The organism is Zoogloea sp., assembly GCF_044344315.1.
GTDB lineage: Bacteria > Pseudomonadota > Gammaproteobacteria > Burkholderiales > Rhodocyclaceae > Zoogloea.
The window spans coordinates 1-53437 of sequence record NZ_JBIJDC010000021.1 but is presented as its reverse complement, the minus strand read 5'-3'; the positions used below and the strand labels follow the sequence as shown (position 1 = coordinate 53437).

Genomic DNA, 53437 nt, shown 5'->3' with positions numbered 1-53437 from the left:
TTCGGGCTCAGACAGCCGCGCCGGACTTCCCCGCCCGTTGCTGCGCTGCTCGGCGGCTCAGACGGGCTTTCGCGCCCACCGAGCCTTTACTGATACGGGGCTGGGCTGCTGACCGTTGATCACCTGCATTTCCTGTCCCCTCTGACGTGCCGACTGGAGGTGATGACGGGCGGGAAAAGGGCTTCGCATGTTTGAGCCCGTAGGGCGAGTTTGCGAAGACCCCGCCCGGCATTGCCGGAAGGAGGGAACCCCCGAAGGGGGCGCGGCAGCGGGGTACGTTTCTTTGCCTACTTTCTTGTCGTACAACAAGAAAGTAGGGCGCCTGCGGGGGCGCGACCCCGCCAACGTAACGCAATACGCAGGAAAGCCGTTCAGTAAGACCGAAAAACAAAGTCGAACCCGCTTCGACCCCACAAGAACAACTTTCCGCTCGCGGAGAAACCATGAACTACTACGACGCCCGTGAAACCCGCGACCCCCTGGACCGGGAACGTGACCTGCTGGCCCGCCTGCCGGCCCAGGTGGCCCATGCCAAGGCCCACGCGCCGGCCTTCTCCGCCCTGCTGAAGGACGTGGATCCGGCTAGCATCACCACCCGCGAAGCGCTGGCCACCCTGCCGGTGACCCGCAAGTCCGATCTGGCCGAAATGCAGAAGGCGGCACGCCCCTTTGGTGGTCTGGCAGCGGTGCAGTGGGGCGCAGGCTGCGCCCGGGTCTTTGCCTCGCCGGGGCCGATCTACGAGCCGGAGGGCGCGCGCAAGGACTACTGGCGTCTGGCCCGGGCCTTCTACGCGGCGGGGTTCCGCAGTGGTGATCTGGTGCACAACACCTTCTCCTACCACTTCACGCCGGCCGGCTCGATGATGGAAACGGCGGCGCACGCCCTGGGTTGCACGGTGTTTCCCGCCGGCGTCGGGCAGACCGAGCAGCAGGTGGCGGCCATGCAGGATCTGCGCCCCGACGCCTATGCCGGCACGCCGTCCTTTCTGCGCATCATCCTCGACAAGGCGGATGAGCTGGGCGTGAGGATTGACAGCCTGAAAAAGGCCTTCGTCTCCGGCGAGGCCTTTCCGCCCAGCCAGCGCGAGGCCCTGGCCGCCCGGGGTATCCAGGCCTACCAGGCCTACGCCACCGCTGATCTGGGCCTGATTGCCTTTGAAACCCCTGCCCGCGAAGGCATGGTGCTGGACGAGGATGTGCTGCTGGAGATCGTCCGTCCCGGTACCGGCGACCCGGTTGCCCCTGGCGAAGTGGGCGAAGTGGTGGTGACCACCTTCAACCCCGACTATCCCCTGATCCGCTTCGGCACCGGCGATCTGTCAGCGGTGTTGCCCGGCATCTCGCCCTGCGGCCGCAGCAACACCCGCATCAAGGGTTGGCTGGGGCGCGCCGACCAGACCACCAAGGTCAAGGGCATGTTCGTCCATCCCGGTCAGGTGGCAGCGGTGCTCAAGCGTCACCCTGAAATAGGCCGCGGCCGTCTGGTGGTGGATAACCCGGACCACACTGACCGCATGACCCTGCACTGCGAGGTGGCGGCGCCGGCGGAGGGGCTGGCCGAGGCGCTTGCCGGTTCGATCCGCGAGCTCACCAAGCTGCGCGGTGAGGTGCACTTCTGTGCGCCGGGCAGCCTGGCCAATGACGGCAAGGTCATCGACGACGTCCGCAAATACGAATAAACCTTATCCTTCAGCAGGATGTGTTTTCACAGCGCCGTCTCCCGGCGCTTTTTTTTGTTCTCCGGAAGGCCGCTGGCGCCTGGCCGCTGTGGCTAACCCGCATGGCCGTGGGCCGGGGGCTTCTGGCACACTCGGCGCCTGTTCCTGTCTCGCGTGCCGGTTCTTGCCATGCAGAGCTTCCTGCTCCTCCTGCCCGATTTCGCCCTGATTGCCCTCGGGGTGGCGCTGCGTCGTCATGCCGGGCTGGGGGACGCTTTCTGGCAGGGGGTGGAGAAGCTGGTCTACTTTGTGTTGTTTCCCGCCCTGCTGTTCAACGCTCTGGCGCGGGCCCAGATTGATCTGGGCAGCTTCGCACCCCTGTTTGCGGTGGGCCTGCTGACCATGGGGAGCGGGCTGCTGCTGGGGCTGCTGGGGCGGCCGATGATGGGCCTGGGGGCGATGGCCTTCGCCTCGCGTCTGCAGTGTGCCTATCGCTTCAACACTTACATCGGCATTGCCGTGGCCGGCAAATTTGGCGGCGCTGCAGGCGTGGCGGCGATGGGGGCCTTGTGCGGGGCGATGGTGCCTTTTGCCAATATGGCGGCGGTGGGCTTTCTCGCCCATCACGGCCAGGGGCGCCTCTGGACGGAGCTGGCGCGGAACCCGCTGATCATTGCCACGCTGACAGGCATGGCGTTCAGTGTCTCGGGTCTGCCCCTGCCCGAACCGGTGTTGCCCTTTCTGCAGCGCCTGGCCGATGCGGCCGTAACCCTCGGCCTGCTGGCGGTAGGGGCGGCACTGCGGGTCGGCCGGAGTGAAGGGGGGCGCCTGGGGGCGATCTATCTGTGCGGAGTCAAGTTGCTGGCGCTGCCCGCCATTGCCTGGGGCCTGGCCAGCGTGCTGGGGCTGACCGGAACGGCCTTTGCCACGGCGGTGCTGTTTGCCGCGCTGCCCACAGCTTCATCGGCCTACATTCTGGCCATGCGCATGGGCGGCGACGGGCCGGGGGTGGCCTGGCTGATTTCGGCCACTACGGTGGCCGCGGCGGTCACGCTGACCGCCTGGCTGGCATTGCTGACGGGCTGGGGCGCCTGAGTGGGGCGCCCTGCCGCCGGCCGATTACTTGGCTTCCTTCGGCTTGCCCTTGGCCGGTGCGGCAGGGGCCGGTGCGGCGGCTGCGTTGGCGGCGCCCTGTTCGGCCGCGTTCTGCATCAGGTTCCACGGCCACATGCCGCTGGCGAAGGGGTTGGGTTGGGCGGCGTCGTCACCGTCCTTGCGGCCTCCCTCGGCGGCCACCTTGCTCATGGCCTGCATGGCGGCGATGGTGGCACGCTGCATTTCGAGGCCCTGGGTGGCCATCTGCAGGGAGCTGAGGTTCATCTTGAGCCAGTTCTCGACGGCCTTCATGTCGGATATGCGCTTGTCGAGCTCGTCCACGTCGAGGGTCGGGGTGACCATGCCGGGCAGGCTGAAACCCATCTTGCTCCACATGCTGCGCATGAACTCCATCGGATCCTGTGCATTGTTTTCGGTGCTCATTGCTCTCCCCCTTGTTTGAACTGGTTATTGACACTTCGATAGTACCTGATGCACTCCCTGCCTGCATCAGGCTTGGGTTTTGCGTTGTAGCAGGGCCCGTAGCCGGGCTGGCCGAACGGGTTTGTGGAGCAGGGGAATGCCGGCGCGCTGGGCATCTCCGTTGGCCGCTGGCGATGTGTCACCACTGAGAATGATGGCCGGGACCTGCCCACCGAAATGCTGACGTAGAGCCTGAATGACCGCAAGTCCGCTGAGGCTGCTGCCTACCCGGTAGTCGCACACGATCATGTCGGGCGGGTTGTGCTGGGAAAGGGCGGGGAGCAGGGTTTCCGGCGTGTCGGTGGCTGTCACCGTGCAGCCCCAGGATTCGAGCAGGCCAGTGGTGCTGGCCAGGGCCAGCTCGTCATCGTCCACCAGCAGCACATGAAGCCCGTGGAGGGAGTGAGGGGGAGGCGGTGGCGTGCCTTCGGGAACCACGCAGGCCGTGGCGAGGGGGAGCTCCAGGGCGAAGAGGGCGCCGCGGCCGGGGGTGGAGCGCAGCTCCAGGCGGTGGGACAGCAGATCGGTGAGGCGGCGCACGATGGCCAGGCCGAGGCCGAGACCTTTTGCCCGGTTGCGCTCCGGGTTGTCGAGCTGGACGAACTCCTGAAAGATCGCTTCCTGGGCGTCAGGGGTAATGCCCGGGCCGTTGTCCCGGACTTCGATGCGTACTTTTGCGCCCCGTTTGCGACAGGCCAGCATCACTGTGCCCCCTGGGGCGTAGCGCAGGGCATTGCTGATGAGGTTGTGGAGGATCCTTTCGAGGAGCAAGGGGTCGCTCTCCACCCACAGGCTGGTTGGGCGCAGGCGCAGGCGTTGACCATGGGTTTCAGCTTCCCGCCGATAGTCCACATCGATGCGCTCGAACAGGGGTTGCAGCGGAAAGGGCTTGATCTGGCGGTCGAGCACACCGGCGTCGAGGCGCGAGATGTCGAGCAGGCTGTCGAGGAGGTTCTCCATGGTCTCGGCCGATACGGCGATGCGCTCGACCAGCAGGCGGGTGTCGGGGGCATGCTGCTTCTGCCCCAGCTCGGCGACGAACAGGCCGAGGGCGTGCATGGGCTGGCGCAGGTCGTGGCTGGCGGCAGCGAGGAAGCGCGTCTTGGCCTGGTTGCCCCGTTCGGCCTCTTCCTTCTTTAGCATCAGCTCTCGGGTTGCGGCTTCAATCTGCCGCTCCAGGTCTTCCCGCGAGGCGCTGAGCTTGTCGGCCATGTCGTTGACCCCCTCGGCGAGGGTGCGCAGGCTCTTGCCCCCTTCGACAGGGACCCGGGCGTTCAGATTGCCCTGACCGAAACTGGCCACCGTGGACGCGATGCGGAGGATGGGGCCCGAAATTCCGCGGCTCATGCGCAGGGCGAGGGCCACGCTGGCGATCAGCACGGCGGTCACCATCAGGATGGCATTTTGGAGCAGGCGCGCCTCTTCGGCGCGCAAGGACTCGCGGCTCATCTCGATGAGCACTTCGCCGTGGCGCACCTGTGCCTGTGCTGCACCGTTGCTGCCAGTTTCGAGAAAGTTGTCATCGAGGGTGATGCCGGGCCCCGTGACCTGCTCGCGAAACAGCAGGGCGCGGCTACGCTCTCGGGGGCTGAGGCCCGAGCCGGCGGGGGGAGTCCGGTTGCTGTCGGCAAGGACTTCCTGCAGGGGGCTGAACACGGCCACGCGGACTACGTCCCTTTCCTGGAGGATGGAGTTGGCTTGTTTACGCAGGCTCTCCAGGTTGCCGGAGAACACGCCGTATTCGCTTGCTGCGGCCAGCTGACGGGCCAGAGCCTTGCCACGCTGGAAGTGGGCGTCTTCGAGATCGGAGAGTCGGGACGAGGTGAAGTAGGCGATCAGCACCAGAGCCATCACCATGGTGGGCAGGGCAGCTATCAGGACGGCGCGGGGGCGGATGTCCCAGTCGTTGGGGGTGATCACGGGTTGCCCTCTGTCCGTTCGAGGCGTTCGCGCAGGGTTCCGGGTTCGTCGAGGACGATACCCAGGGAGCGCGCCACGTAGGGGTTGGTGCTGACCCGGAAATGGCGTGGCGCGGCGGGCGGCGGGAGGCTGCCGGTGGCCAGCGCCTGGCGCGCTGCTTCGCCAGCCTGCTGTCCGACCTGGGTCGGGGTGCTGTAAAGGGCCAGGAGGGCGCCCGCCTTCACATATGCCGGCGAAAAGCCGACCACCGGGGCGCGATGGTGATAGGCGGTCAGCAGGATGTTGGAGATGGTGCGGCTGTTGTAAACCGTGGAGTCCGGCACCGCGAGCAGGATGCCGGGCTCCGCCAAGGCCCGTTGCAAGGTGGGGTAAAGCTCGCTTTCCTCGCTGAGCTGGGCCAGGGCGGGGCGCATGCGCTTTTCCCGGGCGGCGTTTTGCAGGCGTTGCCCCAGCTCAAGGCTCTCGCGCCCGACCAGCAGGGCTACTCGCGACCAGTCGGGCAGGGCGATGCGCAGCAGTTCGATCTGCCGGGTGGCCGGCTGGTCGATGAAGACGGCTGACACCCGGCGTGTGTCCTCGGTGCGCAGCGGCAGGCGCTCATAGGCACTGCGTGGCAGCAGGGTGTGGAGGATCAGGCTGCGTGGGGCGAGGGCGGTTACGCTCTGGGCGGCCCGGGCGCCCAGGGTGACGACCAGGGTACAGTTGTTGAGGGTCACGCCATCGTCACTGCGCAGGGGGAAGGGAAGTGTCTGCAGGCGATGCCCGGCGCTGCGCAGTTCGGTGCCCAGGGCCTCAGCGGCTTCTCCAAAGGCGCTGCCTTCTTCCGACATCACCAGGCAGGCCTGGCCCGCCAGAGCCCAGCTGCTACCCAGGGCCAGCAAAAGGAGAAGGAGGATGCGCAGCACAAGACCCATCCGGATCAGAACTCGACCTGGAGGGTGCCGAAGACCTGGCTGCCCCACCAGGACGCCCGGGGAGCGAAGGTTTCTTCGTCGCCGTCGATGTTCCGGGCGGTGAGGGCGATCTCTCCGCGAAGCAGCTCGGGGGGAAGTCGATGGCTCAGCTGCAGATCGAGCTGACGATACATGCGGATACGGTGGGCTGCATCGGCGTACCAGCTCATGCCACCTACCCAGCGCTGCGCTGCACTGATCTGCCAACGTGGGTGAAACTCCCAGGCGCCAAAGAGGCCGGAGCTGTGCCGAGGGGCGGAGTTTGCCACCCAGGCGCTGGGTTGGGCTCCGCTGGCGGTGGCCGGGTTGCCAGGGCCGTCGATGCGCAGTTCGGTGTGGTGCACCGACAGCCAGGTGCCGGTGGCTGGCCTCCAGGTAGCGAGAATTTCAAAGCCCCGGATGTCGGCCTCGCCGCTGTTGGCGAAGTAGCGCGTGTTGTTGCGGGGAATCAGGCCGACAGTGGAGTTCTCGAGGCGCATCTCGACGAGGTCGCGGGCGCGCTCAAGGAACAGGCGGGCGTCAATACTGGCCTGGAGAGGGCGCAGCTCTGCCACGTAGCCCACCTCGTAGGTGGTGATGCGCTCAGCACGCAGGCCCGGGGAGGGCCGGAATGTCTGGGAGATGGGGGTACCCGCGGGGATGGTCATTACAGGCGTGACGACCGGCGCGGAGTTCGAGAAAATCATGCTGGACTTCTGCTCGAAGGCAGTAGGGCTCCGATATGAACGGTTAATGGCGAGACGCAGGGTCTGGTCTTCCGTCATATGATAATTGGCTGATGCCCGCGGTGCCAGCGAAGTTCCGGTCAGGGAGTTGTCTTCAACCATGAAGCCGACGTTGAACAACCAGTCGGGCGAAGTGCGCCACTCGAGCGTGCCAAACGCACGGCTAACGCCATGGCGTACCGTCTCGTCCGAGTTGAAGCGCAGGGGCGCATTGAGCCGGTCCTCGCGGATACCGGCACCGAAGACCGCCCGCAGCTTGGCGGCTGGGCTGGTGATGCGCTGGATTTCCAGGTCGTCACGAACCGTACGGAAGCCGTAGTCGAAGTCGAAAGGGATGCCGATGGTGACAGGCAGGCCCGATTGCCGGGGGGGGATGGGGACGCTCATGGCAAAACGGTCACGGCCGTTTTCCTCCTGGTGGTACCAGGTGACACTCAGCTCTTCACCGACGGCGGGGGCGTGCCGCCAGCGCAGCAGTCCAAAGCTGTTGGCGATGCGCGCAGTTCGCTCGGGGTCGGTGGGGTTGTCGTCCTTTCCCGTACCCTGATCGTTGCTGGTCCAGCCGGCCTGGAATTCCAGAACGTGGTCGTGGTTGATGCTCCAGTCGGCGCGCAGGGTGGCCAATTCGGCCTTGCGCCAGTCGTTGATGGCAGAAAAGCCCCGATCGTAGTTGCGGGCCGCGGTGATGCGCAGATCCACATCGCCGAGGCGTGCGCCGAGACGCACGCCTATGTCATTCACGCCGCCGCTGCCCGCCCGGTAACGCACGCTGCCGCCGCGGGTCTCCGACGGCGCGCGGGTGATGATGTTGGCCACACCAAGAAATGCATTGCTGCCGTAAACGGCTGAGTTCGAGCCGCGGAAGACTTCAATGCGCTCGATGTCGTCGATATCCACGCCAAGCTGGTTCCATTCCACGCCAGCAATGAAATACGGCGAGTAGCCCGAGCGTCCGTCCACCTGCACGAGCATGCGTCGGGGAGCCTCGTCGGACAATCCGTGGTAGCTGACGAGGGGTTGGTTGCCGGTATGCATGCCAACCTGGAAACCGGGCACCAGCATGAACAGCTCGTGGATGTTGCGGGCGCCGGCGGCGCGAATCATGTGACGGTCTATGACCATCACCGAGCCAGGGGCATCCGCTCTGGCCTGCTGCAGGCGGGTCGCAGACAGGACGACGGGCAGATCGGCAAGATAGGCCGCTTCACCGGCTTCGTCAGCGTCTCCCTCCGTTGCCTGAGCGCGGGCCGCTGGGGGTAGGATCAGATATGCCAGAAGGGTCAGTGCCACCAGGGCACGAATGGGCAGAGTGCTGGGCGGTGTGGCGAGGGGAGTCGGCATGATTTGCGCCGTGGCGGCCGGGAGTCAGATTTTCTCCGTTTTGCCAGGGTCTGGGTAGGCTAAACTGCACGGTTACTCCATTCAGGTTAGATAATCATGAGCACGCGGCGATGATGCAGACGCGCATCCTTATCATTGAAGACCACGTGCTGGTGCGTGAGGCCATGGCGCTGACCCTGGCCCAGGTAGGCGAAGGCGTGGTCTGCGAGCAGGCCAGCAACGCCACCGATGCGCTGGCGTTGCTCGAGGCCAATCCGGACTGTGACCTGCTGGTGGTGGATCTGATGCTGCCGGAGATCAACGGCTTTTCCCTGCTGGGGGTGGTAGCCAAGCGTTTCCCTGACGTGCCAGCCCTTGTAGTGTCAGCCCTGGACGATCGGGAGTCGGTGCACCGGGCCATGAAGGCTGGCGCCTCGGGCTTCGTGTCCAAGGCCAGCCCCAGCAATACCCTGATCGAGGCAGTGCGTACCATCCTGGCCGGTGGCGTATTCACCCCCGAGGCCGCCATCGGCAGCGATGGCGGCAACCGCAACCGGCGCGCCAGTCAGGCCTTCGCCGAGCGCTTCCAGCTCACCGCCGCCCAGGGGCGGGTGCTTGAACTGGTGGCCCAGGGCAAGTCAAACCGGGATATCGCCGAGTTTCTCGGCCTGTCCGAGGGGACGGTCAAGGTGCATGTGTCGGCCATCCTGCGCGCCCTGGGCGTGACCAGCCGGGCCCAGGCCCTGCTGCTGATGACCCGCGCCGGCCTGCGCGTCTGATTTCGGGCATCCTGCGGCTGTCATCGGCCGTTCACGGGCGTTTAACGCAGGCGGAATAGTCTGCTGGGCATTCAAACTCCCGGCGTCCGCCATGTCCTTCCTGCAAAGCTCCCGAACCGTGCTGGCCCAGTCCGTGGCCCTCTCCCTCTGTGCCCTGACCCTTTCCGCCTGTGGCGGAGGTGGTGATGGCGGCTCCCGCGCCATGGATCTGACCATCCTGCACATCAACGACCACCACTCTCACCTGGACACGGAGAGCTCCACCCTCACCCTCAAGGACGCAGCCGGCACCAGCCGCGCCGTCACCGTCGAGATGGGCGGCTTTCCGCGGGTCACCGCTGCCATGGCGGCCCTCGCCACGCCGGGCCGCAACGTGCTCAAGCTGCATGCCGGCGACGCCATCACCGGCGATCTGTACTACACCCAGAGCGAAGGCCAGGCCGATGCCGAGCTGATGAACACGGTGTGTTTCGATGCCTTTGCCATCGGCAACCACGAGTTCGACGGCGGGGATGCGGGCCTGGTCAAGTTCATCGATTACCTCCATGCCGGCGCCTGCAAGACGCCCGTGCTGTCGGCCAACATCGAGCCGGCTGCCGGCAGCGCCCTGGCGGGGCGCATGGGTGCCTACAAGATCATCGAGAAGGACGGCGAGAAGATCGGCGTGGTCGGCCTCACCGTCAAGGACAAGACCCAGTTCGCCTCGCGCCCCGATGCCAGCACCCGCTTCCTCGACGAAGCCAGCAGCGCCCAGGCCGTGATCGACGAGCTCAAGCTGCGCGGCGTTAACAAGATCGTGCTGTTGTCGCACCTGGGCTACGCGGCCGACAAGGCCATCGCCCCCAAACTGTCCGGTGTCGACGTGATCATCGGTGGCGACTCCCACACCCTGCTCGGCCCCGACAGCATGAAGAACTACGGTCTGACCCCCTCGGGTGCCTATCCGACGCAGACCGTCGATAAAGACGGCCGCAAGGTCTGCATCGCTCAGGCCTGGCAGTATTCCTATGCCGTTGGCGCCCTCGACGTGAAGTTCGACGCCAGCGGTAACGTCACCGCCTGCTCCGGCAAGCCCCAGGTGCTGGTAGGTGACACTTACAAAGTGGGCACCACGGTCGCCTCCGCGACCGACGCCGCAGCCTACCGCAACCAGCTCGATGCCTCCGGCGTGTTCCTGACCACCACGCCGGCGGCGGCGGCCACCGCGGCCCTCGCGCCCTACAAGGCGGCCAAGGATGCCCTCGGCCTGCAAGTGGCCGGCACCACCACCGACAACCTGTGCCTGCGCCGGGTGCCGGGCAGCAAGCGCGACACCAGCCGCTCCTCCCTTGGCGACGTGTGCAACCTGGACGCCACGGTGGTGGCCCACGGCGGCGACATCCAGCAGCTGGTGGCCGAGGCCTTCCTTGAGCAAGGTCAGCGCTTTGGCGGTGCCGACATCAGCCTGCAGAACGCGGGCGGTGTGCGGGTGGATGTGCCGGCGGGCAACATCACCGTGGGCAAGGTGTATACCCTCCTGCCCTTCAAGAACACCCTGTACCGGCTGGTCATGAGCGGCGCCCAGGTCAAGTCGGCCCTGGAGGATGGCGTGGATTCGGTGATCAACGGCACCGGCTCCGGCGCCTACCCCTACACGGGCGGCCTGCGCTTCGCGGTGGACATGAACCAGGCCAAGGGCAGCCGCGTCAGCAGGCTGGAGCTGCGTGACAGCACCGGCACCTGGAAGCCCCTCGACCCGGCGGCCAGCTACAAGGTGATCACCAACAACTTCACCGCCGACGGCGGCGACAAGTACGACACCCTGAAGGCCATCCCCGCCGCGCAGCGCGAAGACACCTTCCTGGACTACGCCGACTCCTTCCTGCAGTACGTGCGCAGCAAGTCGCCCCTGGCCAAGCCGGCTGTCGCCAGCCGCAGCACGCAGCAATACACCGAAACCCCTTGAGCGCGCTCCCGCCCGGGGAGAGACGCTGATTTCTGGCCCCGCTCCGGCGGGGCCTTTTGCATGGTGGCAGGGGTAGCATGGACGCCATCGAAACCACGAGGCTGTTTCATGATTGATGTCGTCCAGGAGATTCTCGCCTTCAATGCCGGTCGCGACCCGGACCGCCTGGGCCTCAAGTACCGCAACATGCGGGCCAGCCCCTTCGGCTTCCTGCGCGGCACCTGTCACCTGTTCTACCGAAGCCTCCCCGTCGATGCCCTGTTCGACGAGGCGCCGCCGGTATGGTCTTGCGGTGACCTGCACCTGCAGAATTTCGGTAGCTACAAGGGCGACAACAGGCTGGTCTATTTCGATTTGAACGACTTCGACGAATCGCTGCTGGCGCCCGCCAGCCTGGATCTGGTGCGTTTCCTGTGCAGTGTGCTGGTGGCCGCGCCTGACCTGGGCGTGGGCAGGAAGGAGGCGCGCGCCATGGGCCGTGCCTTTCTGGATGCCTACCTGGCAAGCCTGGTTTCCGGCCGCGCCAGTTGGGTCGAGAGGGACACCGCGGACGGCCTGGTTCGCAGCCTGCTGGCCGGGCTAAACGGCCGCCTGCGGCCGGCTTTCCTTGACGGGCGCACCACGCTCAAGGGCAAGCGTCGGTGCCTGCGCCTGGATAATGGCAAGGCTCTGCCTGTCACCGAATCCCAGCGGGAACGGGTCAGTGCGCTGATCGCAGGGTTTGCCACCCAGCATGCCGACCCGGATTTCTTCGAGGTGCTCGACGTCGCCCGGCGGATTGCGGGCAACGGCAGCCTGGGGGTGGACCGCTACGTAATCCTCGTTCGCGGCAAGGGCTCGCCGGAGGGTAACGAACTGCTCGATCTGAAGGAAGCCCTGCCCTCATCGGTGCTGCCGCGGGTGGCGACAGCGCAGCCCGTCTGGCGCGCCGAGGCCGAGCGGGTGGTGGCCATCCAGCGCCGCATGCAGGCAGTGCCGATGGCCTTTCTCGAGCCCCTGCGCTTCCGCAAGCGCTCCTACATGCTGCGGGGCCTTCAGCCCAGCGAGGATCGGGTGAACCTGGAGGTGGCACGTTCGGGTGAGGGGGCTGTCGCAGGGGTGCTGGCCAGCATGGGGAGCGTCGTTGCGTCGGCCCAGTTGCGCAGCAGCGGGCGCGACGGCTCGGCCATCGCCGACACCCTGATCGGGTATGCCCGGGAAAGCCGGCGCAAGGATCTGCTTGACGCGGCGCAGGCGTGTGCGGTCCAGCTCCGGCAAGACTGGAAGACTTACTCGGAAGCTTACGACGACGGGGCGTTCGAACCCTGACTAGCGCATCCGCGTCACATCGCGCATCGGCGGGGCACCGAACAGGCGCCGGTATTCCCGGCTGAACTGGGACGGGCTCTCGTAGCCCACCCGCCGCGCCACCGTGGCGGCATCCACGGCTTCGGTCAGCATGATCTTGCGCGCCTCCTGCAGGCGCAGCTGTTTCTGGTACTGCAGCGGGCTCATGGCGGTCAGCGCCTTGAAGTGATGGTGCAGGGACGACTTGCTCATGTTGGCGGCCTCGGCGAGGGCGTCGATGGACAGGGGCTGGTCGAAATTGCCCTTGATCCAGTCGATGGCCCGCGCCGTGCGCTGACCCTGTCCATCGGCCGCCGCGATGCTGCGCAGGCGGGCGCCCTGTACGCCGGTGAGCAGGCGGTAGAGCAACTCCTGCTCATACAGGGGGGCCAGCACCGGGATGTCGTGGGGCGTGTCGAGCAGCCTGACGAGGCGCAGCACTGCATCCATCACCAGGGGCGTCAGTGGGCTCACCCCCAGGCCGAGGGGGCCGCTGGCCGCTGGCAGCGAGGCCACCGGCATGCTGCCGGCCAGCTCGGCGATGCGGCGCGCATCCATGTCGAAGACCACGCACAGGTAGGGGCGCTCCGGTGACGCTTCGGTGATCTGCCCCATCACCGGCAGATCCACCGACGTGATCAGGTAATGCCGGCTGTCGTACTGGAAGGTTTCGTCGGCCAGGCTCAGGCGCTTGCTGCCCTGGGCCGCCACCGCCAGGATCGAGCGGTAGATGGCGCATATCGGCGTACTCGTACTGGATGCCCGGAACAGGCTGAGGCCCGGGATCGGCGTCGGGTTGGGGCCGTCGCTGGTGCAATATCGTTCAATGAGATCGGCCAGCGCGATGCTCGCCGCTTCGAGCCTGAAGGAGGTGCTGCGGGTGGAAAGGCCTGATTCGGTCATGGTTTCTTCCTGTTTCCGACGCGTCCGGAATTATCGCGCGCCCGGGGATGGTTTGCGTTTCTGAGACACGATCCCGGATGATCAGGCAAGAATCTCACAGGATTCTGCAATGCCGCAAGGCGCGCCGTGGGCTACATTTCCGCAGGTAGAGACCGGGAGTTTCCATGCCGGTCGATGAGACAACACTGCGTCACCCCACGGAGATTGACCATGATCCAGCTCACCGTTAACGGCAAGGCCCACAAGGCGGACGTCGAAGCCGACACCCCCCTGCTGTGGGCTCTGCGCGACACCCTCCTGCTTACCGGCACCAAGTATGGCTGTGGGGCCGGCCTGTGCGGCGCCTGTACCGTACATGTGAATGGCCAGCCGACCCGCTCCTGCATCACCCCGGTTGCCGATGTGGCGGGCAAAAAAATCACCACCATCGAAGCCATCGACGCCACCCGTGTCGGCAAGGCCGTGCAGGACGCCTGGCGCAAGCTCGATGTGGTGCAGTGCGGCTACTGCCAGTCTGGCCAGATCATGTCTGCCGTGAATCTGCTCAGCACCAAGAAGAAGCCCACCGATGCCGACATCGACGCTGCCATGGCCGGCAACCTGTGCCGCTGTGCCACCTATGTGCGCATCCGTGCGGCCATCCACGAAGCCGCCAAGGCGCTGGCGTAAGGAGCCGACGATCATGAACAATCCCATCCAGAACCTCTCCCGCCGCGGCTTCCTGCAAGGTGCTGCCGGCCTCACCCTCGGCCTGTCCCTGCCGGCCTTTGCTGCCAAGGCCGGCGCCGCTGCGGCCCAGGCTGCCGCCACGCCCTTTGAACCAACCCCCTTCCTGCGTATCGGCGCCGACAACAGCGTGACGGTGCTCTCCAAGCACCTGGAGATGGGGCAGGGAACCTACACCGGCCTCGCCACCATCGTCGCCGAAGAGCTCGACGCCGCCTGGGTCCAGGTGAGGGTCGAGGGCGCCCCGGCCGATGCCAAGCGCTTCAACAACCTGGCCTTCGGCCCCATGCAGGGCACTGGCGGCAGCACCGCCATGGCCAACTCCTGGGACCAGCTGCGCCAGACCGGCGCCACCGCCCGCGCCATGCTGGTGTCGGCCGCCGCCAAGCGCTGGAACGTGCCCGCCGCCGAGATTACCGTCCGCGATGGCGTGCTCAGCCATGCCGCCAGCAAGCGCAAGGCCACCTTCGGCGAGCTGGCCGAAGCCGCCGCGGCCGAAGCCGTGCCGACCAGTGTCAGCCTGAAGGACCCGAAGGACTTCCGCCTCATCGGCAAGCACGCCCCGCGCAAGGACAGCTTTGCCAAGACCAACGGCAGTGCCCAATTCACCCAGGACGTGCACCTGCCTGGCATGCTGGTGGCGGTGGTGGCCCACTCGCCGCGATTCGGCGGCAAGCTCAAGTCCTTCGACGCACGCAAGGCCAAGGCCATCAAGGGCGTGGTGGATGTGGTGGCGATTCCCACCGGCGTTGCGGTGCTCGCCACCGACACCTGGACGGCCAAGAAGGGCCGCGATGCCCTGAGCGTCGAATGGGACGACAGCGCTGCCTTCAAGCTCGGCACTGGCGAGATGCAGACCCTCTACCATGCCCTGGCCCAGAACCCCGGCCTGGTCGCCCGCAAGGACGGTGACGCCCCTGCCGTGCTGGCCGCAGCCGGCACCCGCACCATCAAGGCCAGCTACGACTTCCCCTACCTGGCCCATGCCGCCATGGAGCCGATGAACTGCGTCATCCAGCGCACGGCGGACGGCCTTGAGGTGTGGAACGGCGAACAGTTCCAGACCGTCGACCAGGGCACCCTGGCCGCCATGTTCGAACTGCCTGCTGACAAGGTGACTATCCACATGCTGTATGCCGGTGGCAGCTTCGGCCGGCGGGCCAGTACCCAGGTGGACTACATCCGCGAAGCGGCGTCCATCGTCAAGACCACGGGCACCCGGGCACCGGTCAAGCTGGTGTGGATGCGCGAGGACGACACCAAGGCCGGCTACTACCGGCCCATGTTCCACCACACCCTCGAAGCCACCGTGGATGCGGACGGCAGCATCCGGGCCTGGCGTCACCGCCTGGTGGGGCAGTCCATCGCCAAGGGCTCGCCCTTCGAGGCCTTCATGATCAAGGACGGCGTGGACGGCCTGTCGGTGGAGGGGGCCGCCAGCCTGCCCTATGCCATCCCCAACCTGCAGGTCGAACTGCACACCCCGGCCGACATCCCGGTGCCGGTGCTGTGGTGGCGTTCGGTGGGCTCGACCCACACTGCCTACTCCACCGAGACCTTCATCGACCGTCTGGCCGCGGAAGCCAGGCAGGACCCGGTGGCCCTGCGCCTCAAGTTGCTCGAAAAGCACCCGCGCCATTCCGCCGTGCTGCGCCTGGCGGCGGACAAGGCCGGCTGGGGCACGCCCCTGGCCAAGGGCAAGCCAGGCGAGCGCCGCGGCCGCGGGGTGGCCGTGCATGAGTCCTTCCACTCCTTCGTGGCCCAGGTGGCCGAGGTGACGGTGGCGGCGGATGGCAGCATCAAGGTGGACCGCATCGTCGCTGCCGTGGATTGCGGCATGGCCATCAACCCGGACAACGTCCGGGCCCAGGTGGAAGGCTCGGTGGGCTTCGCCCTGTCGGCGGCCCTGCACGGGGAGATCACCCTCAAGGACGGTGTGGTGGAGCAGGGCAATTTTGGTGAGTACGCTCCGATCCGCATCAATGAGATGCCGAAGGTGGAGGTGCACATCGTCGCCTCCGCCGAAAAGCCCACCGGCATCGGCGAGCCCGGCGTGCCCCCCACGGCGCCGGCGGTGGCCAACGCCATTGCTGCGGCCACCGGCAAGTGGGTCACGCAGATGCCCTTCCGCACCGATGCGCTGAAGGCCTGAAGTGAAGAACGAACCCCACTCACTCTGTTCGCTGCCCCCTGAGGGGGCGCAGGTCTCCCTTGGGACGGCCCGGCGGGAGGCCTGATATGGAACGACCCCCACGCTCACTCTGTTCGCTGCCCCCCGAGGGGGCGCAGGCCTCCCTTGGGGCGGCCCGGCGGGAGGCCTGATGGACAGCCAGGATCTGCAGGTGCTGGCGGCGGTGCGCCGCTGGCGGACGGAAGGGCACCGGGTGGCGCTGGTCACCGTGGCCCGTACCTGGGGCTCGGCGCCCCGTCCTGCGGGGGCCTGGATGGCGCTGCGGGACGATGGCCGGGTGCAGGGTTCGGTGTCGGGTGGGTGCATCGAGGACGACATGATCGCCCGCATGCTGGATGGCCGCATCGGCGGCAGCCAGCCCTTTGTTCTCACCTACGGGGTCACCCGCGAGGAGGCCAACCGCTTTGGCCTGCCCTGCGGTGGCACCCTGGAGCTGGTGGTCGAACCGGCGCCGGACCATGCCCTGCTGGCCGACCTGGCGGTGCGCCTTGAGGGCGGCCAGTTGGTGCGTCGCGAAATCGATCTGGCCGATGGCCGGGTGCGGATTTTCGACGCCTGCCGGGGCGAGGCCCTGCATTGGGACGGCCAGCGCCTGGCCACCGTCCATGGCCCCCACTGGCGCCTGCTCATCATCGGCGCCGGGCAGATATCCCGCTACCTGGCGACCATGGCCCAGGCGCTGGACTATGCGGTGACGGTATGCGACCCGCGGGAGGCGTATTCCGTTGAATGGGATGTACCCGGTGCGCCGCTGGTGGCCGGCATGCCCGACGATGTGGTGATCGGCATGGTGCCCGATCCCCACAGCGCCATCGTGGCCCTGACCCACGACCCCAAGCTCGATGACATGGCCTTGCTGGAAGCGCTCAAGTCACCGGCCTTCTATGTGGGCGCCCTGGGGTCGCGGGTGAACAACACCGCCCGCAAGGCGCGCCTGCTGGAGTACTTCGACCTGTCGGAGGACGAGGTCGGCCGCCTGCATGGCCCGGTCGGGCTGCATATCGGCAGCCGCACCCCGCCGGAGATCGCCGTCTCCATCCTGGCCGAGATGACCGCCGTGAAGAACGGCGTGAGCGTCGCCCGTCAGGAGCCGGCCAGCCCGGCCAGTGCCGGCTGCGGCCTGCGCTGAGGCATGGGGCCGATCGTCGGCGTGCTGCTGGCCGCCGGGCAGGGGCGGCGTTTTGGCAGTGACAAGCTGCTCCATCCGCTGGACGAGGGCACGCCGATGGCGGTGCTGGCCGCACGTCGGCTGAAGGCCGCGTGCCCTGTCAGCATCGCCGTGCTGCGCCCTGAGCAGACCGTTTTGGCGGGGCTGCTGGCGGAGGAGGGGCTGCGCATCGTCTCCTGTGCCGAGGCCCGCGACGGCATGGGCTGCAGCCTGGCCGCCGGTGTGGCCGCCAGCCCCAACGCGGCTGGCTGGCTGGTGGCCCTGGGCGACATGCCCTTCATCCGGCCGGAGACGCTGCGTGAGGTGAGCCGAGTGCTCGAAGCGGGGGCGTCCCTGGCCGCTCCCTGGCTTGACGGCCGGCGCGGTCATCCGGTGGGCTTTGCGGCGGGCTGGCGCGAGGACTTGCTGGCCCTGGCCGGTGACGCCGGCGCGCGGGACATCCTGGCCGGGCATCCCCGGGCCATGGTCCGGATCGAGACCACCGACGCGGGTGTGCTGCGGGACGTGGATACGCCGGAGGACCTTGCCGGCTGAGGCTGGCGGACTCAGCCCGGGGGCGGCAGCCAGCGGGCCAGGGTGGTGAAGAGCAGGTCGGGGTCCACCGGCTTGGCCACAAAGTCGCTCATGCCGGCATGCAGGCAGCGCTGCCGGTCTTCGTCGAAGGCATTGGCCGTCATGGCGATGATGGGCGTGGTCTGGTGGTGGGGCAGGTTGCGGATGATGGCGGTGGCTTCCAGGCCACCCATCTCCGGCATCTGCATGTCCATCAGGATAAGGGCGTAATGGGTGTCGGCGGCCATGTCCACCGCCAGCCGGCTATTGGCGGCCACGTCCACCTGGAGCCCCGTATCCCCCAGCAGTTCCAGCGCTACCTCCTGGTTCACCGGGTCATCCTCCACCAGGAGTACCCGGGCACCGGCGTGCCGGCTGCGGATGCTGTCCTCGGCCGTGGAGCCCGTGCCGGCCGGGTTGGGGTCCGATAGCGTGCCAATGCCCAGGCGGGCAGAGAACCAGAAGGTGCTGCCCACCCCGGGGGTGCTGTCCACGCCAGCCTCGCCCCCCATCAGGCGTGCCAGGCGCTGCGTGATGGCCAGGCCCAGGCCTGTGCCGCCGTAGCGGCGGGTGGTAGAGGCGTCCACCTGCTTGAAGGGCTGGAACAGATCGCGCTGGCTGGCGGGGTCGATGCCCACTCCCGTATCCTGGACTTCGAAACGCATCAGCAGGCTGCTGTCAGCCTGTTCAAGGACTCGGGCCCGCAGGGCGATGGAGCCTGCCTCAGTGAACTTGACGGCATTGCTCGCGAGGTTGAGCAGGGACTGGCGCAGGCGGGTCGGGTCACCCAGCAGGGTGCCCGGTATGTTCTGGTAATCCACCTCGATATTCAGGCCCTTGGCTCCCGCACTGTCGGCGATGAGGGCGTGGACGTAGTCGATGATGGTGCCGATCTGGAGGCTGGTGTTTTCCAGCACGAGCTTGCCGGCCTCGATCTTGGAGATGTCGAGGATGTCGTTGATGATCGCCAGCAGGTGGCGGCCGGCGTCCTCGATCTTGCCGAGGCGGTCGAACTGGTCGGGCTGCAGTGGCGTGCGCTTGAGGGTAAAGGCATAGCCGAGGATGGCGTTCATCGGCGTGCGGATCTCGTGGCTCATGTTGGCCAGAAAGTCGCTCTTGGCGATGTTGGCCGCATCGGCTGCGTTCTTCGCTTCCTTCAGGGCGGCCTCGGTTTCGCGCAGGGGGGGGATGTCGGTGAAGGTGGCAATGAAGCCGTCGCCGAAGATCTGGCCGCCGATGAGCAGGTCCCGTGTGGTGCCGTCCTTGCAGGTCACCCGGTACTCAAGGCTCTGCACCTTGCCTCCGGTGTTGATGGCCTCTTCCACCGCAGCCTGCCAGGTGTCCATGACCCACTTGCGGTAATCCGGTTCGGGATAGGCCCGCAGCCACCATTCGTCCAGGTTGGCGATGTCTTCCTCCCGGTAACCGAAGAGGTCAATGAAGCGTTGGTTGATCGAATCGACCAGATTGGCCCGGGAGTACATCACCGCCACCGGGGCGGCGTTGAAGAGGGCGCGGAAATGCCGGTCACGCTCGGCCAGCAGGGCCGTGTCGCGGGCCTGGAGCAAGGCCTGCTCGATTTCCCGGCGCTGGGTAATGTCCCGGGACAGGACCAGTACCCGGACTTCGTTGGAGGTGCTGTGCTTGCGCGTGGCGGACAGCTCGAACCAGTACGTCTGACCGCCGAGCGGGAGTTCGATGACGCGCCCGTAATCGCTCCCCTGCGCCACCGCCTGGGCGATGGCTTCGAGCACCTGCCGGGCGGCGTCGGCGGGCAGCACGCTGGCTACGTTCTTGCCGATCAGGGAGGCCTTTGAGGCGGCGAGCAAGGTCTCCTGGCTGGCGAAGACATCGAGATAACGCCCATGGGTATCGAATTCAAAGAGCAGGTCGGGGATGGCCTGCAGGGTGGCGGCGAGGCTTTCCTTGGCGTCCTTGACGGCCTCGTGGGCGGCCTTGAGTTCGACCAGGGTCTGCTTGAGGGTGGTGGTCTTGGCACTCACCTGGCGGCGCAGGGTCATGTTCCACAGCAGCAGCAGGCCTCCGACAGACAGCAGTCCGAGCAGACTCCAGCCGGCGTAGGCCCGGTACTCGCCCAGATCCAGGGGCGCGCCGAACCACTTCTTGCGCAGGGCCGCTTCTTCGTCGGGGGTGATGGCTTTCATGCCCTCCTCGACCAGGCGCAGCGTGTCCAGGTTGCCCTTGCGCACGGCCCGGTGGAACTGCCCCTTGTACAGATCGAAGGCCTTGCGGAAGTCGCCCTGGGCCTTGGCCTTGTAGAGGTAGAAGTTGGCCGGCCCCTCGTCGAGGCAGAAAACCTTGATCTCCTGGCGCTGGGCGGCGGCGATGAGGTCGGTGTAGTTGCGGTATTTCTGCAGGGTGGTGATGCCGTTTGCGTGCAACTGGTCGATGCACGCGTCACCGTCCTGCACGCCGATCTGAAAGCCCTTGAGGGTGGTGACGCCGCTGATGCCGCCGATGGAAGTGTCGGTGTAGATGGCCACCGGCAGGTCGGCGTAGGGGGCGGAGAAGTCGTAGAGGGGCTCCCGCGCCGGGGTGCGGTAGATCATGTCGATCACGTCGGCGTCGCCCCGGGCGACCATCTTCTGGGCATCGGCCCAGTTGGTTGCGGTGAGGGTGAGCTGAACCCGGTTGCGGTTGGCCCACAGTTGCCACAGGTCCACCAGGTAACCCTCCGCCTGGCCCTCCGCATTGCGGAACAGGTAGGGCGGGAAGTTCTCGTCGCTGACCACATGCAGGCGGCGTGGCTCGGCCGGCGCTGCGAGGGCGGATGGCGCTGCGAAGCCTGTCTCGCCGGCAATCAGCAGGCAGAGCAGGCCTCTGAGGGTGGTCCGGCGAAGCGATGACTCCGGCATTCCGTGTATTTCCCTGGCAGGCTGCGTGGTCAAAATCGGCAATGGAGTGCCATCCTAGCGTACTGGCGCTCTGGTGTCGGCTGCAAATCCGGATGTTCCCGGCGTCGGGGTTGGTCTAGTCCAGCGGGCGCAGGTGCTCGAGGGTGTGCTCCAGTTTCATGGCGCTGCGCAGTAGCGGGGGTTCCGCCTCCTGCAGGCGGGCGCTGGGCTTGTCGCTGGCAGCCTCCGCGTCGCGGATGATGCGCGGCGTGATGACCACCACCGTCTCGGAGCTGGCTCCGCCATCTTCCCAGCGGGAGAAGGCGTTGCCGATGACCGGGATGTCGCCCAGCAACGGGATGCCGGCGCGCTTGAAGTTGTTGCTGTTGCGGATCAGGCCGCCGATGAAGATGGACTGGCCGTCCTCTGCGATCAGGGTGGTATTGACCTGGGTGCTGTTCTTGGACGGGATGTTGTTGTTCACCGAGGCGGTACTCACCTCCGGGTGGATTTTCATGAGGATGCGGCCGCGCTCGTCGATGGACGGGGTGACCCGCAGGATGACGCCGGACTCCAGAAACTGGATGGATTCGGTGGTGACCTGATTGATGGTGGTGGTGACCTTGTAGCCGGTCTGGTCGCCGATGGAGGTGACCGCTTGCTGGTTCTCCAGGGCCAGCAGCTTGGGTGTGGACAGGGTGTGCACCCGGCCTTTGCTGGAGAGGGCGCTCAGGTACATGTTGAGGTTGTCGCTGACGATGCTGAAGAACAGCCCGTCACCGGTCTTGTTGGCAAGGCCCTTGGTGCCGATGGTGAAGCTGCGGTTGCCGCCTCCCATCACCTTCGACCAGTCCACGCCGAAGCTCTCGTTGTTGTCGAGGCGGATCTCCAGGATCTTGGCTTCGATGAGGATCTGCCGGGGGGGCACGTCCACCTGTTCGAGGAGCTGTTCGATGCGCTCCAGGAAGGCCGGCTGGTCCTCAACAACGATCAGGTTGCGCTCGGGCAGGGGGGTGATCTTGCCGTAGCGGGAGATGTGCTTGGTCAGGATCACCGCCACGGTCTTGGCGTCGGAGTACTGGACCTTGAACGTGCGCAGCCGGGTGTTGCCGGAGAGGCCGTCGAGGCCGGCGTCCTTGCGTTCGAGGACCAGAAAGGTGTCGCCGCGCATCTCGGCCACGTAGCCCGCAGCCTCTGCCACAGTGCGCACCGCTTCGTCGGTGGTCACGTTGTGGAGGTTAACCGATACGCTGCCGCTGACGCCCTTGCCAACCAGTACGTTTACCTTTTCGTTGCGGGCGAGCATCTCGAAAACGTCGCCCACCGGCACGTCGCGCAGGTTCATGGTGATGCGGCGGGGGGCGGCGGGATCGGCTCCGGCTGCGGGCGAGGGGCTGGCGCCGAGGGCGGCAAGGGCCAGCAGGGCGGCGGCAAGGCGGGAGCGGATCACGGTCGGGTCTCCAGGGGGCGGCGCATGTCGAGCACGATGCGGCGACCGTCCTTTTCGAAAATGGCCTGGCGGTCGCTGACCGACACCAGGCGATGGCCTTCTATGTGGTCGCCGATGCCCACCATCTGCCCGTCCACGTTGGCCAGCGAGCCGGCTCCGGCCAGCAGCACGCCGCGCAGGGTGGGTTGCCAGACGGCAGGCGCCGGGGTGGCCGGGTCGGTTGTCCGGGGAGAAAGGGGGGGGGCCGGCCGCCGGAAGGGGTCATGGTGGAGCAGGGCGGGCGGGGTGTCGCCAGCCGTCGCCGGCAGGGCGGCAAGCAGGGCCAGCAGTGCGGGCAGCAGCGTAGGTGGCAGGGTGCGTTTCATGGCTGCTCTCCGGCGGGTTGTGCCGGCCGGCGATACACCGCCAGGCGCAGGCGCAGGAGAACCGCTTCGCTGTGGGCCTGGCGGGTGAAGTGGGCTTCGATGATGCTGGCGTTGGTGATGCGCGTCTCAACCTCGGCAAGCCAGGCGGCAAGGCGCGGGTAGGTGCCGCTGGCCTCGATCTCGTAGCGGGTTTCGACGAGGCCTTCGAACTCGGCATTGCGCCCGGGGAAGACCGGCTGCAGCTCGATGCCCTGGGCTGTGGCCAGGTTCTCAAGCAGTATGGGCAGGCGCGTTGGCGCGGTGGCGGGCGCGTCGAGGCGGTTTTCCAGGTTGGTGATCTCGCCGGCGAGGGCGTCGGCCTGCGCCCGCCGGGCGGGCAGGTCGGCCACGGCCTCGCGGGTGCTGGCGTGGAGCGTAGCGGCGGCCTGGTGGGCCTGCCAGGCCGGGCGTAGCACTTTGCCCCAGCCGACCAGCAGGACCATCGCCGGCACGGCAACCAGGATCAGGCGCAGCACGCGCGGGTCGAGTTGCAGGAGGCGCTGCATCAACTGTCTCCCGCCCGACTGGGGCGCAGGGGGCAACTTACAGCGAACTCGACGAGTTCGAAGCGGGTGTAGCGCCGGGTGTCGCCGGGCACCAGGGCCGGCTTGAGGCAGGGGCCGCGCAGTGCCAGTGCGTCCACGAGCCGGCCGACGGCGGCGGCGTCGGTGGCCTTGCCGCGAATTCCGAGACTGCGCTCGGTGGCGGGGGCGGGCGAGCCCGCCTGGGGCAGTACGGTGGGGTTGGAGAACTGCAGTTCATCGAACCAGATACTCTCGTCGAGGGCCCGGTCGAGGGGCTGCAGGACATCGCTGACGAGCGCGCGGCCGCGCAAGGTGTCGATCAGGGCCTGCTGGTGCTGGAGCTCGCTGTGGTGGGCGAGGAGGGCTGTCAGGCGTGCGGCCTCCCGGTCGCCGTCACGGCGTGCTGCCTGGATGTGCTGCACGGCAGCCTTTTCGTTGCGGGCGGACAGTTCCAGCCCGATGCGTGCCGCCCCGATGCCCAGCGCCAGTGCGACTATCACCAGGCTACCCCGCTGCAGGTTGCGCCGGGCCTGTCGCTGGGCCCGCCAGGAGGCGGGGATGAGGTCAATTTCCGGCACGGCAGGCCAGGTCTCGCAGGGCCAGGCCGGCGGCCACGGCCATGCCGGCTGGGGGGTCGATGACGTCGTCCGGATTACTGCCGGGCAGCATCCACGGGTTGAGGATGCGCACCGGCATGCTCAGCATCCGGCCGATGTGTTCGGCGGCGCCTGGATGGCGGGCAATGCTGCCGGCCAGGTAGATGCTGTCCACGGCGCCGCCGTGGGTCTGGGAGGCAAAGTAGATCAATACCCGATTCACCTCATGGGCCAGTTGCTGGAAATCCGGCTGGAGCAGCTCGGTGATGGTCTCGCCGATCTCGTCCCCGCTGCTGCGCAGGCCGTGCCGACGCAGCAGTTCAAGGGTGCGTTCGGGCGGCAGATCGAGGTTGCGCGAGAGGGTGGCGGCAAGGCGCTTCTCACCGAAAGCCAGGCTACGGTCAAACATCAGGCGACGCCCCCACAGCAGCGATAGATAGGTGTTCTCCAGGCCGAAGTTGATCAGCAGCAAGTTGGCCTTGGGGTCGCCAGTGACCACAGCACGGGCCAGCCGGGCCAGGGCCGCCGGGCCGATGTCCACTGCCTGGGGCTCCAGGCCAGCCGAGGTGAGCAGGTCCAGATGAGCCAGAACCCTTTCCCGCCGGGCTACGGCGACCACGGCGGAGCGCAGGTTGCTCTCCGGTGGGCGGCGGATAGGCAGGATGTCCACTACGGCGTCGTCAAGGCCGCCCTTGAAGCGCTCCCGCAGGGTACGCAGCAGGGTGGCGGTATCGTCCTGGCCGTTGGGGGTGGCGTAGTCGATGGAGATGACCTGCAGATCCTCCGGCGGCAGGACGCTGACCACGTGGCGGCCACGGAAGCCGTGACGGCGCAGGGCGGTTTGCACCAGCGTGCGGAAGGCGGCCGGGTCATTGAGCAGTTCGGTGCGCCCGTGGGGGTAGTCGATGGCGGCGGCGGCGCGCCAGCGCCAGGCCTTGCCGTGGGGGACGACCTGGGCCAGGTTGAGCCTTTCGCTGGCCAGATCGAAGCCGATCGACGTGGCGGTGCCAATGGCCGGCAGGGCCGGTTTCCAGCCTGACAGGCGCGCGCGCAGGGTGTTCCAGAGGGCGTTGTGCTCCATGGCAGGCTTATCGGCGGACGGGGCGGCTTCTTGAGGGGTGAGGGATGCCTATTGGGTGCTGATGAGCAGGCGGGGTTCGAGGCGCGGACTTTCCCGGGTGGACAGGTTGGCACTGTCCAGGCTGAGGTTCAGCATCAGGCTGAGGCCGTTGTTGGGGCGCACGCCATCCACCCACTCCTGTACGGTGGAGGTGATGTCCATTTCCCAGTAGCGCTGGGGGGACGCGCCGAGGGGCACCGACAGGACGCCAGCCGACACGTTGTTGTAGGTGCCGCCGGCATTGGCCCAGGCGAGGTCCGGCCCGATCTGGCGCTTGAGCCAGGTAGCGCCGAGGGCGGATGTGGCGCCGTTCTGGGTGCCTTCGAGCCAGGACTCGGTGAGGGGGTAGGCGTAGGCCTTGAGGCCCAGGCTGAGGATCAGGTAGTCCTGCACATGGAAGGACAGCACGGCGCGCTTGATGGGGGTGCCGACGGGGATGGCCGACAGGTCGAAGCGCACCAGCGCGCGCGTGTCGGGCGGGTACTTGACCTGCATCTGCGTAGCGCCACCGTAGTTGAGGTTGCGTGACAACAGATCACCGGAGACCTGGGTGTCGGCGGCGGGTATGCGCACGCTGCCGCCCATAAGGGCGGCCACCCCGGCGGTATCGAGGTTGCTGGCGACGATCTGGACGTCGTCGAGGCGGCCGAGGAAGCTCTCGTTGTACGGGGTGGTGCCGATCAGCAATGGTTTGGTGTTGCTTCTGGGGGTGTTGCCGAAGCTTGCCGTGAAGGTGCCGGCAGGAATCCCGTCTACGTAGAGCTTGATCTGGCGGGTGCTGGATTTGTAGGTGGCGCTCAGGTGATAGTAGGTGCCGACCCGCAGGTTGAGGCCGGTGGTGGTGTAGGTGCGCCAGGCGTTGTTGGCGAAGTATTCAAAGTAGAAATCGCCGTCACGCACGCCCATGGCGTAGTTGGCCTCGTTGGCGGCGTTGCCCTTGTAGAGGATGGGGCGTTTGCCGTTGCGGTCGCCCAGGTTCACCCAGGCGCCGAGGCTGAAGTCGCCGGTCTGGGAGAGGTCGTCCGCGTGGGCCACGCTGACCTTGCCTGCCGAGTTGAAGGCCAGTGCGCCGCCGGAGACGCCGCCGGTGGGGGCCCAGGTGCCGCCGCTGACGCTGCCCGGATGGCCGCCCACGGCATCGGCCGCGGTGGCGCCAGTGCTCTCGTTGAACTTCCACCAGGCCACCCGTCCGCCGATGCCGTCCTGGGGCGGGTTGGTGGCGCCGCAGGGGGCCACGTACTTGACCACCAGCTTCGGTACCTGGGCGCCGTCGCCTTCGGCGGAGGCGTACTCCTCGGTGCTGAAGTTGCTGGTGGGGCGCAGCATCACGCCGTAGTTGGGGTAGCGCCCGTCCACCCAGCCCTGTACCAGGCTGGTGAGGTTCCATTCCATCCACTGGGTGCCCCACAGATAGAAGTGGATGTGGGTGCTGTCCAGGGCGCTGGCGCTGTCCACGGTGCCGGCGGTCGACTTCCAGGCCATGCTGCCGTCGCGGGTCAGCCAGGTGGCGCCGTCGGCTGCAGTGGCGCCATCCTTGCTGCCGGCCACCCAGGGCTCCAGTACCCGGTGGGCGTCCACGCTGCGGGCGCTGAGGGACAGGCTGCCCGCGTCCTTGCGGTAGAGCAGTAGCTTGGCGTCGACGATGCGGCTGCCGACCGGCAGCAGGGACAGGTCGAACTGGAGCAGGGGGTAGGCGATGCCCTGCTTGAGCATGAAGATGTCCTTGCCGCCGTAGTTCTTGTCCGGGTTGTCCGCACTGAGAAAGGTGTCGCTGCCGTGGCTGTCGGTGCTCAGGGTGTAGGTGAGGGTATTGCCCGAGGTCTTGTACACCTGCCGCTTGATGCTGGCCCGGGAGCCGGCCAGCCCGCTGCCCAGGGTGGCGGTGGCGGTGAGGGTGAGCGGCGAGCCGCTGGTGGCGCTGAGGGCAACCTGGTAATGGTCGCCGTTGCTGCCGAGCGGGGTGCTGGCCACGGCGCTGTAGCCGCTGCAGCCGCTCACCTGGTTGAGCTTCCAGGTGGCGTGGGCGAGGCCGGCTTCGGCCACCAGGCGGGCGCGTTCGGTTTCGCGGCCGGTGGGGCGGGCGGCACTGCCCATGTCCTGGACCAGCATGTAGCTCACCGCTCCGATGACCGCCAGCAGCAGGCTGACGGGGAGCAGCAGGAAGCCGGCAAGGCCTTGGCGGCGCGTGTTCATCGCACCCCCAGCCGCAGGCGCCGGGTCCAGGTGGCGGTCTCGCCGGCCGGGTCACCCAGGGTCAGCCGGACCAGGACTTCACGGGTGCGCCGGTTGCCGGTGGCGATGCGGGTGATCTCCAGGCTCACCACCTTGTCGGCAATGGGGCGCTCGGTGTAGTCGGCGCCGCTGCCGGGGTTGAGGTTGGGCAGGCGCTCAAGCAGCTGCCCGTTGTTCACCCGGTACACCACCGGATCGATCCAGTCGGCGCCGCTCTTCGGGAAGACCGGGGCGTCGCCAAGGCTGCCATTCTCGTCGTTGTCGGTGCTGCCGCCATCGTCAATGCTGCCGTCGCCATCATCGTCGATGCCCTTGATGCCAGCGGCACCGTCGCGGGTGGCGTCGGCGGGCAGGTCGTCGTCAGGGATGCCATTGTGGTCGTTGTCGGCATCGGCAAAACCATCGCCGTTGCGGTCGAGGCCGGGGGGTAGGGCCACGGCGAGTACACCGCCAGTCGCGCTGGTGGTTTCCAGGGGCACCAGCAGGCGCCGGGACCCCTCGACCATGTTCGCCATGCGGGCCAGGGCCAGGCGGGCGTCCCGTTGCAGCAAGGCGCGCCCTGCCAGTTGGGTGTCGGTCTGGCGCACCCCGTCGAGCACTCCGGCCAGGGTGGCCATGAGGAGGGCCGCGATGGCGGCGGCGACGAGGAGTTCGGCCAGGGCCACGCCCCGCTGGTGGCGCGTCATCGGGTGACCAGGGTGTGCAGGCTCACCGGGGTATCGGCAATGGCGGCGCGGATCCAGATCAGGTCGGCGTCGGTGCCGGTGAAGCCGTCGTTGTCACCGTCGGCGTTGTCGCCGTCGTAGCGGCTCAGGTACACGAGCACCCGGGGGCTGGTGTTCACCGGGTCGGACAGGGTGCTGGCGTTGCTCGCTCCGCCTGCGGTGGTGGCAGCGGCGTCGAGCTCGTCGAAACGGCTGCCGCTGACTTCATTGAGCTTGTTGGCGACGCTCATCCACAGGGTGTCGTCCTGTGCCGCCACCGGCGCGTTGCGGGTGGCATTGCTGAGTGCGTCCAGCGCTGGCATCAGCACCACCGCCAGCAGCACCACGGCGACCAGGGTTTCCACATAGCCGAAACCGCGTTGGCTGGTGGCCTTCATTCCAGGGTCACCCGGCCGGTTTCGGTTGCGATCAGCACGCTCTGGCTGTGCTCCCCGGCGTTGACGCGGATGCGCACGCTGGCGCCGCTCAGGCGCAACGGGCTGCTGCCCTGGAGGATGGCCGGGGCGCCGTCTGCGCTGAAGTGGAGCTGGCCCGTGGTGCCCGATGCGGTAATGACAGGCGTTGCGCCGACCCGCGCCGCGGGGAAGGGGCTGCCGGCGCCCAGGGTCTCCGCATACGGCTGGCGGGACAAGGGGTGAAGCACGGTGTAAAGGGGAGTGGGGGGAATGGTGCTGGTGTCGAGCATGAAAACCTTCAGGCTGTCTGCGTCGGTGCCGGCACTGAAGGCAAGGCCGTGGGGCAGGGCTGTGCGCAGGCTCTCATCGCGGGCGAAGCGGAGGGCTGCGGCAATGCGTTCGGCTCCTTGCCGGGCCTGGGTCGGATGGCTGGTGCCGAGCAGCACCGGGAGGGTTGTGGCGGCCAGCAGGGCCAGGAAGGCGACGACGAACAGCAGTTCGATCAGGGTGAGTCCGCGATGGCGGAGCGGGATGTCGCGGGGGCGGGGCGATCCGGGCTGTTCTGCGCGTTTCGGGGGCCGGGCCACGGCCGCAGGCTTAGCGGGTTTCGTAGGCGGTAATGTTGGTGATCAGCTGGCCGGTCTTGTTGTCGAACTTCCAGCCACCGGTGGAGCCAGTGGCAGTCATGCCGAGGGTGCCGGCGGTGACGATCTCGACGGTGGAGACGTTGTTGATCGGCTCGGCCGGCAGGGTGGCCTTTTTGAGGTAGGGGCCGTATTTATAGACAACCGTTTTCGTGGTGCTGACCACGCCAGCGGCGCTGGTGTAGTTGGCGAGCTGGGCGGTGAAGGTGGCTCCGGTATCGGCCGCATAGGAACCGCCGCCGGTCACGGCGCTGGGGTAGTGGCCGTGTTGCTGGTAGTACAGCTCGATGGCCGTACGCAGGTTGTTGAGGCTGGCGTCCAGGGCGGCGACCTTGCTGTCGTCGGTAGAAGCCGAGAACTGGGGAATCGCGATGGCGGCGAGGACGCCAAGGATCACTACGACGATCAGCAATTCCACTAGGGTAAAACCGGCGTGGAGGCGGGGGCGGCGAATCATCATTACTGACTCCGGTGAGTGACTGGGCTGAAAGAGGCGTTCCGTGGACTAACAGGGGTACGTTTACCTGTTACGACGGTAAGGCCCGAAAGTTGAGAGTCTAATTGTTAAATCCGGTGATCCCGAAGGGCATATTTATCGCTAATGCACCGCTGCAGAGAGCTTGAAAATCGGCAGGATCAGGGCGCTGACGATCATCGCCACGAGAGCCCCCATCAGCAGCAGCATGGCCGGCTCGACGATCTTGGCCAGGGTGGACAGGCGATGTTCGAGCTTGCGCTGGTAGTGCTCCGAAAGGCGCTCCAGCACCTTGGCCAGATGCCCGGTGCGTTCGCCGGTGGCGAGCATCTCCTGGGCCAGGGGGGGAATGAAGTCGAGTTCGGTGAGGGCGGCGGAAAGGCCGCGGCCCTCCTCGACGCTGACCCGCATGCGCTGCATGGCCACGCGCAGGGCGGCGGTGGAGGCGACCTCTTCTGCTGCCGTCAGGGCCTTGAGCAGGGGCACGCCGTGCTTCAGGGACAGGGCCAGGATGCGGAACACCCGCACCATGTGGATGCCCATCAGGGTCGGGCCGATGCCGGGCAGGGCCATCATGCCGCGCTCCAGGGCGGCGCGGGGGGCAGGGCTGGCGAACAGGCGCTTGCCGGCCAGCAGCGCCGCGGCCAGGCCGGCCAGCACCAGGCTGCCGTACTGGCGCAGGAAGTCGCTGAGGGCCATCAGGATCAGGGTGGTGAAGGGCAGGCGGTCGTGGATGGAGTCGAAGAGGTCGGCAAAGCGTGGAAACACCCACAGCAGGATGAAGCACACCACGACGAGGGAGAGGCTCAGCAGCACGGCCGGGTAGGTGAGGGCGGACACCAGGGCGACGCGCAGGTTCTGGGCCTTCTCGTCGAGATCCTTGAGCTGTTCGAGGATCTGGGGCAGGAAGCCACCTTCCTCGGCTGCCGCCACCAGGTGGGTGTAGGTGGCGGGGAACATGGCCGGTTGGCGTGCCAGGGCTCGGGATAGGGGCTTGCCGTCGAGGATGTCGGCATGCAGCTCGCCGAGCACCTGGCGCACCGCCGGCTTGCGCGCCTGGCGCTGCAGCTCGTGGATAGCGGTGTGCAGAGGCACGCTGGCTTCGAGGAGCAGGGCCAGCTGTTCGGTGAAGGCGATGCGGTCGGCCACCCCGACACGCTGGGGCAGCAGGCTGAAGGCGCTGTGTGCCGCTGGGGCTCCGGGTGTGGCGGGGCTGGCGGCGGAGCCGAGTTCGATGGCCATGTTCAGCCTCCCTGGTCCTGCAGTACCACCCGGGAGATCTCCTCCAGGGTAGTGTGGCCGCCCAGCACCCGCTCCAGCCCATCGTCGAAGAGCCCGGGCCAGGGGCCGCGGCGCACGTGCTCGCGCAGGTTTTCGTAGCTGGCGTCGGCGACGATGAGGCTTTGCAGGGGGCGGTCGATGTCGATGAGTTCGTGGATGGCGACGCGGCCTTTGTAACCGCTGTCGTAGCAGTTGCGGCAGCCGCGCCCGCGGGCCAGCATGACCTGACCACGGCTCTGCCATTCGAAGCGCTCCACCAGCTCGGGCGGCGCGATGTAGGTGCTGCGGCATTCGGGGCAGATGCGGCGCACCAGGCGCTGGGCCATCACGCCGATCAGGGCTGAGGACAGCAGGTAGGGCTCGACGCCCATGTCCACCAGGCGGGCGACGGCGCCGATGGCGTCGTTGGTGTGCAGGGTGGACAGCACCAGGTGGCCGGTGAGGGCGGCCTGCACCGCGATCTCGGCGGTCTGGCGGTCGCGGATCTCGCCCACCATGATGATGTCCGGATCCTGGCGCAGCACGTGGCGCAGGATGCGCGGGAAAGTCAGGCCGACGGCTTCGTTTACCTGGTTCGGGTTGATGATGTCGAGCTGGTACTCCACCGGGTCTTCGATGGTGACGATGTTCTTCTCGATGCTGCGCAGGTGGTCGATGGCGCCGTAGAGGGTGGTGGTCTTGCCGCTGCCGGTGGGGCCGGTGACCAGCAGCAGGCCGTGGCTGCGCGACAGCAGGCGCCGGAAGCGGCCGAGGTTGCCTTCAGCCAGGCCCAGGCGGTGCAGGTCGAGGACGGTGCTGCCCTTGTCGAGCACCCGCAGTACCACCTTTTCGCCGTAGATGCCGGGCAGGGAGGAAAAACGCAGGTCCACGGTGCGCCCCTGGGTGGAGACCTGAATGCGTCCGTCCTGGGGCAAGCGGCGTTCGGCGATGTCCAGGTTGGCCATCACCTTGAGGCGCGAGATGAGGGCCGGAAACAGATCCGGCCGCGGGTTCATGACCTCGTAGAGCACTCCGTCGATGCGGAAGCGCACGCGGGCCTTGGCGCGGAAGAGTTCCAGGTGGATGTCGCTGGCGTTGTCGTGGATGGCGCGCTGGATGATGGAGTTGACCAGGTTGATCACCGGGCTGCCTGCGGCCAGCTCGTCAATGGTGTTGGCGTCGCCCCCCTGGCTGCCGTTGTCGATCAACTCCAGGTCCATGGCCTTGCCGTCGATCAGGTCGGGGTCGTAGGCAGAGCCGGAGTAGGCCTCGAAGAGCGATTTCTGGATGGCGTCGGCGGCGGCCAGCACCCAGCGCAGGCGACAGCCGCTGGCCCGCTCGATTTCGTCGGCCACCGGCATCGACTGGGGGTCGGTGGTGGCCAGGGTGAGCTCGTTGCCGACCCGGAACATGGGCAGCACGCCCAGGCGGCGGGCCATGTCCTGGGGCAGGGCTTCGGCGATGCTGGGGTCGAAGAGGCCCGGGCGCATGGGCAGGTAGGGCACGTCGAGCTGGGTGGACAGCGCCTGCAGCAGCTCGTGCTCGGGTACCCAGCCCTTCTCGATGAGGATGCGCCCGATGCGCAGGCCGAGCTGGCGCTGCAGGCGGGCGGCTTCGGCGAGCTGCTCGGGGGTGGTCAGCCCCCGTTCGATCAGGATGTCGCCGAGCCGCCGGCCGTTGGCGGAAGGTGCCGCTGCGGCATGGCTGGAGCCGGGGATGCCGCTGTCGAAGACTTCCAGGCGGCGGTCGAGACCGGTGGCCAGCAGGATGTCGCCGATCAGGGCATTGGGGGCGTTGAGGCGCAGCCAGCCGCCCAGCCCGGCCAGACGGGCGCTGCAGGCGAGGAGCTGGGCCAGGGCCTGGCTGGACAGCAGGGTGACCTTGCCCAGGTCGAGGACCACCCGCAGTTCGTGGCTGGCGATGCAGGCCTCGATGGCTGTGCCCAGACCACCCACCGCGTCGCCATCGTGCAGCGCGCCTTCCGGGGCCAGGTAGCTGAGGGTGCCCGCGCGGGTGCGGACGATGTCCTTACTGATCGTCCCACTCCCGTCGTACGCCCAGCCGCACCAGCAGGGCCGGGTCTTCGTCGCAGATACGCAGGAAGACGTCGAGCAGTTCGGAGTCGAGCTGGGTGCCGCTGACCCGGGTCATCTCCTTGACGGCCGCCTCGTGGGTGCTGCCGGCCCGGTAGGCACGGGAGCTGGTGATGCTGTCATAGGTGTCGGCTACGGCGATGATGCGCGCCAGCAGCGGGATGTTGGTGCCGCGCAGGCCATGGGGGTAACCGGTTCCGTCGAACTTCTCCTGGTGATGGCGGGCCCCGTCGATGGCACCTTTCAGGCGGTCCACGTGGCGCAGGATCTCGTAGGAGCGCTCGGGGTGCACCTTGATGAAGGTGTATTCGTCGGAGGTCAGGCGGCCGGGCTTGCACAGCACCGCGTCGGGGATGCCGATCTTGCCCACGTCGTGGAGCAGGGAGCCCCAGTGCAGGTTCTCCATCTCCTCACTGCGCAGGCGCAGGCCCTGGCCGAGCCGCATGGATAGCAGGTGCACCCGCTCGGAGTGGCCGCGGGTGTAGGGATCCTTGGCTTCGACCGCTTCGATCAGGGCCGCCGCCATCTGCTCGGTGAAGCGCCGCATCTCGGCAAACATGCCCTGCATGTGCATCACGTTGGCGATCTGGTGGGCCATCACCTCACCCAGGCGGCGGTCACTGTTGGAAAAATCGGGCTTGTCGTCGTGGTTGAGCAGCACCAGCATGGCCGGCATGTCAATGCCCTGGAATACCGGGCAGGCCAGCACCTTGTAGGGCATGTCGGTGAAGATGTAGGCCCGGCGCGGGTCCTGGAGTCCGTTGATGACGACAGTGGCGCGGCTGGACGAGACAAAGCGGAACAGGTCGCCGCGCATCTCCACCAGCACCAGGTCCAGGTTGTGGATGGGTTTGCTGAGGTTGGTGGCGGAGATGGTGAGGTTGTCGGCCGGGCGCACAAAGCAGGCCACGTCGGCATTGAGCTGCTCGGCACAGCTTTGCAGCAGGTCTTGCAGCACCTCGGTGCCCAGGTCCTGGTTGGCCAGGTGGCGGTCGATCTCGTAGACCAGGTGCAGCTCTTCGTAGCGCTCGGCCAGCTCGCCAGCCAGCAGGTCCATTTCGGCGTTGAGATGGGTGCTGTCCTCGAGGGCAGCGGCCACATCGTCCATGGCGTCGGCGAGGGCATCGAGTTCGATGTCGCTGGGGGCTGCGTCGGCGCGGGCCATGGCCAGCAGCCAGCCGTCGCCCGCGGCCTCCGGCAGGGTGACGGCACGGGTGAAGAGGTCGCCCGCGGAAGTGCCCTGCCGCTGCATGCCCGGTGTCTGTGCCAGGGGCTTGGCGGGAAGGCCGGCGAGGGCCTCGGCAATGGGGCCGTCGGCCGTGTCGGGCCACAGCAGGCCGCCGTCTCCGGCGCCGATGCCGACCGTGAAGGACTGACCGGCACTGTGCTGCAGCCAGCGCCCGTAGCGGGCCAGCCCGCGGGTTTGGGCTTCAGACATGCTTCTTCTCCTGGCTGAGCATCTGGGTGAGTAGGGAGGCGACCCGGCGCGGGCTGACCGGTTTTTCGAGGAACTCGATACCGCCCAGGGCCCGGGCCCAGTCGCGTTGGTCACGGGCGGTCATGGAGGTCATCACCAGGATGGGAAAGGGGCGGGACGGGTAGCGGGTGTGAAGCTCGTGACAGAGCGCTTCACCGCCCATGCCGGGCATCTGGATGTCGGTGATCATCACGTCCGGAGGATTGATGTCGATGGCCCGCAGGGCTTCAGCCCCGTCGTGGGCGACCTCGACGGCCCAGCCTTCCTTGGCCAGGCTGACGCGCAGAACGCGGGCTACGTGGGGTTCGTCGTCAACGACTAGCAGGCGTTTCATGCGGCTCTCAGGAGAACATGGGGTTTGCGGAAACTGAGGGTCACCCGGGTGCCCTGGTTGGGCTGGCTGACCACGCCGATCTGGCCCTGGTGCATCTCGACGATTTGGCGGGCCAGATACAGGCCCAGGCCGTGACCGCCGCGGGACACGGCCTCCCGGTCGGCGGAGCGGTAGAATTTTTCGAAGATCCGGTCGAGGTCTTCGGCCGGGATGCCGATGCCGGTGTCCTGTACTGAAATCAGGATGCGCTCGTCACTCTCCTCGGCGCACAGGATGATCTCGCCGCCGGTCTTGTTGTATTTGGCTGCGTTGGTGAGCAGGTTGTTGAGGGCAATGCGCAGCAGATCCTTGTCCAGCTCCACCGGCGGCAGGTCGGTGGGCACGTCCACCCGCAGCTGCAGGCCCTGGGTGTGGCCGCCGTGGGAGAGGTGGTCCATGCAGTCATTCAGCAGGTCGCCCAGGCGCACCCACTGGCGGTCGATGACGATGCTGCCGGCCTCGATGCGGGAGATGTTGAGCAGGTTGTTGATCAGGGTGGCGGCCCGTTCGACCTCGTCGCAGATCGTGTTGACCGCCTCGACGCGGGTCTCGGTGGCCAGCTCCGGTTCGTCCCGCAGCAGCTCGCCATAGAGGCTGATGTTGGCCAGGGGCGTCTTCAGTTCGTGGGCGACGTGGGCGATGAACTCATCGCGGGCGCGGGCGGCGAGCAACTGGTCGGTGGTTTCGCGCAGCACCAGCAGGGTGCCGAGGCGCCGTGTGGCGTCGCGGGGGGCGAACAGGGGCAGGGCCCACACGCTTACCCGCCGGTTTTCATCGGCGCCCGGGTGGTAGCTGGCCGTGTGATTGGAAGGGCCGGCGTGGCTGCTCACCAGGGGTGCCAGCACGCTCAGGATGCTCGGGTCGATGGTCCAGTGGGCGGGCTCCTTCTGCAGCAGGCCGGCCGGGTCGGTGCCCAGCAGAGGGCCGACCTTGGCGTTGGCAAAGACCGCCAGCCCGCCTTCGTCGAGAACGAGCACGCCCTCGGGCAGGGTCTCCAGGGCGCTCTCGACCTTCTCCTTTTTGTAGCCCAGCAGCTTGACCGAGGTCTCGGAGTCGTTGCGGGTGGCTTCGAGTTCGTGGATGCGCTGTTCGGCAGCGTCCAGGAAGCGGGCAAAGCGGCTGACCACGTCGCGGGCGGAGGCGTCGTCGCCCGGAGTATTGGTCGTCAGGGTTTCCATGCGTGCGCTGAGGGCCTGCAGGGGGCGCAGCTGGCTGCGCAGCAGAAAGAAGAACAGAGGGACGAGCAGCAGCACGGGCAGCGCCAAGCCGGCCAGGAAGGGGAGTTGGCTGGCATTGAAACCCAGGCTGGGGGCCCGGAAGGCGATGCGCACGAAGCCCTCCAGGTGGCCGTCGCGGAGCAGGGGGCCGTGGAACTCCATCAGTTCGAGCCCCGCCACGCCGCTGTCGAGGGGCCCATGACCGAACCATTCGGCGGGGCGATCGGCGGCCAGGGGCTGCACGGCGGGGGTCAGGCCGGGGGCGGTGACTTCGGATAGGGGGCGGCCCTGAACATCGGTGACCTGCCCGAAGGCCAGATCGGCACTTCCGTGGGCGCGCAGCACGGCGGCCAGCGGGTCGGGGCGTCCGGGCGAGGGCGTCAGGCCATCCAGGGGGATGGCGGTGAGGGCCTTGACCAGCCGGGTACCCTGTTCCAGCTGTTCCCGGCCGTGCTGTTCGACCTGCTGGCGCACGGCCAGAAAGGCCACCAGCAGGGCTGCAACAAGACAGGCGCTCAGAACAAAGAGACCGGCACGGTCGGTGGAACTGGAGTGGGGAGGGGTCACAGGGGGACGTCCGGGCTTATTCCTGTTCTGGATAACGGATGTCGGACGTCATTCTTTAGTCGCCCGGCCCGGTCCGCCCTGGCTGGCGCCTGATCGGCGCCCAGTCGATCGTCAGGGGCTGTACGGCCCGGATGGGGGCGGCAGCGATGGCGGCCTCCAGCCAGGCGCTGCGTTCGGCGCTGGCCGGGTGGGTGGACAGCAGGGCCGGCAGGTGCTTTTCGCTGCTGTCCTGGCGGGCCAGGGTGCGGAAGAAATCGAGCAGGCCGCGGGGGTCGATGTGCGCCTCTGCCAGGCGCTGCAGGCCGTGCCGGTCGGCCTCCCGCTCGGCGTCCCGGGAGAACTTGAGTTCGCCCAGCTGGGCGGCCCAGCCGCCGAGGGCCGCGTAGTCGCCGAACAGCGCCGCAACCACGACCCGCAGCCCGGCACCGCGGACGATCTGGCGCAGGCTGTGGCGCAGCTCCACGTGGGCGATCTCGTGGGCCAGCACGCCGGCCACTTCTTCTGCCGAGCCGGCCTGCTGCATCAGGGCGGTATGGACCACCACCACGCCGCCCGGCGCGGCGAAGGCGTTGATGTCGGGGCGTTCGGCGAGGTGGAACTGGAGCTTCTCGCCGGGGCGGGCCAGGCGCCGGCCGATGGCCTGCAGGGCGTCGAAGGCAGGGCCGCTTTCGATCATCGGCCCGTCCAGGCGCGTGCGGGCCAGCACGGCCTCACCGATGTGCTGTTCCACGCTGGCTGGCACATGGGCGACAACCCGGTCGGCGAGCGGATCGAGGGCCAGCAGCGCACCCCCGAGCAGCAGCAGGGGCAGCAGCACGAGCACGATCAGGCCGAGGCGGAACAGCCGGTTGCCGTGCCGCTTGTGATGCTCGCCGCTCTGGAACAGGGCCGGCATGACGGCACGTAGGGGCGCCACCACGCTGTCGTCCACGATCAGCAGGTGGCTGGCATCCCCTTCGGCCCAGCTCAGGGCCCACTGGCTGTGGTTGAAGCCGCGGGCCTCGACGCGCAGGCGGGCGGCGGAGACCTGTAGGGCCGGGGAGTCTTCCGGCATGACCTGCAGGCTTGTGCCCTGCCACGCCAGCAGGGCCGGATGGCCGTGGGCATCCCCGCCTGCCGGGTAGAAGCGGGCCGGGACGGGGGCGTCGCTCACTCGTCGTCGCCGAGCAGGGAGCCCAGGCCGATGCCGCCGAGTACCGAGCCGCCTTCCTTGCCACCGCCGCCGGCTGCGCGGGATGCCATCACGATGCGGTCGGCCAGGCGCGACAGTGGTAGGGACTGCAGCCACACCTTGCCCGGGCCGCTGAGGGTGGCGAAGAACAGGCCTTCACCGCCGAACAGGGCCGTTTTGATCTTGCCGGCGTACTGGATGTCGAAATCGACGCTGGGCTGGAAGGCCACCACGCAGCCGGTGTCCACGCGAAGGGTTTCTCCCGGGGCGAGGGTCTTTTCCATCAGGGTGCCGCCGGCGTGGATGAAGGCCATGCCGTCGCCGTCGAGCTTCTGCATGATGAAGCCTTCGCCGCCAAACAGGCCGACGCCGATCTTCTTCTGGAAGGCGATGCCCAGGGACACGCCCTTGGCGGCAGCCAGGAAGGAGTCCTTCTGGCAGATCAGGGTGCCGCCCAGCTTCGACAGATCCACCGGCACGATCTTGCCCGGGTAGGGGGCGGCGAAGGCGACCCGGCGCTTGCCGCTGCCCTCGTTGTGATAGACGGTGGTGAACAGGCTCTCGCCGGTCAGCAGGCGCTTGCCGGCCCCCATCAGCTTGCCGAAGAAGCCGCCCTGCTGGGCCGAGCCATCCCCGAAGATGGTGTCCATCTGGATGCCGTCCTGCATGTACATCATCACCCCGGCTTCGCCGATGGCGGCTTCGCCCGGGTCGAGCTCCACCTCCACGTACTGCATTTCATTGCCGAAAATCTCGTAATCAACGACGTCCATCGCCATATCGGTCTCCCTTTCAATTGCAATTGGTTGGTGCGTGCAGCCTGCAGCCTGCTGCCCGCAGACAGGCTGCCACAAGAAAGTTGCCCGGGTAAGTGGCAGGTTCAGGCGGTGGCCGTGGTGCCGGTCGGCGCTTCCCCGAACTGTTCCTTGATCGCGCAGATGGCGGGCAGGCTGCTGACGAAGGCATCCACCAGGACGGGGTCGAAATGGCGGCCCTTCTCTTCCACGAGCAGGCTCAGCGCCTTGTCCACCGGCCAGGCACTCTTGTAGGGGCGGACGCTGGTCAGGGCGTCGAAGACGTCGGCCACGGCAACGATGCGCGCTTCGATGGGGATGTCCTCCCCCCTGAGGCCCTGGGGGTAGCCGCTGCCGTCCCATTTTTCGTGATGGGACAGGGCAATGCGCGCGGCCATCTGGAGCAGGGGAGAGTCGTGGTCGCCGATGATTTCCTGGCCGATGCGCGGGTGCTGGCGCATCACCTCCCACTCTTCGGGGGTCAGGGCGCCGGGCTTGCGCAGGATCATATCGGGAATGCCCAGCTTGCCTACGTCGTGCATCGGCGCGGCGTGGAGGATGTCATCGGCGACCTTGTCGCCCAGGCCCGCGGCGCGGGCCAGGATGGCGGAGTAATGACTCATGCGCAGCACATGCAGCCCGGTCTCGTTGTCCTTGTACTCGGCGGCGCGACCCAGGCGCTGGATGATCTGCAGGCGGCTCTCGTACAGCTCGTCCACCCGGACGAGGGACAAGTGGGTGCGGATCCGCGCCTTGACGATGGGGGCGCTGACCGGCTTGGCGATGTAGTCCACTGCGCCGGCCTCGAAGCCCGTCGCTTCGTCCTGGGGGTCGGCCAGGGCGGTGACGAAGATGACCGGTGTGCGGGCCGTGGCCGGATTGGCCTTGAGTTGGCGGCAGACGTCGAGCCCCGTCATACCGGGCATCATCACATCGAGCAGGATCAGGTTGGGGCGTTCGTCGGCAGCCAGTTGCAGGGCTTTCTCCCCATCCCGGGCAAACAGCAGGCGGTAGTCGTCCTGGAGAATGTGGCGCAGAACCTGGAGGTTGGCCGGCTCGTCATCCACGAGCAGCAGCCGCTGGCGGCGATCTTGGGTCATGGCAGGGTGTCCGGTTGGGCGGGGGGGAGGTGGAGGCGCAGGCTGGCCAGCTCGGTGCAGGCCCGGTCGAAGTCGAAGTCGTCCAGCGCGCTCTGGAGACGGACGGTGAGGGGGGCGGGCAGGTTGGCGACAAGCTCGGCAAGGGCCTGGTCGTCCAGTTCGCCGTGACCCAGGCGGGCCTCCATCCGGTTCAGCAGGCTCGCGAGCAGCCCAGGGTCGATCCGGGCGTAGGCGGTGTCGGATGGCGTGCTGGCGGGCAGGGCGGCCCAGGCCTCGTCAAGGGCGCGGCGGATCCGGGATACAAGCCGGGCACCTTCCTCGGCAACGCCTCCGGGGGCGGCGCACCAGGCCTCCAGGGCGCGGGCAGACGCCGTCAGTGTCGGCAGGGACAGGTTGGCGGCGGCACCCGCGATGCGGTGGGCGATGGCACGCAGGGCAGCCCGGTCGTGAGTCGAGGAGAGCCCGGTGAGCAGCTCTGCACGGCTGCCCAGAAACTGACGCATGGCCGCCTCCAGGGCATCCCGGCTGCCCCAGCGGGCAATCCCCGCCGCCCAGTCGATGGCGCCGGCTGCAGGCATGCCGACAGGCAGGGGGATGGCCCTGGCGGGCAGGGGCTCGATGCCGCAGACCCGGGCAATCTCGGCCTTCAGCCGGGGCAGCTCGATCGGTTTCACCGCAAAGCCGTTCATGCCGGCAGCGAGGGCGGCGATGCGGTCTTCCTCGAGAACGCTGGCGGTCAGGGCGATGATTGGCGTGGGTGAGCGGTTCTCCAGGCTTTCCTGCTGGCGGATGACCCGGGCGGCGGTCAGCCCGTCCATGCTGGGCATGTGCACGTCCATCAGGATTACGTCGAAGCCCTGGTTGCCAAAGCAGGCCACGGCCTCCATACCGTCACCGGCGATGACGATCCGGTGGCCCTCGCGCCCCAGCAGCAGGTGCAGCAGTTCGCTGTTCTGGGCGACGTCATCGGCAACCAGGATGGACAGGGGCGGTAAGCCTTGTTCAGCCTGATCCGGAAGCGCCTGGGCCTTGCCGGGGGCCAGAGGAAGTACGACGTGGAAGTGACTGCCGACGCCGACCTGGCTTTCGACCCGAATATGCCCGCCCATCAACTCGACCAGCTGCCGGGAGATGGTGGTGCCCAGGCCGGTGCCACCGAATCGCCGCGAGGTGCTCGCGTCAGCCTGGGCGAAGGGGGCAAAGATGCTGTCCAGACGGTCGGTCGGGATGCCGATGCCGGTATCCGAGATGCAGAAGTGGATGTGTTCCCCCTCCCGGGTCACCTGGAGATCGACCTGTCCGTGCTCGGTGAACTTGATCGCGTTGCCCAGGAGGTTGAGCAGGACCTGCTGGATGCGCAGGGCGTCGCCGACGAAGTGTTCGGGCAGGGTGTCCGCGTAGTCCAGGTGTAGCGCCAACCCCTTGCGGGTGGCCCCCAGGCCGAGGGAGGCCAGGGTCTGCTCGCACACGGCGCGCAGGGAGAAGTCGGCCTGCTCCAGCTCCATGGCGCCCTTGTCCAGCTTGGCCGTATCCAGGATGTTGTTGAGCAGGCCCAGCAGGGACCGGGCCGAGGCCCGCACCGTGCCCAGGTGGCGGCGTTGGGCGTCGTCGAGGGGGGTGTCCATGAGCAACTCGGTGAAGCCCAGGATCGCGTTCATCGGCGTGCGGATCTCGTGGCTCATGTTGGCGAGGAAGGCGGCGCGGGCGGCGGCGGCGTGTTCGGCCCGTTCCTTGGCCTCCACCAGGGCCAGCTCCATGGCCCGGCGTTCGGTCATGTCCTGGGCCAGCATGGTGACCTTGCAGATCTCGCCATTGGCGTCGAACACCGGGTTGTAGGTGGCGTGCATCCACACGCAGCGGCCATCCTTGCCCAGGCGCAGCACATCGCTGGTGACGAACTGCCCTTTGCGCAGACCCTCATCGATCTTGCGGCGATAGGCATCGCTGGCAAGCTCTGCGGGGGGGCACAGCATGTCGTGGGGCTGGCCGCAGAGGTCGTCCAGGGTATAGCCGGTGAGTTCGAGGAAGGGCGCATTGGCGGTGATGATGCGGCCGCTGGTGTCGATTTCGAGCACGGCCAGGGCGCGGCTGACCGCGTTGGCCAGCCCTTCGAATTCGGCGGCGCGGCGCCTGGGCTCGGTGATGTCCATCAAGACACCGTCAATCCACTCCAGCTGGCCATTGGTATCCCGTTTGCCGCTGCCGGTTTCGGATACCCAGATCTCTCCCCGGTGCCGGGTGCGCAGGCGATACTCGATCATGTAGGGCTGGTCTTCGGCCAGGGCCTTGCTGACAGCCTCCGCGACGACCACGTTGTCGTCCGGGTGGATTAGCTGAGCGAAGGTGACCCGGCCGGCAACAAAGTCCGTGGCGCGCCAGCCGGTGACCCGCTCGACCGCGTCGCTGACGAACAGGATGCTCCAGTGCTCGTCCATGCAGGAGCGGAAGCACACGCCGGGCATGTTGTCGATGAGGCTACGCAGCTGCTGCTCCCGCTCACGCAGGGCGTTTTCCATGCGTTGTCGCTCGCTCATGTCGGAGACGAAGCCGACGAACAAGTCTTCCCCGGGGATGGGGACGCGGCCGATGGACAGGCGCATGGGCAGGGGCCGGCCATCCTTGCGTACCGCGGTCACGTCGCGACCGGTGCCGATGATCCGGGTTTCGCCGGTCTGCAGGTGGCGGGCCAGGTAGCCGTCGTGACGGGAACGGTCGGGCTCCGGCATCAGGATGTTGACGTTCTGCCCGATGACCTCGCCGGCCTGCCAGCCAAACAGGCGCTCGGCGGCCAGGTTGAAGGACAGGATGCGGCCCTTCCCGTCGATGGTGATGATCCCTTCGACGGCGGTGTCCACCATGGCCCGCAGGCGCGACTCACCCCGCAGCAGGCGCTGGTAGAGGTAGTGGTAGCGCAGGAAGCCGTTGGCGGCGGCCACCACCATGCTCATGATCACGGTGACGGCGGCCACCCCCAGGGCCAGGCGGGTGTTGTTGTCGCCGCTGCCCACGCAGTCGGGGTCGGGCAGGCCGGTGAAGCGGGCGGCGGCCATGGCCACGTAGTGCATGCCGGCAATCGCCAGGCCCATCACCACGCCACCCGCCAGCACCCCCGGCATGCCGCCTAAGCGCGGGTTGCGCGCCAGCCCGAAGCGGATCCACAGGGCCAGGACGGCGAGCACCACGGCGACGAGTATCGAGGCGAGGAACCAGCCGGGGTGGTAACGCAGCTGGGCGTTCATCTCCATGGCCGCCATGCCCAGGTAGTGCATGGTGCCGATGCCAGCGCCGACCAGGGTGCCGCCGAGGGCGAGTTGCCATGGCCGGATTTCATCCCGGGCCAGCAGGGACAGGGCCACCCACGAGGCCAGCATCGCCGGGGCCATGGAAAGCAGGGTCAGGGTGGGGGCGTAGCGGATCTCGTCACACAGGGAGAAGGCCTGCATGCCGATGAAGTGCATTGCCCAGGTGGCCGTACCCAGGGCCAGTGCGCCGCTCACCAGGGCGACCTGACGGTTGGTGGTGCCGGCCGCTGCCCGTGCCATGCCGGCGAGCTGCAGGCCCATGGCCGAGCCGAGCACGGCGATCAGCAGGGAGAGGGCAACCAGCGTCGGGTGGTAGTTGCCCTGGAGCAGCAGCGTCGGATCACCGTCGCGCAGGAAGAAGGAATCAAGCCACACGGTTCGAGGTCAGTGGTCAGATGCAGAGCGCCGCTACGGCGGAGGTCTGGCTATTGACGGTCGGCGGCGGTCGTACTTGAGCCCGAAATGGGCTTGAACAGCGCTTATGGCTTGGGGGCTGCGCGTGGCAGGCTGACCCTCAGCAGGGCGCCCTTGCCACTGACCGGGGTGAGGATGTCGACCCGGCCGCCGAAGCCCCGCGCGATCTCCCGCACGATCGGCAGCCCCAGGCCGCCCCCCGGGCTGCTGGCGGCGGGAAGGCGGAAGAAGCGCTCGAAGACCCGCTCGCGGAACTCGGGGGGGATGCCAGGCCCCGTATCCTCCACCTCGACGAAGGCCTTTCCGCCGATCTCGCCGCAACGCAGGGTCACCTCACCGGGGGGCGGGGTGTAGATGAGGGCGTTGTTGACCAGGTTGGTGATCATCTCGCCCAGTAGCAAGCGGTCACCCTTGACGTGACAGGCCTGCAGCTCGAAGCCCAGATCGAGCCCCTTGTTTTCGGCTAGACGGATCCATTCCGGGCTGCGGTCGCGGACCAGCTCGGGGAGGTCGATATGCTCGGCCAGGTCCGTCTGGCGGCCGCCCGGCTCGGCGGCCAGCAGCACCAGCATCTGGTTGATCAGGTGGCCGAGGCGCTCGAGCGCACCGATGCACTGGCGGGTCCGGCTGTCGCGTTCGGCGGCATCGGCTTCCTGGGGCAGCAGCTCGAGCTGGGTGCGGATGCCGGCCAGGGGGGTGCGAAGCTGGTGGGCGGCGTTGGCGACGAAGCGCTGCTGGGCGTTGGCAGCCTGCTCCAGGCGGTCCAGCAGCAGGTTGAATTCGGCCACCAGCGGGCGGATCTCGCCGGGGGCCGAGGCGGCGTCGAGGGGTTTGAGGGCGCCGTGTTGCATGCCCTGAAGGGCCCGGCGGATGTCCTCCACCGGCAGCAGGGCGTGGCGTACGCCGAACCAGATGGTGAAGCCGGCGGCGGCGGCGAAGAAGATCAGCGGCAGGAACAGGGCGAAGGCCAGATCCACCCGCAGCTGGTCGCGCTTGCGGGTGGTTTCGGCGGTGACGAAGACAAAGGGTTCGCCGGAGACCTGGCGATGGACGGCGATCACGCGGATGGGGTGGCCGCGGAAGTGGGAGTAGAAGCTGACCCGGTCGGCGTGGGCATCTTCGCCGTCGGGCGACTCGTGGGGCAGGCCGGCGTCACCGGCCACGAAGCGCCCGTTGGGCCCCAGGACCAGGTAGTAGATGTCGTCCACCCGATCGGCGCGCAGCACCTGCTCGGCGGCGGCCGGGAAGACGAAGCGTGGCTCTCCGTCCACCACTTCCAGGTGGGGCACCAGGGCCAGGCTGGCGTCGGCCAGGGCCCGGTCGAGGGCCTCCATGGCAGGTTGGTGGACCAAGTGGAAGGCCAGCGGCAGAAAGGTGACGACGGCCAGCCCGGCCGGCACCAGCAGCCACTGCAACAGGGCCTTGCGCAGGCTCCGGGTCACCGGGCCGGCTCCGGCTCAGGGCGTGGTTTTGGGGGCATGGGGCGAGTCTTCGAGCATGTAGCCCAGTCCGCGCACGGTACGGATGCGCAGGCCGGCGGGCTCGAGCTTGGTGCGCAGGCGCGAGACATACACCTCCACGGCGTTCTCGCTCATGTCCCGGTCCCAGGTGCAGACGGCGGCGACGATGCGTTCCTTGCTGAGCACGCGCCCCGGATTGTCGAGGAGGAACAGCAGGATCGCCCATTCGCGCTGGGGCAGGTCCAGGGGCTGGTTGCCGAGCCAGGCCCGGTGGGCTTCTTCATCCAGGGACAGGGGGCCGTATTCGCGGCGCACGCTGCCCTGGCCGCGGCTGCGGCGGATCAGGGCGTGGATGCGGGCCAGCAGCTCCACCGAGGCGAAGGGCTTGGTGAGGTAGTCGTCGGCCCCCAGGTTGAGGCCGCGGACCCGCTCGTTGAGGGCGTCGCGGGCGGTGAGCATGAGGACGTGGATGGGGTTGTGGCGGGCACGCAGGCGGGTCAGCAGCTCCAGCCCGTCCATGCCCGGCAGGCCGATGTCGAGCACCATCAGGTCGAACTTTTCGGCAGCCAGTGCCGCTTCGGCCAGCTCGGCGCTGCCCACATAATCGGCGGTGAAGCCCGCTCCGCGAAGGAGCTGGGCAAGGCCGTCGGCGAGCAGGGGGTCGTCTTCGACGATAAGGGTACGCATGTTGGGACCTGTGGAGGGCGCTGCCGGGCCGCCGTCAGCGGGCCGTATCTGCCGCGATGGTGTTGCGGCTGCCGCCGAAGCTCAGCAGGACGGGCAGCAGCAGCAGGGTGAAGATTGTCGCACTGATGATGCCGCCGACGATCACCACGGCGAAGGGGCGCTGGGTTTCCGAGCCGATGCCATGGGACAGGGCGGCGGGGAGCAGGCCAAGGCCGGCCATCAGAGCGGTCATCACGATGGGGCGCAGGCGCAGCATGGCCCCGTCGAGGATCGCTTCGGAGCGGGGGGCGCCGCGGCGGGCGATCTCCATCACCTGCTCGACCATGATCACCCCGTTTTGCACCGAGATGCCGGCCACGGCAATGAAGCCCACCGCCGCAGACACCGACAGGTGCAGCCCGGCGATGCCCAGGCCGGCGAAGCCGCCGATCAGGGTGAAGGGCACCATGGCCAGCACCAGCAGGGCCGGGCGGATGTCGCGGAAGGCCCAGAACAGAAGGGAGAAAATCAGCCCCAGGGTGATAGGGACGATGAGCTTGAGGCGGCCGATGGCGCGTTGCTGGTTCTCGAACTGGCCCCCCCAGCGCATGGAGTAGCCCGCCGGCAAGCTGACTTCGGCGGCGACCTTGCGCTGGGCTTCGGCCACGAAGCTGCCCTGATCGCGGCCGCGCAGGTTGGCCTTGACGATCACCGCCCGGCTGCCGGCTTCGCGCTGGATGCGCGAGGCGCCCTGGCGCAGCTCCACGTCGGCGAGATCGCCGAGGGGGATGCTGCCCTTGCCGTCGGGCAGGGCCACCGGCAGGTTGGCGATGTCGTCCACCTGGTCGCGGAAGTCGGGGCCGAAGCGCAGGGTCACGTCGTAGCGACGCTCGCCTTCAAAGTAGGCATTCACTGCCAGGCCGCCGAGGGCGGTCTGGACCATGGCGTTCACGTCGGTGACCCGGATGCCGTAGCGGGCCAGGGCCTCCCGGCGCAGGCGGATGTCCACCTCGCTCTGCCCGCCCACCGGCAGGGCGGCCACGTCGGCCGAGCCCTGGATGCGGTTGAGCACCCCGGCGATCTCGCGGCCCTTGGTCTCCAGCACCTCCAGGTCGGGCCCGAAGACCTTCACCGCGATCTCGCCCTTGGCGCCGGACAGGGACTCCTCGACGCTGTCCTGGATCACCTGGGAGAAATTGGTGGGCAAGCCGGGGATGGCCGACAGCCGGCCCGACATGCTGTCCACCAGGGCGTCCTTGGTGGCAAAGCGCCAGCGGTCGTGGGGCTGCAGGTCGATCAGGATCTCGATGTTGTTGGGGCCCTTGGGGTCGGTGCCGTCGTCGGGGCGGCCCACGTGAGTCATCACCGCCTTGACCTCCGGGTAGTCCGACAGCACTGCCCGCACCTTGCGCTCCACTTCCTTGGTGTTGGACAGGGCCGATGACTGGGGCAGGCTGATGGTCAGCCAGATGTTGCCTTCGTCGAGCTTGGGCAGGAACTCGGAGCCCAGCAGCGGCGCCAGGGCCAGGGCCGCGGCCAGACACAGGCCCGAGGCGGCGATGGTGGCGCGGCGGCGGCCCTGCAGGCGGATCAGCAGGTTGCGGTAGCCCTCCTGGAGGCGGTGCAGCCAGGGGCTCTCCTTCTCCGCCATGTCCTTGCCCATGGCGTAGGAGAGTCGGGTCGGCACCAGGGTCAGGGTCAGGATCAGGCCGCCGAGCAGGGCGAAAGACAGGGTTAGGGCCACCGGCGTGAAGATGCGCCCCTCGACCCGCTGGAAGGTGAAGATGGGCAGGAAGGCGACGATGATGATGGCCTTCGAGAACATGATCGGCGAGCCCAGCTCGACGCAGGTCTGCTTGAGGGCATGCATGCGCCGGCCGATGGGCGAGGTGATGCCGTGGTGCTCCAGGTGCGCGTCGGCCGCCAGGCGCACCATCAGCGCCTCCACCATCACCACCGCGCTGTCGATGATGACCCCGAAGTCCACCGCCCCGAGGGAGATCAGGTTGGCCGACACCCCCATGGCGTGCATCAGGATGAAGGCGAACATCAGCGACAGGGGGATCACCGCGGCGACGATGACGGCGGCGCGCAGGCTGCGCAGGAAGACCAGCAGGATGGCGGTGACCAGCACCGCGCCGACCAGCAGGTTCTCGCCCACGGTGGCCACGGTGTGGCCGATCAGCTCGGTGCGCTGGTAAATGGGGTGTACCCGGTAGCCTTCCGGCAGGCGGGCATTGACCTCCTCCACCCGCTCGTGGAGGGCGCCGACCACCTTGGCCGCGTTGCCGCCCTTGGTCATCTGGACGATGCCTTCGATCACGTCGTCCCGGTCGTTGAAGGCGACGATGCCGTTGCGTGGGCGGGCGCCATTGAGCACCTCGGCCACGTCGCCGATGCGCACCGGCTTGCCGGCGTGGGCCACCACCACCACGTCGCGCACGTCGTCCAGGCTGTTGAACAGGCCCAGGGTGCGCACCACCAGCGCTTCGTCGCCCCGCCGCAGCAGGCCGCCGCTGCCGTTGCCGCTGGCCTTGCCGAGGGCCTGGGTGACGTCGTCGAGGCTGACCTGGTACTTGCGCAGCAGGTCGGGGTCGATGCGCACCTGCAGCTCGCGGATGGCACCGCCGAAGCTCACCACGTCGGCGATGCCAGGCACCATGCGCAGGGCCGGCCGGACCGTCCAGTCCTGCACGGCGCGGACCTCCTCAAGGGGGACGCCGGGGGGGCTTTCCAGCACGTAGCGGTAGATCTCGCCCACCGCGGTGGTCAATGGCGCCAGCCCGGGCTGGGCGCCGTCGGGCAGGTTCACCGTCTGCAGGCGCTCCAGCACCTGCTGGCGGGCGAAGTAGTCGGCCGTCTTCTCGTTGAAGGTGAGGGTGACCACCGACAGCCCGGTGATGGACACCGAGCGCAACTGGGTCAGGCCGGGCACGCCGCTCATCTCCCGCTCGATGGGCAGGGTGATGGCGCGCTCCACTTCCTCGGGGGCCTGGCCGGGGGCCTGGGTGACCACCAGGACCTGGACATCCTGGACGTCGGGGAAGGCTTCGATGGAAATCTGCTGGAAGGCGTAGAGGCCATAGCCGAGCAGGGTCAGTGCGGCGATGATGACGAAGGCGCGCTGGCGCAGGACGGCGGTGATGAGGGTGTCGAACATGCCGGGGCCTCAGCGCGAACTGCCGGCCAGCTCGGCGTTCAGGAGCAGCGCGCCGGCGCTGACCACCTTCTCGCCGGGCTTGAGGCCGGTCCAGACATAGGCGTCGCGGCGGGTCTGCACGGCCAGGGTGACCTCCCGCTTCTCGAACACGCCAGGGTCGCGCTCGACGAAGACGAAGTTCTTCACCCCCTCCACCAGCAGGGCACCAATGGCCACCCGGGGCAGCTCCTCCCGGCTGTCGGCCAGCAGGGCGACCTTGGCGTACATCTCGGGCTTCAGCAGGCCTTCCTTGTTGTCTACGGCGACCCGCGCCTGGACGCGCCGGGTTTGCGGGTCGAGGGTCGGGGCCACGCGCACCACCTTGCCCTCGAAACTGCGGTGGGGATAGGCCGAGACTTCGATGCGCGCGGCCTTGCCCACGGTGACCAGGGGCAGGTCACGTTCGGGGACGTCTACCAGCACCGACAGGCGGGCCATGTCGGTGACGACGAACAGGGCTTCGTCGGCGTCGCTGCGCACCTCCATGCCCGGGTTGATGTGGCGGGTGGCGACAATGCCGGAGATCGGCGCGCGCAGGGCGTAGCGCTCGCTGCCCGGGGTGAGGCTGCCGCCCGGGGCCAGGTTGGCCAGGCGCAGACGGGCCCGCTCGGCTTCGGCGTTGGCCTGCTGCCAGTCGGCCTGGGCCGCCTCCAGCTCGCGGCGGGGCAGGACTTCGGCGTCTACAAGGCTGCGGGTGCGGTCAACAGCCGCCTTCTTCTGGGCGGCGCCGGCCCTGGCCTTGGCCAGGTCGGCGGCGGCGCTGCCCAGTTCCGGGGCGTCGAGAACGGCCAGCACGTCGCCGGCCTTCACGGTGTCGCCGGTGCTGGCGCGGATCTCCACGACCCGCCCGGCGATGGGGGCGTACAGGCGCGAGGTGGCGTTCTCGTCGTAGGCGACGCGGGCGGCGAGGGGTTCGTCCATGGGCACCGGGGCCAGCTCGGCCCTTTCGATCCGCAGCTGGGCCAGTTGGGGTGCCGCCGTGGGGAAGCGCAGCACGCCGGGTTCGGCGGAGGGCTTCTGGACGACCGGCTCGGTGACCGGCTCGTGGGTCGGGGCCCGCAGGTACAGGGTGCCGCCGGCAATGGTCGCCACGGCGAGGAGGAGGGCGATGAGCTTGGGTTTCATGGGGCAGATCCGGCCAGGCGCTGCATCAGGGCGGCGCGGGAGAGGTCGGCGCGGGCCTGGATCGCTTCGATGCGGGCCGCGCGCAGGTTGCGTTGGGTGTCGAGGTAGTCGGTGAGACCCATGCCACCCTTCTGGATGGCGATGTCGGCGCCCCGCCCGGCCCGTTCGGCGGCGGGCAGCACCACGTTGCGGATGCGCTCGAGGCGCGCAGCCCGGGCGGCGTATTCGGCGCGCAGGCGGGCCTGTTCGCTGCTGGCGTAGGCCTGGGTGGCGGCCAGTTGCTGTTCGGCGGCGGTGTGCTCGGCTTCGCTGCGGGCGATGTCGCCCCGGTAGTCGTTACCCAGGAAGAGGGGGATGCTGACGCTAATGCCGTAGGTGTTGCGGGCGTCGGGTGGGAAGTGCTCGTACTGCACGCCGACGGAGACATCACGGGTGCGCTGGGCGCGGGCGATGTCGCGCTGGGCGTCGGCCTGGGCCAGGCGTTGGCGGGCGGCCAGCAGATCGGGACGTTCGCCGTCCACGGCCGAGGGGAGGGCGGTGTCGGGCCATTCGGTGCTGGCCTCCAGGGTGTCGGGGGCGACACGGTTGCCTAGCAGCAGGGCCAGCTCGAGGCGGGCGCGGTCACGCTCCAGGTCGGCCTGCAGGGCGTCATTGGCCACCCGGGCAGCGTCGGCGGCGAAGCGCGCCACGTCCACGCCGGCCAGATCGCCGGCCTTGCCGCGGATCTCGGCCGCCTCGGCGGCGCGGGCGGCGAGGCGGGCGTTCTCGGCGGCGATCTGGCGGATCTCCTGGGCGGCCCGCAGGTTCAGCCAGGCATTGGCGAGGGCCATGCGGGCCAGGCGGATGGTGTTGTCCAGGTCGGCGCCGGTGGCGGCCAGATTGCGGTCGGCGGCGCGCAGGCGCAGTTCGCGCTTGTCGCCCAGTTCGAGGGTCTGGTCCACCCGCAGCACGCTGTCCATGGGGCGATCCCAGTAGCCGCCGGCGCTGTTACGGGCCGGGTTGATGCTGGTGACGGAGGCGCTGAGGGTGGGGTTCGGGCGCGCTCCGGCCATGTCGATACCGGCCCGGGCGCCTGCCAGCGCAGCCCGGGCCTGGAGGATGGCGGGGTTGGCTTCGAGGAGCAGGGCGTCGGCCCCGGAGAGACTCAGGGGCGGGAGCGTTTCCACGGCCAGCACAAGACAGGAAACCGGCAGCAGACAGCTGGCCAGGAGCAGTTTGAGGGGAGTGCGCATGCCGTGCGGGCCCGATTGAACAGGCCTGCAGTCTAGGCAGCCTTCCTGTCGGTGGCCTGAATCGTGGCTTGCACCAAGCTTGCAGGCGGGCCGGGTTCAGGCCTGGGGCACGGGGTCGAGCACGCTGAGGGCTGCCTCAATGAGCAGGCAGACGTCACGCTTGCTGCGCGGGTCCACGGCAAAGACCGGGACGCAGCCGAAGCCGGCGAGCTGGAGTTCGGCCTGGTAGTCGCCCAGGCGCAGACCTCCACCCAGGTCGCAGTGGGTGATGCCCACGGCGACGGCACTGCTGCGAATGAAGTGGCTGAAGGCGCCGAGGTGGAAGTGCAACTGCCCGAGGGCGTCGGGTTGGCTGTTGTCGATGAGCAGGATCAGGGCGATGGCCCCTTCGGTGAGCTGCTCCCACATGAAGTCGAAGCGCGCCTGGCCGGGCGTGCCATAGAGATGGAGGGTGTTGCCGTTGTCCAGTGTGATGGTGCCGTGGTCGACGGCTGCGTTGTCGAGGAGGGCAATGTCACTGGCCGCGGAGATGGCTGTGGTCTTCCCTGCCCCGGGTGGGCCGCCAAAGAGGATCTTGGAGTGGCTCATCGCCGCGCTCCGTGGTCAGTCCGGGGCGATGTCGTCCGGACGGGGGCCGAGGAGCTTGCCGAGCAGGCGCTTGAAGCGCCCGCGCGGGGGCTGGACCATGGGGCCGTCGGAGGGCAGGGTGAGGAGGGGGCCTGGGGGGCGCGGGGCGGCGGCCGTGGGTGGGGTGACGGTCGGCTCCACGTGCCCCAGGGCCGAGCAGGCGCTGTAGAACGCGAAGACGTAGCGCTGGGGGATGCCCAGGGCATGCGCCGTGTCGCGCAGGCTCAGGCTGCTGCGGGACCACAGGCCGGCGATGCGCATGGCCTCGGGAGGCACGGCGAGGCGGGTCAGGTTGGGCCAGCTCTTGAGGCGGATGGGGTGGTCCACGTTGGTGCCTTGGGGCAGGCGCCCGCGGGAGGCCCATAGGGCTAGGTCCCATTCGAGCCCTTCCAGCGTGCGGGGGCCGGCGCCTTGCGGGAAGGCTGCATCCGGCGCCTGGCGGGCCATGTGCAGGGTGCCGCGGGTCGGCAGCTGGGCCAGGGCGCGCAGGGCGTTGGGGCTGCGGGCCGTCCATGCCTGGCCTTTGCGCGGATCGAGCACGAGGGCTGTGCCGCTGGCGTCGTCGATGCGAACCGGGCGGCCGATCTCCCGGGCGTGGCTGATGGCACGTGCCACCAGGCCCTGCAGGAAATGCTCCGGAGCGTAATAGATGCCGGCCCGCGCCACCGGATCGTCCAGGTCGGCGTCGGGCAGGGAGCCGACGTGAAGCGTCGCCATGCGTGCATCGATTCGGCGCAGCAGGCTGACCGGATCGGGTGCCGGGCTGCGCAGGGCTTCGAAGGCGCTCTCGTCGGGAATGGTGTCTACAGGGCCGCCACGCTCGTCGGCGGCATCTGGCAGCCCGAGGCTGTCGGCGAGGTCGGCCACGGGCAGCAGGCCCCGGACTTTGTCCAGGGCCGCCGAGAAGGCGGCGAGGCCGACCGGCTTGGTGACTTCAACGGTCAGCGGGTCGGGCTGCCGGCCCGGGGCCTGGGAGGTGACGATCAGGGGGCGGGTAGGGTAGAGCATGCGATGCCCGGCCAGCAGATAGGGGCCGAGATCGTTGTCCACGTCGATGAAGGCCACGTCGGCGGCGTCTTCCGAAGCGATCCGGCAGGCGCCAGGGCCCACCCGCGAGAGGAAGATCTCGAAGGCGTACAGGGCCCGGTTGTCCATGCCGGAGTGACACAGGCGGAGCGTGGTGGCTGTCATGACGGACGTTCTCCTCGGGTGGAGTGGGCGGCGCGGCGTAGTGCCCGGCCTGGCCCAGACGGTGTGTGCGATCCGCATTGCCATGACGAGCCCGTAGGGCCTGCGGGCGTCCTGCATTGCAGTCTGTCGGTGCCTATTTTATGCCGTACGTTCCGAGAGTGGGTGTTGATTTAGATATTTTTGGTGTTTGTACGGTTTTTGACAAAACGTGCGATGGGTGTCGGAGGGTGAGTCCGGGTGGGCTCAGGTCCTGGGAGGCACAAAAAGAATCCTCTTGGGCGCACTTGAAAAGCGCCAAGGTCGCCCCTATTATTAGCACTCGTTGGCGGTGAGTGCTAACAAGCCCCCGTCACCAGAAGCCAGCATGGTGTTGGCCAACGTATTTACTTAGTCGGGCAAATTTGCCCGGTGTTGAACCGAGTAGGAGACCACTACATGAAAATCCGTCCTTTGCATGATCGCGTGATCGTCAAGCGCGTTGAAGCCGAGCGCACCACCTCCAGCGGTATCGTCATCCCCGACTCCGCCGGTGAAAAGCCGGATCAGGGCGAAATCCTGGCTGTCGGCCACGGCAAGATCCTCGAGAACGGTGAAGTCCGCAAGATGGATGTGAAGGTGGGCGACCGCGTTCTGTTCGGCAAGTACGCCGGCCAGACCGTCAAGGTCGATGGCCAGGAACTGCTGGTCATGCGCGAAGAAGACATCATGGGCGTGGTCGAGGCCTGAGCCTCCCGCATCCGCTGCAAGCAGGCCGGCGCACTGTCGGCCCGAACCCCCAGAATTCAGGAGTACTAAATGGCTGCTAAAGAAGTAAAGTTTGGCGATTCCGCCCGTGCCCGCATGGTTGAAGGCATCAACGTCCTGGCCGATGCCGTCAAGGTGACCCTGGGCCCCAAGGGCCGCAACGTGGTGCTCGAGCGCTCCTTCGGCGCCCCCACCGTGACCAAGGACGGTGTGTCCGTGGCCAAGGAAATCGAGCTGAAGGACAAGTTCGCCAACATGGGC

The 53437-nt window shown here is 67.9% G+C and carries 43 protein-coding genes; 11 read left to right on the top strand and 32 right to left on the bottom strand.

Annotated features, from left to right (window positions below):
- The first annotated feature begins 443 nt into the window (after positions 1–443).
- Together ACIQ09_RS06885 and ACIQ09_RS06880 are read left to right on the top strand one after the other, a co-directional pair.
- Positions 444–1679, top strand: a complete 1236-nt coding sequence (locus ACIQ09_RS06885; protein ID WP_398307554.1) for a phenylacetate--CoA ligase family protein — start codon at positions 444–446, stop codon at positions 1677–1679.
- 168 nt (positions 1680–1847) lie between these two features.
- Entirely contained in the window at positions 1848–2753 is a 906-nt protein-coding gene (locus ACIQ09_RS06880) for an AEC family transporter (protein WP_398307552.1), read from the top strand.
- Positions 2754–2777: 24 nt separating this feature from the next.
- Here the strand turns inward: ACIQ09_RS06880 and ACIQ09_RS06875 are convergent, their stop codons facing one another.
- From ACIQ09_RS06875 to ACIQ09_RS06860, 4 genes are all read right to left on the bottom strand, one after another.
- Positions 2778–3197 carry a PhaM family polyhydroxyalkanoate granule multifunctional regulatory protein gene (locus tag ACIQ09_RS06875; protein WP_398307550.1) on the bottom strand — a complete coding sequence of 140 codons (420 nt, stop codon included), beginning with the start codon at positions 3195–3197 and terminating at the stop codon, positions 2778–2780.
- A gap of 66 nt (positions 3198–3263) precedes the next feature.
- A complete protein-coding gene (locus ACIQ09_RS06870; protein ID WP_398307548.1) occupies positions 3264–5156 on the bottom strand; it encodes an ATP-binding protein in 1893 nt (630 codons plus the stop codon).
- Positions 5153–6061 (bottom strand): ABC transporter substrate-binding protein, encoded by a 909-nt coding sequence (locus tag ACIQ09_RS06865; protein ID WP_398307547.1) that lies wholly within the window; start codon positions 6059–6061, stop codon positions 5153–5155. Before ACIQ09_RS06865 ends, ACIQ09_RS06870 begins: the two co-directional genes overlap by 4 nt.
- 14 nt (positions 6062–6075) lie before the next feature.
- A complete protein-coding gene (locus tag ACIQ09_RS06860) occupies positions 6076–8175 on the bottom strand; it encodes a TonB-dependent receptor plug domain-containing protein (protein WP_398307545.1) in 2100 nt (699 codons plus the stop codon).
- Between the two features lie 110 nt (positions 8176–8285).
- Here ACIQ09_RS06860 and ACIQ09_RS06855 point away from each other — a divergent pair, with 110 nt between their 5' ends.
- From ACIQ09_RS06855 to ACIQ09_RS06845, 3 genes are all read left to right on the top strand, one after another.
- On the top strand, positions 8286–8933 hold the full coding sequence (locus ACIQ09_RS06855; RefSeq protein ID WP_398307543.1) for a response regulator: 648 nt from the start codon (positions 8286–8288) through the stop codon (positions 8931–8933).
- Between the two features lie 91 nt (positions 8934–9024).
- The gene (locus ACIQ09_RS06850) at positions 9025–10878 is read left to right on the top strand and encodes a bifunctional metallophosphatase/5'-nucleotidase (protein ID WP_398307541.1); all 1854 of its coding nucleotides are present in this window, start codon (positions 9025–9027) and stop codon (positions 10876–10878) included.
- Positions 10879–10986: 108 nt separating this feature from the next.
- On the top strand, positions 10987–12186 hold the full coding sequence (locus ACIQ09_RS06845; RefSeq protein ID WP_398307539.1) for a DUF2252 domain-containing protein: 1200 nt from the start codon (positions 10987–10989) through the stop codon (positions 12184–12186).
- Here ACIQ09_RS06845 and ACIQ09_RS06840 read toward each other — a convergent pair whose 3' ends face one another.
- Positions 12187–13107, bottom strand: a complete 921-nt coding sequence (locus ACIQ09_RS06840) for an AraC family transcriptional regulator N-terminal domain-containing protein (RefSeq protein WP_398307537.1) — start codon at positions 13105–13107, stop codon at positions 12187–12189.
- A gap of 210 nt (positions 13108–13317) precedes the next feature.
- On the opposite strand from ACIQ09_RS06840, the gene ACIQ09_RS06835 reads away from it, so the two are divergent.
- From ACIQ09_RS06835 to ACIQ09_RS06820, 4 genes are all read left to right on the top strand, one after another.
- Positions 13318–13776 (top strand): (2Fe-2S)-binding protein, encoded by a 459-nt coding sequence (locus tag ACIQ09_RS06835; RefSeq protein ID WP_398307535.1) that lies wholly within the window; start codon positions 13318–13320, stop codon positions 13774–13776.
- A gap of 13 nt (positions 13777–13789) precedes the next feature.
- On the top strand, positions 13790–15985 hold the full coding sequence (locus ACIQ09_RS06830) for a molybdopterin cofactor-binding domain-containing protein (RefSeq protein ID WP_398307533.1): 2196 nt from the start codon (positions 13790–13792) through the stop codon (positions 15983–15985).
- Positions 15986–16154: 169 nt separating this feature from the next.
- Positions 16155–17153, top strand: a complete 999-nt coding sequence (locus ACIQ09_RS06825; protein WP_398307531.1) for an XdhC family protein — start codon at positions 16155–16157, stop codon at positions 17151–17153.
- A 3-nt stretch (positions 17154–17156) separates the two neighbouring features.
- On the top strand, positions 17157–17726 hold the full coding sequence (locus ACIQ09_RS06820; RefSeq protein ID WP_398307529.1) for an NTP transferase domain-containing protein: 570 nt from the start codon (positions 17157–17159) through the stop codon (positions 17724–17726).
- 11 nt (positions 17727–17737) lie between these two features.
- On the opposite strand, the gene ACIQ09_RS06815 is transcribed toward ACIQ09_RS06820, so the two are convergent.
- From ACIQ09_RS06815 to ACIQ09_RS06685, 27 genes are all read right to left on the bottom strand, one after another.
- On the bottom strand, positions 17738–20620 hold the full coding sequence (locus ACIQ09_RS06815; protein WP_398307527.1) for a response regulator: 2883 nt from the start codon (positions 20618–20620) through the stop codon (positions 17738–17740).
- Between the two features lie 115 nt (positions 20621–20735).
- Positions 20736–22049, bottom strand: coding sequence for a type II secretion system protein GspD (locus tag ACIQ09_RS06810; protein ID WP_398307525.1), 1314 nt, complete (start codon positions 22047–22049; stop codon positions 20736–20738).
- The gene (locus ACIQ09_RS06805; RefSeq protein ID WP_398307523.1) at positions 22046–22414 is read right to left on the bottom strand and encodes a hypothetical protein; all 369 of its coding nucleotides are present in this window, start codon (positions 22412–22414) and stop codon (positions 22046–22048) included. The genes ACIQ09_RS06810 and ACIQ09_RS06805 overlap by 4 nt, the downstream gene beginning before the upstream one ends.
- On the bottom strand, positions 22411–22959 hold the full coding sequence (locus ACIQ09_RS06800; protein ID WP_398307521.1) for a hypothetical protein: 549 nt from the start codon (positions 22957–22959) through the stop codon (positions 22411–22413). The genes ACIQ09_RS06805 and ACIQ09_RS06800 overlap by 4 nt, the downstream gene beginning before the upstream one ends.
- On the bottom strand, positions 22959–23555 hold the full coding sequence (locus ACIQ09_RS06795) for a hypothetical protein (RefSeq protein ID WP_398307519.1): 597 nt from the start codon (positions 23553–23555) through the stop codon (positions 22959–22961). Before ACIQ09_RS06795 ends, ACIQ09_RS06800 begins: the two co-directional genes overlap by 1 nt.
- A complete protein-coding gene (gene pilM / locus ACIQ09_RS06790; RefSeq protein WP_398307517.1) occupies positions 23542–24654 on the bottom strand; it encodes a pilus assembly protein PilM in 1113 nt (370 codons plus the stop codon). The genes ACIQ09_RS06795 and pilM overlap by 14 nt, the downstream gene beginning before the upstream one ends.
- Positions 24655–24702: 48 nt before the next feature.
- Entirely contained in the window at positions 24703–26886 is a 2184-nt protein-coding gene (locus tag ACIQ09_RS06785) for a DNRLRE domain-containing protein (RefSeq protein ID WP_398307515.1), read from the bottom strand.
- A complete protein-coding gene (locus ACIQ09_RS06780) occupies positions 26883–27611 on the bottom strand; it encodes a prepilin-type N-terminal cleavage/methylation domain-containing protein (RefSeq protein WP_398307513.1) in 729 nt (242 codons plus the stop codon). The genes ACIQ09_RS06785 and ACIQ09_RS06780 overlap by 4 nt, the downstream gene beginning before the upstream one ends.
- Entirely contained in the window at positions 27608–28027 is a 420-nt protein-coding gene (locus tag ACIQ09_RS06775) for a hypothetical protein (RefSeq protein ID WP_398307511.1), read from the bottom strand. The genes ACIQ09_RS06780 and ACIQ09_RS06775 overlap by 4 nt, the downstream gene beginning before the upstream one ends.
- The gene (locus ACIQ09_RS06770) at positions 28024–28632 is read right to left on the bottom strand and encodes a Tfp pilus assembly protein FimT/FimU (protein ID WP_398307509.1); all 609 of its coding nucleotides are present in this window, start codon (positions 28630–28632) and stop codon (positions 28024–28026) included. The genes ACIQ09_RS06775 and ACIQ09_RS06770 overlap by 4 nt, the downstream gene beginning before the upstream one ends.
- A 10-nt stretch (positions 28633–28642) precedes the next feature.
- A complete protein-coding gene (locus ACIQ09_RS06765; RefSeq protein WP_398307507.1) occupies positions 28643–29149 on the bottom strand; it encodes a type IV pilin protein in 507 nt (168 codons plus the stop codon).
- A gap of 138 nt (positions 29150–29287) precedes the next feature.
- Positions 29288–30406, bottom strand: a complete 1119-nt coding sequence (locus ACIQ09_RS06760) for a type II secretion system F family protein (protein WP_398307505.1) — start codon at positions 30404–30406, stop codon at positions 29288–29290.
- A gap of 2 nt (positions 30407–30408) precedes the next feature.
- Positions 30409–32379 carry an ATPase, T2SS/T4P/T4SS family gene (locus tag ACIQ09_RS06755; RefSeq protein ID WP_398307503.1) on the bottom strand — a complete coding sequence of 657 codons (1971 nt, stop codon included), beginning with the start codon at positions 32377–32379 and terminating at the stop codon, positions 30409–30411.
- Positions 32380–32452: 73 nt separating this feature from the next.
- A complete protein-coding gene (locus ACIQ09_RS06750; protein ID WP_398307501.1) occupies positions 32453–33955 on the bottom strand; it encodes an HD-GYP domain-containing protein in 1503 nt (500 codons plus the stop codon).
- Positions 33948–34328: a response regulator gene (locus ACIQ09_RS06745; RefSeq protein ID WP_398307499.1), complete on the bottom strand. Its 381-nt coding sequence runs from the start codon at positions 34326–34328 to the stop codon at positions 33948–33950. Before ACIQ09_RS06745 ends, ACIQ09_RS06750 begins: the two co-directional genes overlap by 8 nt.
- Positions 34325–36151 carry an ATP-binding protein gene (locus tag ACIQ09_RS06740; protein ID WP_398307497.1) on the bottom strand — a complete coding sequence of 609 codons (1827 nt, stop codon included), beginning with the start codon at positions 36149–36151 and terminating at the stop codon, positions 34325–34327. The genes ACIQ09_RS06745 and ACIQ09_RS06740 overlap by 4 nt, the downstream gene beginning before the upstream one ends.
- A gap of 55 nt (positions 36152–36206) precedes the next feature.
- Positions 36207–37304, bottom strand: coding sequence for a M48 family metallopeptidase (locus tag ACIQ09_RS06735; RefSeq protein WP_398307495.1), 1098 nt, complete (start codon positions 37302–37304; stop codon positions 36207–36209).
- The gene (locus ACIQ09_RS06730) at positions 37301–38101 is read right to left on the bottom strand and encodes a TIGR00266 family protein (protein ID WP_398307493.1); all 801 of its coding nucleotides are present in this window, start codon (positions 38099–38101) and stop codon (positions 37301–37303) included. The genes ACIQ09_RS06735 and ACIQ09_RS06730 overlap by 4 nt, the downstream gene beginning before the upstream one ends.
- Before the next feature lie 101 nt (positions 38102–38202).
- A complete protein-coding gene (locus ACIQ09_RS06725; RefSeq protein ID WP_398307491.1) occupies positions 38203–39216 on the bottom strand; it encodes an HD-GYP domain-containing protein in 1014 nt (337 codons plus the stop codon).
- Complete coding sequence (locus ACIQ09_RS06720; protein ID WP_398307489.1) at positions 39213–42893, bottom strand: PAS domain S-box protein; 3681 nt, start codon at positions 42891–42893, stop codon at positions 39213–39215. Before ACIQ09_RS06720 ends, ACIQ09_RS06725 begins: the two co-directional genes overlap by 4 nt.
- A gap of 104 nt (positions 42894–42997) precedes the next feature.
- Positions 42998–44374 (bottom strand): sensor histidine kinase, encoded by a 1377-nt coding sequence (locus tag ACIQ09_RS06715; protein WP_398307487.1) that lies wholly within the window; start codon positions 44372–44374, stop codon positions 42998–43000.
- Positions 44375–44389: 15 nt separating this feature from the next.
- A complete protein-coding gene (locus ACIQ09_RS06710; RefSeq protein ID WP_398307485.1) occupies positions 44390–45079 on the bottom strand; it encodes a response regulator in 690 nt (229 codons plus the stop codon).
- A gap of 34 nt (positions 45080–45113) precedes the next feature.
- Complete coding sequence (locus ACIQ09_RS06705; RefSeq protein ID WP_398307483.1) at positions 45114–48218, bottom strand: efflux RND transporter permease subunit; 3105 nt, start codon at positions 48216–48218, stop codon at positions 45114–45116.
- 9 nt (positions 48219–48227) lie between these two features.
- On the bottom strand, positions 48228–49382 hold the full coding sequence (locus ACIQ09_RS06700) for an efflux RND transporter periplasmic adaptor subunit (RefSeq protein ID WP_398307481.1): 1155 nt from the start codon (positions 49380–49382) through the stop codon (positions 48228–48230).
- Positions 49379–50614 (bottom strand): TolC family protein, encoded by a 1236-nt coding sequence (locus ACIQ09_RS06695; protein ID WP_398307479.1) that lies wholly within the window; start codon positions 50612–50614, stop codon positions 49379–49381. The genes ACIQ09_RS06700 and ACIQ09_RS06695 overlap by 4 nt, the downstream gene beginning before the upstream one ends.
- A gap of 96 nt (positions 50615–50710) precedes the next feature.
- The gene (locus ACIQ09_RS06690) at positions 50711–51202 is read right to left on the bottom strand and encodes a GTP-binding protein (protein ID WP_398307477.1); all 492 of its coding nucleotides are present in this window, start codon (positions 51200–51202) and stop codon (positions 50711–50713) included.
- A 15-nt stretch (positions 51203–51217) separates the two neighbouring features.
- Positions 51218–52432 (bottom strand): hypothetical protein, encoded by a 1215-nt coding sequence (locus ACIQ09_RS06685; RefSeq protein WP_398307475.1) that lies wholly within the window; start codon positions 52430–52432, stop codon positions 51218–51220.
- Between the two features lie 435 nt (positions 52433–52867).
- Between ACIQ09_RS06685 and groES the strand changes: the two genes are divergently transcribed.
- Complete coding sequence (gene groES, locus ACIQ09_RS06680) at positions 52868–53158, top strand: co-chaperone GroES (RefSeq protein ID WP_299867388.1); 291 nt, start codon at positions 52868–52870, stop codon at positions 53156–53158.
- A 69-nt stretch (positions 53159–53227) separates the two neighbouring features.
- The coding region (locus ACIQ09_RS06675; protein ID WP_398307473.1) for a TCP-1/cpn60 chaperonin family protein at positions 53228–53437 on the top strand (210 nt) is incomplete at its 3' end.

Bases quoted from the DNA above. Each gene is read 5' to 3' on its own strand.
- ACIQ09_RS06885 (WP_398307554.1), top strand. From the start codon at position 444: ATGAACTACTACGACGCCCGTGAAACCCGCGACCCCCTGGACCGGGAA.
- ACIQ09_RS06880 (WP_398307552.1), top strand. From the start codon at position 1,848: ATGCAGAGCTTCCTGCTCCTCCTGCCCGATTTCGCCCTGATTGCCCTC.
- ACIQ09_RS06875 (WP_398307550.1), bottom strand. From the start codon at position 3,197: ATGAGCACCGAAAACAATGCACAGGATCCGATGGAGTTCATGCGCAGC.
- ACIQ09_RS06860 (WP_398307545.1), bottom strand. From the start codon at position 8,175: ATGCCGACTCCCCTCGCCACACCGCCCAGCACTCTGCCCATTCGTGCC.
- ACIQ09_RS06855 (WP_398307543.1), top strand. From the start codon at position 8,286: ATGATGCAGACGCGCATCCTTATCATTGAAGACCACGTGCTGGTGCGT.
- ACIQ09_RS06850 (WP_398307541.1), top strand. From the start codon at position 9,025: ATGTCCTTCCTGCAAAGCTCCCGAACCGTGCTGGCCCAGTCCGTGGCC.
- ACIQ09_RS06845 (WP_398307539.1), top strand. From the start codon at position 10,987: ATGATTGATGTCGTCCAGGAGATTCTCGCCTTCAATGCCGGTCGCGAC.
- ACIQ09_RS06840 (WP_398307537.1), bottom strand. From the start codon at position 13,107: ATGACCGAATCAGGCCTTTCCACCCGCAGCACCTCCTTCAGGCTCGAA.
- ACIQ09_RS06835 (WP_398307535.1), top strand. From the start codon at position 13,318: ATGATCCAGCTCACCGTTAACGGCAAGGCCCACAAGGCGGACGTCGAA.
- ACIQ09_RS06830 (WP_398307533.1), top strand. From the start codon at position 13,790: ATGAACAATCCCATCCAGAACCTCTCCCGCCGCGGCTTCCTGCAAGGT.
- ACIQ09_RS06825 (WP_398307531.1), top strand. From the start codon at position 16,155: ATGGACAGCCAGGATCTGCAGGTGCTGGCGGCGGTGCGCCGCTGGCGG.
- ACIQ09_RS06820 (WP_398307529.1), top strand. From the start codon at position 17,157: ATGGGGCCGATCGTCGGCGTGCTGCTGGCCGCCGGGCAGGGGCGGCGT.
- ACIQ09_RS06815 (WP_398307527.1), bottom strand. From the start codon at position 20,620: ATGCCGGAGTCATCGCTTCGCCGGACCACCCTCAGAGGCCTGCTCTGC.
- ACIQ09_RS06805 (WP_398307523.1), bottom strand. From the start codon at position 22,414: ATGAAACGCACCCTGCCACCTACGCTGCTGCCCGCACTGCTGGCCCTG.
- ACIQ09_RS06800 (WP_398307521.1), bottom strand. From the start codon at position 22,959: ATGCAGCGCCTCCTGCAACTCGACCCGCGCGTGCTGCGCCTGATCCTG.
- pilM (WP_398307517.1), bottom strand. From the start codon at position 24,654: ATGGAGCACAACGCCCTCTGGAACACCCTGCGCGCGCGCCTGTCAGGC.
- ACIQ09_RS06785 (WP_398307515.1), bottom strand. From the start codon at position 26,886: ATGAACACGCGCCGCCAAGGCCTTGCCGGCTTCCTGCTGCTCCCCGTC.
- ACIQ09_RS06780 (WP_398307513.1), bottom strand. From the start codon at position 27,611: ATGACGCGCCACCAGCGGGGCGTGGCCCTGGCCGAACTCCTCGTCGCC.
- ACIQ09_RS06775 (WP_398307511.1), bottom strand. From the start codon at position 28,027: ATGAAGGCCACCAGCCAACGCGGTTTCGGCTATGTGGAAACCCTGGTC.
- ACIQ09_RS06765 (WP_398307507.1), bottom strand. From the start codon at position 29,149: ATGATGATTCGCCGCCCCCGCCTCCACGCCGGTTTTACCCTAGTGGAA.
- ACIQ09_RS06760 (WP_398307505.1), bottom strand. From the start codon at position 30,406: ATGGCCATCGAACTCGGCTCCGCCGCCAGCCCCGCCACACCCGGAGCC.
- ACIQ09_RS06750 (WP_398307501.1), bottom strand. From the start codon at position 33,955: ATGTCTGAAGCCCAAACCCGCGGGCTGGCCCGCTACGGGCGCTGGCTG.
- ACIQ09_RS06745 (WP_398307499.1), bottom strand. From the start codon at position 34,328: ATGAAACGCCTGCTAGTCGTTGACGACGAACCCCACGTAGCCCGCGTT.
- ACIQ09_RS06730 (WP_398307493.1), bottom strand. From the start codon at position 38,101: ATGGCGATGGACGTCGTTGATTACGAGATTTTCGGCAATGAAATGCAG.
- ACIQ09_RS06725 (WP_398307491.1), bottom strand. From the start codon at position 39,216: ATGACCCAAGATCGCCGCCAGCGGCTGCTGCTCGTGGATGACGAGCCG.
- ACIQ09_RS06710 (WP_398307485.1), bottom strand. From the start codon at position 45,079: ATGCGTACCCTTATCGTCGAAGACGACCCCCTGCTCGCCGACGGCCTT.
- ACIQ09_RS06705 (WP_398307483.1), bottom strand. From the start codon at position 48,218: ATGTTCGACACCCTCATCACCGCCGTCCTGCGCCAGCGCGCCTTCGTC.
- ACIQ09_RS06700 (WP_398307481.1), bottom strand. From the start codon at position 49,382: ATGAAACCCAAGCTCATCGCCCTCCTCCTCGCCGTGGCGACCATTGCC.
- ACIQ09_RS06695 (WP_398307479.1), bottom strand. From the start codon at position 50,614: ATGCGCACTCCCCTCAAACTGCTCCTGGCCAGCTGTCTGCTGCCGGTT.
- ACIQ09_RS06690 (WP_398307477.1), bottom strand. From the start codon at position 51,202: ATGAGCCACTCCAAGATCCTCTTTGGCGGCCCACCCGGGGCAGGGAAG.
- ACIQ09_RS06685 (WP_398307475.1), bottom strand. From the start codon at position 52,432: ATGACAGCCACCACGCTCCGCCTGTGTCACTCCGGCATGGACAACCGG.
- groES (WP_299867388.1), top strand. From the start codon at position 52,868: ATGAAAATCCGTCCTTTGCATGATCGCGTGATCGTCAAGCGCGTTGAA.